The 57,671-nt window shown below is 59.2% G+C and carries 50 protein-coding genes, 1 tRNA gene and 1 pseudogene (1 of these 52 running past the window's edge); 23 read left to right on the top strand and 29 right to left on the bottom strand.

The annotated features are described in order from the left end of the window. The 3 genes from C6Y62_RS11740 to guaB all read right to left on the bottom strand — a co-directional run. Nucleotides 1-9, bottom strand: the 5' end (the start) of a protein-coding gene (locus C6Y62_RS11740; protein ID WP_173954073.1) for an RsmB/NOP family class I SAM-dependent RNA methyltransferase. 1,290 nt of this gene lie to the left of the window's left edge; the window shows 9 of its 1,299 coding nt (coding positions 1-9); it begins with the start codon at nucleotides 7-9; the stop codon falls past the left edge of the window. Between the two features lie 4 nt (nucleotides 10-13). Further along, nucleotides 14-439 (bottom strand): MAPEG family protein, encoded by a 426-nt coding sequence (locus tag C6Y62_RS11735; RefSeq protein ID WP_068460910.1) that lies wholly within the window; start codon nucleotides 437-439, stop codon nucleotides 14-16. Between the two features lie 289 nt (nucleotides 440-728). Next, nucleotides 729-2,231 (bottom strand): IMP dehydrogenase, encoded by a 1,503-nt coding sequence (gene guaB, locus C6Y62_RS11730; protein ID WP_068459176.1) that lies wholly within the window; start codon nucleotides 2,229-2,231, stop codon nucleotides 729-731. A 481-nt stretch (nucleotides 2,232-2,712) separates the two neighbouring features. On the opposite strand from guaB, the gene C6Y62_RS11725 reads away from it, so the two are divergent. Continuing rightward, nucleotides 2,713-3,678 (top strand): DUF808 domain-containing protein, encoded by a 966-nt coding sequence (locus C6Y62_RS11725; protein ID WP_068459177.1) that lies wholly within the window; start codon nucleotides 2,713-2,715, stop codon nucleotides 3,676-3,678. A 126-nt stretch (nucleotides 3,679-3,804) separates the two neighbouring features. Here C6Y62_RS11725 and C6Y62_RS11720 read toward each other — a convergent pair whose 3' ends face one another. From C6Y62_RS11720 to C6Y62_RS11710, 3 genes are all read right to left on the bottom strand, one after another. Next, nucleotides 3,805-4,326, bottom strand: coding sequence for a hypothetical protein (locus C6Y62_RS11720; RefSeq protein ID WP_173954072.1), 522 nt, complete (start codon nucleotides 4,324-4,326; stop codon nucleotides 3,805-3,807). A 328-nt stretch (nucleotides 4,327-4,654) separates the two neighbouring features. Continuing rightward, nucleotides 4,655-5,401: an RlmE family RNA methyltransferase gene (locus tag C6Y62_RS11715; protein WP_173954071.1), complete on the bottom strand. Its 747-nt coding sequence runs from the start codon at nucleotides 5,399-5,401 to the stop codon at nucleotides 4,655-4,657. Nucleotides 5,402-5,431: 30 nt separating this feature from the next. After that, entirely contained in the window at nucleotides 5,432-6,814 is a 1,383-nt protein-coding gene (locus C6Y62_RS11710) for a Ppx/GppA phosphatase family protein (protein WP_173954070.1), read from the bottom strand. A gap of 563 nt (nucleotides 6,815-7,377) precedes the next feature. Here C6Y62_RS11710 and C6Y62_RS11705 point away from each other — a divergent pair. From C6Y62_RS11705 to C6Y62_RS11685, 5 genes are all read left to right on the top strand, one after another. Then, a tRNA-Gln gene (locus C6Y62_RS11705) sits at nucleotides 7,378-7,451 on the top strand. Nucleotides 7,452-7,606: 155 nt separating this feature from the next. Beyond that, nucleotides 7,607-8,245, top strand: coding sequence for a ParA family protein (locus C6Y62_RS11700; RefSeq protein WP_173954069.1), 639 nt, complete (start codon nucleotides 7,607-7,609; stop codon nucleotides 8,243-8,245). Between the two features lie 2 nt (nucleotides 8,246-8,247). Then, entirely contained in the window at nucleotides 8,248-8,553 is a 306-nt protein-coding gene (locus C6Y62_RS11695) for a hypothetical protein (RefSeq protein ID WP_173954068.1), read from the top strand. Next, nucleotides 8,546-9,622 (top strand): hypothetical protein, encoded by a 1,077-nt coding sequence (locus C6Y62_RS11690; RefSeq protein ID WP_173954067.1) that lies wholly within the window; start codon nucleotides 8,546-8,548, stop codon nucleotides 9,620-9,622. The genes C6Y62_RS11695 and C6Y62_RS11690 overlap by 8 nt, the downstream gene beginning before the upstream one ends. 94 nt (nucleotides 9,623-9,716) lie before the next feature. Further along, nucleotides 9,717-10,631, top strand: a complete 915-nt coding sequence (locus C6Y62_RS11685) for a type IV toxin-antitoxin system AbiEi family antitoxin domain-containing protein (RefSeq protein WP_173954066.1) — start codon at nucleotides 9,717-9,719, stop codon at nucleotides 10,629-10,631. 583 nt (nucleotides 10,632-11,214) lie between these two features. Here C6Y62_RS11685 and C6Y62_RS11680 read toward each other — a convergent pair. Next, the gene (locus C6Y62_RS11680) at nucleotides 11,215-12,957 is read right to left on the bottom strand and encodes an ATP-binding protein (RefSeq protein WP_173954065.1); all 1,743 of its coding nucleotides are present in this window, start codon (nucleotides 12,955-12,957) and stop codon (nucleotides 11,215-11,217) included. 12 nt (nucleotides 12,958-12,969) lie between these two features. Further along, entirely contained in the window at nucleotides 12,970-14,004 is a 1,035-nt protein-coding gene (locus C6Y62_RS11675; protein WP_173954064.1) for an SIR2 family protein, read from the bottom strand. Between the two features lie 806 nt (nucleotides 14,005-14,810). Between C6Y62_RS11675 and C6Y62_RS11670 the strand changes: the two genes are divergently transcribed. Then, a complete protein-coding gene (locus C6Y62_RS11670; protein ID WP_246274647.1) occupies nucleotides 14,811-15,509 on the top strand; it encodes a recombinase family protein in 699 nt (232 codons plus the stop codon). Between the two features lie 595 nt (nucleotides 15,510-16,104). On the opposite strand, the gene C6Y62_RS16760 is transcribed toward C6Y62_RS11670, so the two are convergent. The 4 genes from C6Y62_RS16760 to C6Y62_RS11650 form a co-directional block, all read right to left on the bottom strand. Next, nucleotides 16,105-18,315, bottom strand: a complete 2,211-nt coding sequence (locus C6Y62_RS16760; RefSeq protein ID WP_173954063.1) for a VapE domain-containing protein — start codon at nucleotides 18,313-18,315, stop codon at nucleotides 16,105-16,107. Between the two features lie 77 nt (nucleotides 18,316-18,392). After that, a complete protein-coding gene (locus C6Y62_RS11660) occupies nucleotides 18,393-18,617 on the bottom strand; it encodes a hypothetical protein (RefSeq protein ID WP_173954062.1) in 225 nt (74 codons plus the stop codon). Next, complete coding sequence (locus C6Y62_RS11655; protein ID WP_173954061.1) at nucleotides 18,614-18,922, bottom strand: hypothetical protein; 309 nt, start codon at nucleotides 18,920-18,922, stop codon at nucleotides 18,614-18,616. Before C6Y62_RS11655 ends, C6Y62_RS11660 begins: the two co-directional genes overlap by 4 nt. A 43-nt stretch (nucleotides 18,923-18,965) precedes the next feature. Continuing rightward, nucleotides 18,966-19,205, bottom strand: a complete 240-nt coding sequence (locus C6Y62_RS11650; RefSeq protein WP_173954060.1) for a hypothetical protein — start codon at nucleotides 19,203-19,205, stop codon at nucleotides 18,966-18,968. A gap of 138 nt (nucleotides 19,206-19,343) precedes the next feature. On the opposite strand from C6Y62_RS11650, the gene C6Y62_RS11645 reads away from it, so the two are divergent. The 3 genes from C6Y62_RS11645 to C6Y62_RS11635 all read left to right on the top strand — a co-directional run bounded on the left by C6Y62_RS11645 (nucleotide 19,344) and on the right by C6Y62_RS11635 (nucleotide 21,225). Then, on the top strand, nucleotides 19,344-19,640 hold the full coding sequence (locus tag C6Y62_RS11645) for a hypothetical protein (protein WP_173954059.1): 297 nt from the start codon (nucleotides 19,344-19,346) through the stop codon (nucleotides 19,638-19,640). A gap of 102 nt (nucleotides 19,641-19,742) precedes the next feature. Beyond that, entirely contained in the window at nucleotides 19,743-20,624 is an 882-nt protein-coding gene (locus tag C6Y62_RS11640; RefSeq protein ID WP_173954058.1) for a hypothetical protein, read from the top strand. Next, complete coding sequence (locus tag C6Y62_RS11635; RefSeq protein WP_173954057.1) at nucleotides 20,617-21,225, top strand: hypothetical protein; 609 nt, start codon at nucleotides 20,617-20,619, stop codon at nucleotides 21,223-21,225. Before C6Y62_RS11640 ends, C6Y62_RS11635 begins: the two co-directional genes overlap by 8 nt. A 113-nt stretch (nucleotides 21,226-21,338) precedes the next feature. Here the strand turns inward: C6Y62_RS11635 and C6Y62_RS11630 are convergent, their stop codons facing one another. Beyond that, nucleotides 21,339-23,012 carry a site-specific integrase gene (locus C6Y62_RS11630; protein ID WP_173954056.1) on the bottom strand — a complete coding sequence of 558 codons (1,674 nt, stop codon included), beginning with the start codon at nucleotides 23,010-23,012 and terminating at the stop codon, nucleotides 21,339-21,341. A 203-nt stretch (nucleotides 23,013-23,215) separates the two neighbouring features. Here C6Y62_RS11630 and C6Y62_RS16835 point away from each other — a divergent pair. From C6Y62_RS16835 to C6Y62_RS11615, 4 genes and pseudogenes are all read left to right on the top strand, one after another. Next, nucleotides 23,216-23,365 (top strand): annotated as a pseudogene (locus C6Y62_RS16835) (DUF6538 domain-containing protein); the annotation flags it as partial. A gap of 30 nt (nucleotides 23,366-23,395) precedes the next feature. Further along, on the top strand, nucleotides 23,396-24,946 hold the full coding sequence (locus C6Y62_RS11625; RefSeq protein ID WP_173954055.1) for a site-specific integrase: 1,551 nt from the start codon (nucleotides 23,396-23,398) through the stop codon (nucleotides 24,944-24,946). After that, complete coding sequence (locus C6Y62_RS11620; RefSeq protein ID WP_173954054.1) at nucleotides 24,943-25,563, top strand: hypothetical protein; 621 nt, start codon at nucleotides 24,943-24,945, stop codon at nucleotides 25,561-25,563. Before C6Y62_RS11625 ends, C6Y62_RS11620 begins: the two co-directional genes overlap by 4 nt. Nucleotides 25,564-25,701: 138 nt before the next feature. Continuing rightward, nucleotides 25,702-27,648, top strand: a complete 1,947-nt coding sequence (locus tag C6Y62_RS11615; protein ID WP_173954053.1) for a DEAD/DEAH box helicase family protein — start codon at nucleotides 25,702-25,704, stop codon at nucleotides 27,646-27,648. A 175-nt stretch (nucleotides 27,649-27,823) separates the two neighbouring features. Here the strand turns inward: C6Y62_RS11615 and C6Y62_RS11610 are convergent, their stop codons facing one another. The 5 genes from C6Y62_RS11610 to hsdR form a co-directional block, all read right to left on the bottom strand. Further along, nucleotides 27,824-28,417, bottom strand: coding sequence for a recombinase family protein (locus tag C6Y62_RS11610; RefSeq protein WP_173954052.1), 594 nt, complete (start codon nucleotides 28,415-28,417; stop codon nucleotides 27,824-27,826). Nucleotides 28,418-28,724: 307 nt separating this feature from the next. Next, on the bottom strand, nucleotides 28,725-30,074 hold the full coding sequence (locus tag C6Y62_RS11605; protein ID WP_173954051.1) for a restriction endonuclease subunit S: 1,350 nt from the start codon (nucleotides 30,072-30,074) through the stop codon (nucleotides 28,725-28,727). Continuing rightward, nucleotides 30,071-31,573: a class I SAM-dependent DNA methyltransferase gene (locus C6Y62_RS11600; protein ID WP_173954050.1), complete on the bottom strand. Its 1,503-nt coding sequence runs from the start codon at nucleotides 31,571-31,573 to the stop codon at nucleotides 30,071-30,073. The genes C6Y62_RS11605 and C6Y62_RS11600 overlap by 4 nt, the downstream gene beginning before the upstream one ends. Beyond that, the gene (locus tag C6Y62_RS11595) at nucleotides 31,573-32,358 is read right to left on the bottom strand and encodes a hypothetical protein (RefSeq protein ID WP_173954049.1); all 786 of its coding nucleotides are present in this window, start codon (nucleotides 32,356-32,358) and stop codon (nucleotides 31,573-31,575) included. Before C6Y62_RS11595 ends, C6Y62_RS11600 begins: the two co-directional genes overlap by 1 nt. A gap of 89 nt (nucleotides 32,359-32,447) precedes the next feature. Continuing rightward, nucleotides 32,448-35,831 carry a type I restriction-modification system endonuclease gene (gene hsdR / locus C6Y62_RS11590; RefSeq protein ID WP_173954048.1) on the bottom strand — a complete coding sequence of 1,128 codons (3,384 nt, stop codon included), beginning with the start codon at nucleotides 35,829-35,831 and terminating at the stop codon, nucleotides 32,448-32,450. A gap of 95 nt (nucleotides 35,832-35,926) precedes the next feature. On the opposite strand from hsdR, the gene C6Y62_RS11585 reads away from it, so the two are divergent. Beyond that, on the top strand, nucleotides 35,927-36,148 hold the full coding sequence (locus C6Y62_RS11585) for a hypothetical protein (protein WP_173954047.1): 222 nt from the start codon (nucleotides 35,927-35,929) through the stop codon (nucleotides 36,146-36,148). Continuing rightward, complete coding sequence (locus C6Y62_RS11580; protein WP_173954046.1) at nucleotides 36,148-36,750, top strand: hypothetical protein; 603 nt, start codon at nucleotides 36,148-36,150, stop codon at nucleotides 36,748-36,750. Before C6Y62_RS11585 ends, C6Y62_RS11580 begins: the two co-directional genes overlap by 1 nt. A gap of 247 nt (nucleotides 36,751-36,997) precedes the next feature. Here the strand turns inward: C6Y62_RS11580 and C6Y62_RS11575 are convergent, their stop codons facing one another. Further along, nucleotides 36,998-38,107, bottom strand: coding sequence for a hypothetical protein (locus tag C6Y62_RS11575; protein WP_173954045.1), 1,110 nt, complete (start codon nucleotides 38,105-38,107; stop codon nucleotides 36,998-37,000). A gap of 190 nt (nucleotides 38,108-38,297) precedes the next feature. Here C6Y62_RS11575 and C6Y62_RS11570 point away from each other — a divergent pair, with 190 nt between their 5' ends. Next, a complete protein-coding gene (locus tag C6Y62_RS11570) occupies nucleotides 38,298-38,861 on the top strand; it encodes a recombinase family protein (protein ID WP_173954044.1) in 564 nt (187 codons plus the stop codon). Nucleotides 38,862-39,287: 426 nt separating this feature from the next. Here the strand turns inward: C6Y62_RS11570 and C6Y62_RS11565 are convergent, their stop codons facing one another. Continuing rightward, nucleotides 39,288-41,030, bottom strand: coding sequence for an autotransporter family protein (locus tag C6Y62_RS11565; RefSeq protein WP_173954043.1), 1,743 nt, complete (start codon nucleotides 41,028-41,030; stop codon nucleotides 39,288-39,290). A gap of 4 nt (nucleotides 41,031-41,034) precedes the next feature. On the opposite strand from C6Y62_RS11565, the gene C6Y62_RS16645 reads away from it, so the two are divergent. Then, complete coding sequence (locus C6Y62_RS16645; protein ID WP_276510018.1) at nucleotides 41,035-41,169, top strand: hypothetical protein; 135 nt, start codon at nucleotides 41,035-41,037, stop codon at nucleotides 41,167-41,169. Between the two features lie 677 nt (nucleotides 41,170-41,846). On the opposite strand, the gene C6Y62_RS11560 is transcribed toward C6Y62_RS16645, so the two are convergent. Next, nucleotides 41,847-45,014, bottom strand: coding sequence for an autotransporter outer membrane beta-barrel domain-containing protein (locus tag C6Y62_RS11560; protein ID WP_173954042.1), 3,168 nt, complete (start codon nucleotides 45,012-45,014; stop codon nucleotides 41,847-41,849). A 290-nt stretch (nucleotides 45,015-45,304) separates the two neighbouring features. Beyond that, on the bottom strand, nucleotides 45,305-46,198 hold the full coding sequence (locus C6Y62_RS16460; RefSeq protein WP_246274645.1) for an AraC family transcriptional regulator: 894 nt from the start codon (nucleotides 46,196-46,198) through the stop codon (nucleotides 45,305-45,307). Between the two features lie 274 nt (nucleotides 46,199-46,472). Between C6Y62_RS16460 and C6Y62_RS11550 the strand changes: the two genes are divergently transcribed. Next, entirely contained in the window at nucleotides 46,473-46,616 is a 144-nt protein-coding gene (locus C6Y62_RS11550; protein WP_173954032.1) for a hypothetical protein, read from the top strand. A 202-nt stretch (nucleotides 46,617-46,818) separates the two neighbouring features. On the opposite strand, the gene arsH is transcribed toward C6Y62_RS11550, so the two are convergent. The 5 genes from arsH to C6Y62_RS11525 form a co-directional block, all read right to left on the bottom strand. Then, complete coding sequence (gene arsH, locus C6Y62_RS11545) at nucleotides 46,819-47,541, bottom strand: arsenical resistance protein ArsH (RefSeq protein WP_420844159.1); 723 nt, start codon at nucleotides 47,539-47,541, stop codon at nucleotides 46,819-46,821. Then, nucleotides 47,531-48,247, bottom strand: coding sequence for an aquaporin (locus C6Y62_RS11540; RefSeq protein ID WP_173954040.1), 717 nt, complete (start codon nucleotides 48,245-48,247; stop codon nucleotides 47,531-47,533). Before C6Y62_RS11540 ends, arsH begins: the two co-directional genes overlap by 11 nt. 3 nt (nucleotides 48,248-48,250) lie before the next feature. After that, nucleotides 48,251-48,766, bottom strand: coding sequence for an arsenate reductase ArsC (locus C6Y62_RS11535; protein ID WP_173954039.1), 516 nt, complete (start codon nucleotides 48,764-48,766; stop codon nucleotides 48,251-48,253). After that, complete coding sequence (locus tag C6Y62_RS11530) at nucleotides 48,763-49,110, bottom strand: ArsR/SmtB family transcription factor (RefSeq protein ID WP_173954038.1); 348 nt, start codon at nucleotides 49,108-49,110, stop codon at nucleotides 48,763-48,765. The genes C6Y62_RS11535 and C6Y62_RS11530 overlap by 4 nt, the downstream gene beginning before the upstream one ends. Nucleotides 49,111-50,017: 907 nt before the next feature. Further along, on the bottom strand, nucleotides 50,018-51,850 hold the full coding sequence (locus tag C6Y62_RS11525; RefSeq protein WP_173954037.1) for a pyrroloquinoline quinone-dependent dehydrogenase: 1,833 nt from the start codon (nucleotides 51,848-51,850) through the stop codon (nucleotides 50,018-50,020). Nucleotides 51,851-52,138: 288 nt separating this feature from the next. On the opposite strand from C6Y62_RS11525, the gene C6Y62_RS11520 reads away from it, so the two are divergent. The 3 genes from C6Y62_RS11520 (at nucleotide 52,139) to C6Y62_RS11515 (ending at nucleotide 53,613) form a co-directional block, all read left to right on the top strand. Further along, complete coding sequence (locus C6Y62_RS11520; protein WP_173954036.1) at nucleotides 52,139-52,624, top strand: cupin domain-containing protein; 486 nt, start codon at nucleotides 52,139-52,141, stop codon at nucleotides 52,622-52,624. A gap of 227 nt (nucleotides 52,625-52,851) precedes the next feature. Continuing rightward, nucleotides 52,852-52,974, top strand: coding sequence for a toxin-activating lysine-acyltransferase (locus tag C6Y62_RS16640; protein ID WP_338074379.1), 123 nt, complete (start codon nucleotides 52,852-52,854; stop codon nucleotides 52,972-52,974). Between the two features lie 33 nt (nucleotides 52,975-53,007). After that, the gene (locus C6Y62_RS11515) at nucleotides 53,008-53,613 is read left to right on the top strand and encodes an imm11 family protein (protein ID WP_173954035.1); all 606 of its coding nucleotides are present in this window, start codon (nucleotides 53,008-53,010) and stop codon (nucleotides 53,611-53,613) included. Nucleotides 53,614-53,863: 250 nt separating this feature from the next. Here C6Y62_RS11515 and C6Y62_RS11510 read toward each other — a convergent pair whose 3' ends face one another. Further along, complete coding sequence (locus tag C6Y62_RS11510) at nucleotides 53,864-55,522, bottom strand: GMC family oxidoreductase (protein WP_173954034.1); 1,659 nt, start codon at nucleotides 55,520-55,522, stop codon at nucleotides 53,864-53,866. 74 nt (nucleotides 55,523-55,596) lie between these two features. Further along, nucleotides 55,597-56,391 (bottom strand): alpha/beta fold hydrolase, encoded by a 795-nt coding sequence (locus tag C6Y62_RS11505; RefSeq protein WP_173954033.1) that lies wholly within the window; start codon nucleotides 56,389-56,391, stop codon nucleotides 55,597-55,599. Between the two features lie 150 nt (nucleotides 56,392-56,541). Here C6Y62_RS11505 and C6Y62_RS11500 point away from each other — a divergent pair, with 150 nt between their 5' ends. Then, nucleotides 56,542-57,021, top strand: coding sequence for a MarR family winged helix-turn-helix transcriptional regulator (locus C6Y62_RS11500; RefSeq protein ID WP_246274643.1), 480 nt, complete (start codon nucleotides 56,542-56,544; stop codon nucleotides 57,019-57,021). Nucleotides 57,022-57,671 lie beyond the last annotated feature (650 nt).

Here is a 57,671-nt window from a genome sequence, read left to right as displayed (position 1 = left end):
AGCGCGCATGGTTTCAGGCTCCTGTCGCCAGAATGCGAACGGCGAAGATCACCCACATCGCAATCAGTGCAATTGCACCGGCCGCCATGGCCACCGATCGCGGCAGCACAGCATTAGAGCCGGTGTGAATATAAGCATGGACCAACCGCGCGCCGACGAACAGCCACGCCAGCATCACAAACACAATGCTGTTGGTCGAAGTGATCAGAATGAACGCTACCAGCGCATAGAACAGCATCGGCAGCTCAAGCTGATTGTGGAAGCAGTTCGCGATCTGCATTGCCCGTGGCGGCCAGTTCGGCTGGCGCAGCGCGATTTCGTGCGGCTTCACGGCGCCGGAATTGAGCGCACGGCGGCGTTGCGCGCCCATCCACAGCATGAGGGCGAACGTCAGCGCGACCTGAACGAACACTGGCAGCAGCAGGCTGGAAACTGGCATCGGACAGGTCTCCGTTCAGATCGCGCGCATAGTCGGCACATCCGCTTTGACACCCACGCCACCACGGGCGCATCGCAGGTGACTGGCGTGGATCCCGGCCTTCGCCGGGATGACGTCGTTAGCTCACACCGGCGACATTCTTTTTGCACCGGCGACTCCCCGCCGAGGAGCCGGCCGCCGGTGATTGTTCTTTCGCACCGGCGACTCCCCTTCAGGGAGCCGGCCGCCGGTAATTGTTCTTCCGCACCGGCGACTCCCCTCCGGGGAGCCGGCCGCCGGTGCATAGCTTTTAGACCGAACCTGGATAGTTCGGGCTCTCGCGCGTGATGCGCACACCGTGGGCGTGGCTCTCACTCATCGAGGCAGGCGAAATGCGGATGAACTGCGCCTTTTCGCGAAGCTCTTCCAGCGTGCGCGCACCGACATAGCCCATACCGGCGCGCAGACCACCGACGAGCTGATGCAGGACGCTGTCGACCGGACCCTTGTAGGGCACCTGACCCTCAATGCCTTCCGGCACCAGCTTCAGCGTGTCCTTTACTTCCTGCTGGAAGTAGCGATCCGCCGAGCCGCGCGCCATGGCACCGATGGAGCCCATGCCGCGATACGCCTTGTAGGTGCGCCCCTGATAGAAATAGGTCTCGCCGGGGGATTCATCCGTGCCAGCCAGCATCGAGCCGATCATCACGCAGGATGCACCGGCAGCGAGCGCCTTCACGGCATCGCCCGAGAACTTGATGCCACCGTCGGCGATGATCGGAACGCCGTGCTTGCTGGCTTCATTGGCGCAGTTCATCACTGCCGTGAGCTGCGGCACGCCAACACCGGCAACGATGCGGGTAGTGCAGATTGAGCCCGGACCGATGCCGACCTTCACCGCGTCGGCGCCGCAATCGATCAGCGCCCGGGTGGCTTCCGCCGTGGCGACGTTGCCCGCCACCACCTGCACCGAGTTGGACAGCTTCTTGATGCGCTCGACGGCGGCCAGCACGCGGCTGGAATGGCCGTGCGCGGTATCGACGACGATGAGGTCGCAACCGGCATCCATCAGGCGTTCGGTGCGCTCGAAACCGTCAGCGCCCACCGTGGTGGCCGCAGCGACGCGCAGCCGACCCTCAGCGTCCTTGGCCGAGTGCGGATGCTTGGCCGCCTTCTCGATGTCCTTGACGGTGATGAGGCCGATGCAGCGGTCCTGATCGTCGACGACAATCAGCTTTTCGATACGGTTTTCGTGCAGCAGGCGCTTGGCGTCTTCCTGCGAAACCGAGCGGCGCACCGTAACCAGGCGCTCCTTCGTCATCAGCTCCGAGACCGGCTGGTCCAGATTGGTGGCGAAGCGTACGTCGCGGTTGGTGAGGATGCCGACCAGACGACCTTTGCTGCCGTCGCGCGCCTGCTCAACCACGGGCACGCCGGAAATGGCGTTGTCCGCCATGATCGCCAGCGCGGAGCGCAGCGTGGCGTCCGGATGGATCGTGATCGGATTGAGGACGATGCCGGATTCATACTTCTTAACCAGCGCGACCTGCCGGGCCTGTTCTTCCGGCGTCAGGTTGCGATGGATGACACCTATGCCGCCTTCCTGCGCCATGGCAATGGCAAGGCGGGCCTCGGTGACCGTATCCATAGCTGAGGACACGACCGGGATATTGAGGCGAATGTCTTTGGTTATCTGGGTGCCGATATCCGCCTGACTGGGCATAATCTCAGAGGCGGCTGGCACAAGAAGGACATCGTCGAACGTGAGAGCGACGGCGGAATCAATGATGAGCGGGCCATTCCGAGCGGCCATCGGCGACTATCTCCTGTGGGCTGGGGGGACAAGGGTTCCGGCCCAGCGGAAGCGATGTCGGCAGGGCTATAGCACCGGAGTCGTGGTTATGGAAGCAAGGCCCGGCGCGGCAGACTAGCGCCAGCGCTTCGCACGGTGGCGAGGCAGCCTGCCACAGGCGCATAAGTGTCGGGCCACGATGGGCCTTCCTTGAAATACGGGCCTCACAAGGAGGCCGGGTCGACCTGAGGAAAAGTCCCGCGCCCTCGCCACAGCACCGCCTCAGCCGGGCATTCGGCTGAGACGCCTGCCTCGCATTTGCGCCGTTGGGGCCTGCAATCCGGCCATCACCAGCCTGTTGCGATCCGCCATCAAGCTTTTCTTGCCATGGCCCGAGGCGCCGTTTTAGCTGACGGATATCAGGCGTTGGTTAGCTGGCCGATTGCTGCCAACGACCGCCGCAGGGGTACGGGGTGGGGCTTATACAGGTGGGTGCTTCAGCATGAGCGGCGGTCTTCTGGCGTTACTCGACGATATCGTGGCGCTCACCAAAGTTGCGGCCGTAACACTGGACGATGCGGCGGGACAGGCGGCCAAGGTCAGCGCCAAGGCCGCCGGCGTCGTTATCGACGATGCCGCCGTCACTCCGCGCTACGTCACCGGATTATCAGCCGAGCGCGAGTTGCCGATCGTCTGGCGCATCGCCAAGGGCTCGATCACCAACAAGCTGCTGTTCCTGCTGCCGGCGGCGCTTCTGCTGAGCTATTTTCTGCCACAGGCGATCACGCCGATCCTGATGCTGGGCGGCATCTATCTGGCCTTCGAGGGCTTCGAGAAGGTGCACCACATGCTGACCGGCCCGCCCAAAGCGGTGCAGGGCCTCAAGTTGGTGGCCAACCTGCAAAAGGGTCAGGCGGCGCTTGAGGAAGAGCGCGTACGCGGCGCTATCCGCACCGACTTCATCCTCTCGGCTGAGATCATGGCCATTGCGCTGGCGGCGATAACTGCGCCGGATCTGCTGACCAAGGCGCTGGTGCTGGCCACTGTCGCCATCCTGATTACCGTGGGCGTCTATGGCGTCGTCGCCGTGATCGTGAAGGCTGATGACATCGGCGCGCGGCTGGTTGAGCGCAACGGGGTTATCTCGGGGCCGATCGGGCGAGCGCTGGTGCGCGGCATGCCGCCGTTTCTGGAGTTGCTGAGCATCGTCGGCATGCTGGCCATGCTGTGGGTGGGCGGCGGCATCATCGTGCACGGGCTGGCCGAATTCGGTTACCCGCAGGTCGAGCACGTCATTCATCACGCCGCCGATGCGGTGAGCGCCGCGCTGCCGTTCGGCAATGGCGTCATTCACTGGCTGGTGACGGCGATTGGCTCTGGAATTGTCGGTCTTGCCGTGGGTGGCGTCGTGATGCTGCTTGTCAGTCTCGGACGGGCAATCACCGGCAAGGGTGCGCCTGCGCACTGAATACTGGCGGCGAATGAGCGGTGAGAGCCGCAGCCCAGCACTGAGCCTGCAGGAATGGCGCTGCGCAGACAGAGACGCCCCCTTCCCCGGCATCTCGCGCGGGGTAGCGAATGGGGCCGCCTGTCGTCAGCGCTGCGGGTAGTCGACCGACGCAGTATCATCCCCGGCCGGACATTTGCGATCATGCGAAACCTTGGCTTCGCTGCATTCGGCGCCGAATTCCGCAGCGCCATCCGTCTTGATCGGATGCAGCGTTGCCTTGCACATCATCGACTGGCCGGATGGCGCACCTGAGCGCAACTGCACGGCACGCCCAACGCCGATCTGGAAGCGGAACACGCATTCCTCACCCATCGGGCGCAACAGCACGGTGATGACGTTGTCGTCAGGCGAAATGCTTTCGATGGCAAAGCTGTCGCCTTCTCCGTCGCCGAACGAAACCGCCTGCTGCGGCCCGACAGCAAAGGTATCGCCTTGGTCGGCTTCGGCAGCGGCATCACCTTCCGCGATGAAGGCATGGATAGCCTCATCGGCTGGCGAAGCTGACGCGATGCCAAAATCTGCTATGGGCGAATACGCTATACATAAAGGTGCGATGGCGAACGCGATCGCAGCCAGACCGAACCGAACGAGACACGGATGATGCATACCGTGGACCTCAATATGAGCGCATGGAGCACTCTATCCGATTGCTGCGGACCTGTCCTGAGCCACACATCGGAAACACGCAAGAATTCTGAGTGCAGCTCTAAGCTCGCGCGCTCAGCTTGCGTGGAGGTTAAGAAATTGGGCCGAACTTTCCTTGCCCTGAACTATTTTGAAGGGGCCAAGGCGGCGTCACTTGCACACGCGCGGGAAAATCAAATTCCTGTTGGAAAACCCGCCGCGAGACATCTGCCCTATCATCCGCATGGTGCTTGAAGCTGCGGTCGGCGTTGCCCCACGCGCACGCCGAGCCGCAACGCATCTGCTGGCATCAATCGTCAGCCGCGTCGAGCGCCGGGCGGAAGCCCGTGGCCAGCACGTACAGCTCAGCTGAATCGGCGCGGCTGGCCGGCGGCTTGACGTGATGCACCTTGGCAAAGCGCTTCTTCAGCAGGTCGAGCAGATCGCGCTCGGTGCCGCCCTGAAACACCTTGGCCAGAAACGCGCCGCCCGGCTTCAGCACATCGCAAGCGAAGTAGGCCGCCGACTCCGCCAGCGCCATGATGCGCAAGTGATCGGTGCGCGTGTGCCCAGTGGTCGGCGCCGCCATGTCGGACAGCACAATGTCGGCACGCCCGCCGCGCAGCATGGATCGAAGCGTGTCCTCGGCCCCCTCATCGGTGAAGTCCAGCTTGATAGCCTCAACACCCGGCAGCGGATCCATGTCGAGGTAGTCGATAGCGACCACCTGCCCCGGACCATCGCCAATCGACTGCACCCGCTCCGCCGCGATCTGGCTCCAGCCGCCGGGCGCTGCGCCAAGATCCACCACGGTCGCGCCGGGCTTTAGCAGCCGATACTTTTCATCGATCTCAATGATCTTGTATGCCGCGCGCGAGCGCATGCCATCACGCTTGGCAGCCGCCACATACGGGTCGTTGAGTTGCCGTTCCAGCCAGCGCTGCGACGAGGAGCTATGCTTGCGCGCCGTCTTCAGCTTCACGTGCATCTGCCGCTGGCCGCCGCCGGGGCCTCTCTGGCCCCCGCTCTTCTGGCCACCGCTACGCTTCGTTGTCATTGCATTTTGCCTTCCGCGCCTCAGCGGCGCTCAGATCGGTCGACGGCGACGGCGCAACGGCGCCAGCACACCATCTTCCACCATCAACGTTGTAAGAATTCCTTCGCGCAGGCCGCGATCGGCGACCCGCAAACGCTCGCACGGCCACATACGCAGGATTGCTTCCAGAATGGCGCAGCCAGCCAGCACCAGATCGGCGCGATCGCGCCCGATGCAGGGCTCGGCCACGCGCTGTTCATAGCTGCGCCCGAGCAGATCGGCCGTGACCTCGCGGACATCGCTGACATCAAGCCAGCACCCGTCCACCCGGTTGCGGTCATAACGGGGCAGGCCGAGCTGGATGCCGGCAACCGTAGTCACCGTGCCGGAAGTGCCGAGCATGTGGACGCGCCGCCCCGCAAGCCGCGCTGCCACGTTATGCTTCTGTTCGAAGTTGACCAGAAACCGCCCCGCCTCCGCCACCATGGCCTCGAAGGCATCTGGCGTCACGTTCCGGCCCCCGAACCGCTCGGCCAGCGTGACGACGCCAACCGGCAGCGACGTCCATGCCACCATGCAGTTCTGTGCATCGAGCCGGCCAGCAAAGCGGCGGTCGCGCTGGCGGCCGCGGCGGGTCAGATCCAGCAGAATGAGTTCGGACGAGCCGCCGCCGATATCGAACACCAGCACATAATCGCAGCTGGCATCGATCAGCGCCGCACAGCCCGAAACCGCAAGGCGCGCTTCCAGCTCGGGCGTCAGAATTTCTATTTCGAGCCCGACCTTGTCGCGCACCCGCTGCAGAAACTCGTCGCCGTTTTTCGCGATCCGGCAGGCTTCCGTTGCCACCAGTCGCGAGCGACGCACATTGGCGCGGCCAAGCTTGGCGGCACATACCTTGAGCGCCTCCAGCGTGCGCGTCATGGCGGGTTCGGAGAGCTGGCCCGTCTGCGCCATGCCTTCACCCAACCGGATGATGCGGGAAAAAGCGTCGATGACGCGGAACCCCCGGCGCGAGGGCCGCGCCAACAGCAGGCGACAGTTGTTGGTGCCCAGATCAAGGGCGCCGTAAACGCCATCGGGCCGGCTGCTCTGGAATTCGCGTGCGGCGCCAGAGTCGCGCTCGGCAGCCCCGGCGCCACCGCTGTTTGCTTCAACGCCGTTGCCGTTGCCATTGCCGGCGCCCGGACGGGCCTGCGCACCACGCTTACCATTGTGTTTGGCCTGCGGGTGGGAGGAAGCTGCGGGATTGGAATAGAGCGCGCCATCACGCACGTATGGGTCAACCGCCCCATTTATGCGACGCGAATGGTCGGGGTCCGACGCGACAGCCGAAAGCGCACGTAGCGGCTTGGCCGCCGAAGCACGCCTGTCTTCGCCGTCTACAGATAAAGGCGCATCATCGGCGCCTCCCTCGTCGGGATAGCCCTGCACGTTTCATAGCTCCAGCGCCTGGCATACGGCCGGAGCATGAACCCCTGCCCGCGTCATCAGGCGTCTTCTGGACGACACTTGCCGCCAGTCTAGCAGCTATCGGTAAACGGTAAAGCGTGCAGGCGGCGGGGGTTCTGCCGTCGGGGTCTGCCCGAAGCAACGCGGCGGCCATTGTGCGCCGATTTCAAAAGCATAGACGAGAGACAGGGCTGGCCGGGACGCCATCGGTGGGGCGAGCCGGCGCGCCATCGATCGGGCCGGGACCGGTTGTCGGCCGGCCGCAGGAGCGGGCAGCCATTTGGAACATTGCAGGTCTTTGCCTTTGGTTGCGGCCGGCACCTGGGCCGCACGAGAGCTGGGTTGTAGGGGACGAGAATGGAGATGGCGTGCCACCCTCCCATTTTGCGCAGGCACACGCGCAAACCTTGGAAAAGGGCACAACGCAAGGCCGCCCGCTGCACAACACGTCGCGCTGTGGAGGAAAATGCCGTTCATCGCTTGCGGGCGTGCGAAGCAACTGTTATATGCGCCGCTCCGACGGCAAATGCCGTTGATCCCGGCTTTGGGGGATCGTCTAATGGTAGGACTGCAGACTCTGACTCTGCCTGTCTAGGTTCGAATCCTAGTCCCCCAGCCAACTTACATATATCCAATAAAATCAAGCGCTTACGCTGTCATAATCTCGGCCGAGGGTACAGGCTGAGGGTACAGCTTTGGGGCACGGTTAATTGCCGATTTAGCCCCAGCGCGCATCGTCGTTCCTAGCTTAGGCCTAACCTAGGGACAGAGACGATGACGAAAACCATTGTGGTCGCCGCCTGCAAAGGCGGTTCCGGCAAGACGACTTTATGCGCCGCCCTGGCGGCACATGCCTCAAGCACGGGGCAACGCGTCAACATCGTGGACGCAGATCCGCAGCAATCGCTCGGGCTTTGGTACGAGCGCCGTGGCTGGCCAGAAAATCCCCGTTGCTATTCCGCCGCCGACGAGCACGATCTGCGCGGCGCCATTACCAAGGCCTGCGCCGGGGCCGATTGGGTGGTGGTGGACCTGCCCGGCTCGCTGATGCGCACGGACATTGCCATCCGGCACGCCGACCTCATCCTCATTCCCGTGCGCGCCTCCATGCTCGATCTCGAAGCGGTGAACCCAATCTGCGAGGTGGCCGATGAAGCCGGCGTGCCGCGCGTGTTCGTGGTCAACGCCGCCGATAAGGATTGGAAGCTGCTCGGCAGCGCGATGGATGCTCTCGCAGAGCTTGGCACGGTTCTCCCCGAAACTATCCGCTATCACGAGGGTCATCCCGCCGCGATGGCGATCGGTCAAACCGCGGCCGAGCTGAAAAGCCCATCCAGCCGTATTGCCAGAGCCGAGATTACCGCGTTGTGGGCTGCCGTGTCGAAGCGCGTCACGCGCAAGGCAAGGGTGTAATCATGGGCGACATCGGACCCGTCGATTTGAAAGCAGCCCTGCGTGCGCAGCTCGGCTCACAACGGCGCAAGATCAGCGGCTCGGCATCGGGGCGCCGCGCGCTCGAACGCGAAGCCAACAATCCGCACGACGCCCGGCTCACCCGCGGCACGCCGCGCAGCACCACCGTGCAGCTCAACGTCGAGATCCCGGAGGAACTGAAACAGCGCCTCGTGAACGAAGTGCGCGCGAGCGGCGATCGCATGGTGCTCATCGTTTCCCGCGCACTGATTGCCGAGCTGGATAGACGGGAGGCGGCCCGTGCATAGCATCACCCGCACCCTCGCCTTCCTCGTCGGCACCGGCATCCTCGCCGCGGTCGCACACGTGACGATCCTGTCAACGGGTGACTATGCCCAGCCTATGGCGGCCATGGTGATCGCACTCGCGTGCGGGGTTGCGATCGGCGCCGTCGCCATCGGCCAGGCGCTCAGCCATGGCCGACGCACGCTGGCCGGGCTGCTCGTGCTCGCGCTGCTGGCCGGTGAAGGCTTTGGCCTGCTCCGCACTGCTGACATGCTGGTGACAGCCAGCGAGGCCCGGCAGGCACCCGTGCGCGATGCCATCGCCCGGCGCACAGCGGCGGAAGCCCGCCTTGCAGCAGCCGAAGCATCCGACGCCGTGAGGCGCGCCGAGTTGGCCAAGGCCGAGATTGATGCCAAGGCGATGGCAACCAGCGCCGAGAAGACTTGTGGCTCCAACTGCCGGCGCGTGCTCGACGCGCAGGTATCGGCCGCAGCTCTAGCTGTGGGAGCGGCTAGAACGGGCGCAGAGGCCGAAATCGCGGCAGCGCGTGCCGAACTAGGCCGGAACCCAATGCCGGCGTCCGCGAACCCGCTGGCAGATCGCCTGGGCCTGCCGGCGTGGGCGCTCGATCTCATTCTCGCTGGCCTAGGTTCAATCGGCTGCAATGGGTTAGCTGCGTGCCTGCTCGCCTTCGCCGCACACGGACCTAGGCTAGGTCCGGCGATCAAGGCCCCTAACCTTGGCCCGGCCACCGCGCCGATGGAACCGCACAACATGGCTGCGCAGCAACCTAGGCTAGGTCGATCGGTGCTGGATCTGCCCGCCGTCGAAGTAATCGAACCCGGCGACATTGACGCCTTCATGCTCGAACGTGTGCAGGTGACACGCGGCGGCCGGATCTCCTGGGCGCGGCTGTTCACGGAATACGTTGCGTGGTGCCGGGCCAGCGATGTGGAGCCGGCGAGCGTTAGCGTCTTCGGCCAGCGGATGGATGCGCTTCGCCACGAACTCGGCCGCGACGTGCGCGAGGACCGTGGCCAAGTGTATTTCATAGGCCTCGGGTTGAAGCGGCTTCAGCTCGCCGCAACGTAGAGACGCGCGATCTCGTGTGCTTTTTCCAACGAACAGGTTGCACACAGATAATTCACATCTTCAGTGAAGCGACGAATCATGCTGCAAATGCAGCATGCTGACATTTGAACAGGTAGTAACGAAATATTCGGCCACAGCTTTGCGACCACCGATCGTTCTCGAAATCGATCGACAGTGGGCAATGTTGCAACGTCCGCCGTGGCTGCCGCGCAGCCTCGTTAACGGAAGGTGCGGTTTCGCAGCCGGCAACATGCAACTGACTTGGTCCGAAGTCATCGCTGATCTCGCTGCCAAGTTTGAGTCGCACTACAATGGTCAAGCGAAGACCTACGATGAGTGGTCTCACCTGTGGCGAATGAAGTGGGTGCCCGAACTTAACGCCCGCAAGTTGTTTCCGGAATTTGCGCCGAAACAACCAATGCACCCATTCTTCCGATTTGGATCTTCAGGATTCGAGCGAGCGCTAGCTGTCGCCTCCCAAGACGAGGAAAGGATGTGGAGACGATTCGGAGTGGCACAGTTCACGCCGGACGATCCACGTCTCGCCTATGTCGAAGGTGATGATCTGGTAAGCACCAAAGAGCGCATTCTGCGTTTCGCAGCCCATCGGTTTCCAGACGGCATCGTGTGCCTGACAACGGCGCTCTTTGTTCATGACCTTACCGAGCGCTGTGGCCCCGATATTTGGATGTGGGGCCATCAACCGCCCGAGGATACAACTGGCCTCCGTCTTTTCACCGCCAGTGCAAAGGTGTTCGCTACCGGACACGCACCTTATTTGCTTCGGGGGAGTGATATCCGCGTGCGCGTCACTAGCCCCGCACGCTCAATAGTTGACTGCTTCAGCTGGCACCAGTTGGCAGGCCTCAAGATTGCCGAAGCCGCGTTGCTAAAAGCGATAAGGCAAAGGCTGGTGACGGCAGACGAGATCTCTCGAATTGCAAACCGCCGTGACGTTGCCGCGCCCTTGGTGGCTTCCGCTCTGAAACGGCTCAAGCAATCACACTGATGCGTCGGCCTCACGCCCGGAAAACCTGAGTCACCCCGACCTCTTTGACCCAGGCAACAGATGGCGGGCGTCTGCCGCAAGGCTCACGATGCCCCAGCGGCATGGCCGCCCAAAATGCCTCTTGCTCGCCGCGCACGCAATCTTCTGGCACATTGGTATTCCACTGATGCGATGAGTTCGTCGCTACCTCGGCATTCCAGCATGCGCGTCGGGCCTACAAGCCACCAGCAACCTGACTCCGCTAGCCCTGCCCATGAAGCAGCGGCCGGCAGAAGTCCTGCTACAGTTTCGATATCGCCCCCCTTTTTTTAAAAAAAAAAAACTCGAAACACGCGGCACCAATTTTGCCTATTACGCGGACAAATTTATGTTGAAGCTTAAGACTCCGACACGCTGCAATATCTGCATCCACAAACCGGGTCCCGCACGGGCATTCCGACGATAATGGTTGGAACAGCCCGCAAAAAAAAAAAAAACACCAAGCCCGACACCCGACAGCGAGAGTCCCATTCACTGAATAGTCCAGCATGCCCGTGGTGGTATCTCCCGATCACGACCTATTGAACGGGTCGATGATGTTCGATCAATGCTGTGTCTGTTTACGCCATCCACTGACCGCAGCTTTAATAGCGTCAATAGGATTATTCTTCGACCACTCGTCCCAGAAATCGACAGTGCCACTGTTGGGATAGGCAGTCGGCTCGGCGATACGTATTCGGCTTGGCAGCAAACTCGCATCACCAACGACCAGTGCTTCACCCGTATCTAGAATCGGGAGCAGATCGCTGAAGCCGCCTAGGTTATCAGGAAGGAGACGCCGGACCACTCCTTGATCTTCTGCATTTGTGAGACGCATCGCTATCAGGTTGTTGCATTGGCTCAAAACTGTTCTGTTGACCTCTGATGGGCGCTGGCTGATGACCACAAGGCCGACCCCATACTTACGCCCTTCCTTGGCAATGCGCTCGAAGATAGAAATCGAAATCTCATTACCAACATCGCCTTGCGATCGTTCAGGAATGTAGAGGTGCGCCTCGTCGCAGAATAGCGCTACAGGATGTCGCTTTCCCAACACGGTCCATTGCTGCAGCGAGAAGGCCAGCCGGGCGACTAGACTGACAATGAGAGGCAGAACGTCGGAGGGCACCTCCGAGAAATCGATGATCTTCACCCCGCCTTTCTTGTCCGGCTGATCTTGAGTGCCACCTACTAGGGTCGAGCACAGGGTTTCGAGCCATTCAAACTTGTTGGTGTCGTCCCCGCCACGGAAGAGGAAACCAAGCCGTCTGTCCGTCCGCTTGTTCTCGAACCGCGCAATCATTCGGCTGAGCTTATCAAAATACGGACCTTGCTTTTCCCCTCTCGATCCCTGCACCATTTCCGTATTGAGCCTGTTCAACTCGGCGACCACACCGTCAATGTCAAAGGGAACAGGGCTGTCGATTGTGAAGTTGTCGAGGACATCTTGGTGGTTGCCCTTAGTCAGGAAGGTTTGCTTGGCGTCTGTCACAGTTCTTGACATCAGCATCGCTTGATTGGGGGCGTTCTGGTCGCTCCGATCAACGAACATGGAAATCATTGCTTCGTAGCCGAGCAGCCAGAACGGAAGGTAGATAACCCCGTCCTTGAGGTTTGTCCCCTTCTCCAAATCGCCGGGACCAGCAATACGGAGGTGCCGAATGCCATCGCCGACAAGTGGGGTATATTCACCATGCAGGTCGAAGACGAGGGCGTTGGCGTTTGCTAGGCTGGCCACCTGCTCTAGAATGCGGGCAGTTGTCCATGATTTCCCCGATCCCGTGCTTCCAACGACGATGGCGTGGCGTTGGAAGAATTTGTTGCCGTTGAGGTACGCCGTCGCGTTCTCATCGAGGGTGTAGGAGCCCAGCGTCAGCTTCTGACCATCACTGGCGACACGAGCGATAACGCCCATAAAGGCGGTCAAGCTCTCGCCTTCGATGGCGAAGCAGTTTGCGTCAATCTCCGGCACTGTTTCCAATGTGCGCCGAAAAAGGTTTTCTTCCGTTCCCTTCCGATCGATATGCGTGCCGATCAGAGCAACACGCACGACGTTCTCCTGGGGTAACACGTCTGCGTCGGCCTCTCCGGTTTCGGCAATCGCCTTCGCCTCTTTCATTGACCGCACGATCTTCTGGATGACGCCGATCAGGTGCTCGCCCGGACGACTGCTTTGAAGAACGACCAGTCGGTTGACCTGCATACGCCGCAGCTTCTCGACATCCGCCACGCGAACGACCACGGTAGCCGTGTCAACGGCGATGACAGTCCCGAGCGCGTCCGTGTCCTGGTAGTTAAAGATTCCCATCGGGCTCCCCATTTATGTCGTGTGGTCTAGAAAATCCGGCAATCGCCAAAGATGGACACCATCTAGCGGTACTCCCGCCGGATGTTTGTGTGACCACATACGGGTCCCGTTGGCAGCTTCCTCCAGAGCTAGGAACTTCTGGCCATTAGCTTCCCCCAGCATCTTTCTGGCCGAGTCGCTTAGTATCTTGGTGAGCACGACGAGGAGAGCATCGCCACGTTTCCATCGCTCCAACAACTTGGGCTGAATGTGCCCGTCATTGAATCCGAAGCCGACACAGAGATAGGCGCCAGCGCGCGACAAGGCCACATCGGCGCCCGCAATGATCGAGCGAAACGGCTCACCATGTGTCCGTTTGTACTTCTCGATGCCGGGTGTCACAATTGCGGGACGACGGCCGGTTGGAATGGATCGTGCTGATGTGAGAGCAATGACTTGGCCATCTTGATCTACGAACCAATCCAGACAGCCATGTACCTTCCAGACATCAACGGTGCGGGCTTGCTGCTTGTCCTGCCACAGTAAAAGACGCGAGCCGGATTGCCTCTGGCGTAAATATCCGTAGCTAAAACCCGTATGGTGACAATATCCCGCAGCGTCGGCGGCGTATTCTGCAAGCCGGTCATAGTTCGGCGTCACCACCGATATCGTCCGATGCGTGCTGTTGAACAGGTGCCGATATAGACGGGCAAGCGGGAGATAGTTCGCGTCAGCAAGAACGGCCTCAAACACGCGCGCGTCCGCGACCTCTATAAGTTTCCATGTCTGTTCGACGATATGGTCCGACAGCCTTTCGCTCAACGTGACTGCTTGCAGTGCACTTTCGAGGTCTTTGACAGCGAGTTCAGCGATGAACTGATCCCAAAGCCTCTCGTCGGAACCGCCAAGTATGCCGTTCTCGATTGAGGTTTTTAGGTGATCTGCCAACGCCCCCATTCCCGGTAGGCCAGTTGGGATGGACGCGCCGCTCCCGAGCACAATGACGGGAGAGGTCTTGAGGCACCTTTGACCTTCCTCTATCGCTATTTCAAGCGGCGTCTTCGGCACTGCGCGTCCTTCACTGATGAATCCAAAAATTCCGTTGGCTCTGGCTTTACTGTGCCACGATGAAGATCGGAGCCATAGACGGTGTGCGAATATTGGATGCTGCAAGAGAAATTCAGGAGTGGCGCAGCAACCATCGAGACCTGCCGAGCCATCAACCCCTTTTTCTCAACTAGCCAACAACAAATTTTCCGCCGACTGCATTGTGGGGATTATTCTCCGCTCCCCGCACTAGAGTTTTTGTTCGCAATTTTCCGGTGCCCAAATTTCCATAGTGTAGAAATTTTTCGATGCGATTTTTTTTCGACGCCGCCGCGCGTGAGATCATTCCCAAACATTTATATAAACAAGTCGGATCTTGGCCCCGCCAGCCTACCCCACCGGTCTTTTTGAGCGGTGTTTTCCTAGCCTAGACGCCTTCGGCCGTCTAGCTCGGAAAAAGCCCTATGCATCGAAATCACGGTGCAAGCGCAGCACGCGAACAATGCACCAGCCGGGCGAGACATAGGCCGTCGAGCGCATCGCGATCGAACAGCGCCGCGCAATGCGCATCGTGTTGAGGCATGGGCCAGCGCGTGCCGTCGAACAGCGCGATGTGAGGAACAGTGATCGACGCGAAGGGCGCAAACAGCGATATGTCCTTGGCTACATAGGCGCCACAAACACCGAATGCTTCACGTCGCCCACCGATGGCAAAAGCGTTCCATCGTGTTGCGATGTGGTGGCATGGACCCAATCGAGATAGGCCAGCGCCTTGCGCTCCATCCCACCTATTCCAAAACCCCCACTGAATAGCCAGCAAGCGGCCCATGTTTCACGGGATCAAAAGCGTACCGACTTCATCCATTCCAAACCTCTACTTTTGGAATAGCATTCGGCAATGCAAATCCATGGAGGGTTCGATGGCAAAGCAATTGCGTGTAGCGCTATACGCTCGCGTCTCGACGGCAGAGCAGACCACGGCCAATCAGCTCGCAGAGCTTCAAGCATGGGCGAAGCGCGCGGGCCATGAAGTGGTGCAGGTGTTCGAGGATGCCGGCATCAGCGGTGCCAAGGGCCGCGACAAGCGGCCAGGCTTCGATGCGATGCTGAAGGCGGCAACGCGGCGCGAGTTTGACATGCTGGCCGTATGGAGCAGTGATCGACTCGGACGGTCGATGCCAGACTTGATTGAGGTGCTTCAGATGATCCGTGGCACCGGGCTCGCGCTCTACATCCACACGCAGGCGCTCGACACATCCACGCCGAGTGGCCGGGCGCTATTCCAGATGCTCGGCGTCTTCGCGGAGCTGGAGCGGGAATTGATCGTGGCCCGCGTCCACGCCGGCATTTCCAGGGCCAGAAGCGCAGGGGTGAAGTTTGGCCGTCCACGCAAAGGCAAAACCACCGAGGCAGAGATCCGCGCTCAGCTCGCCACGGGCACGGGCGTGATCAAGACGGCCCGGATCGTGGGGTGCAGCACGCGGGAAGCGCACCGCATATCCTTGGCCATGCGTGGCCAAGGGTGATCTTCGGCCGGGGTGGCCAGTGGCACGCTGGAACGGTCAGGGTGCTGATTGCTCGCCTCGCGAAATAGGAAATGCGCAACCAAGCATGATGCAGGAATTATTTCCCCCAAATAGCCCGTTTAGCTGGCCCCACACGCAACAAAAAATCACTTAGGCAATTTTCGGCGCAATATTATTGCGCGAATGACGTTCGGGATTGCGTGGTTGTATGTCCTAGAAATCCAAGGGTACCAAATGCCCAAAAACGGCCTGGAAAGCCAACAATTGCAGGCCTCCCAGCCTGGAAGGCTTGTTTCAGTCAGAACGGCCTAGGGGAGAGACTCCGCAATATCCGTTGCGGAGATAATCTTAATCCAATTTATGAGCCCGAACGCCTAAACAAAGGCCAGCGCGGAGCTTTTGTCCCAAGTGTGTCCGGGTTGTCCAGGTGTTCTCTATTACCCCTGGAGCATTATATGGAGCGTATACGGGTTTATATTCTCACATATATTGATCATTACACTAGGGACACCCGGAACAGGCCTGTATTTATTGGTTTTTATGCCGGGACAATACCCGGAACAATACCCAGGACGTTCACAATCGCACTCGGGACTTAGGCTTCGCTGAGGATTTTGAACTCGTGACCGTTGAGGTACAGCCAGGGTGCATACGTTGGGTTTTTGATATAGCAGTGCACCCGTGTCTTGCGCACCGGGTGCCGATGACGGCTCGCTTCCCAGCCGAGCGCCTTCATCGTCGCGGTGATTGTGTTCGCCTGCACTTGCGTCCGCGCCGCCTCCCGGCCACCCACTGCGCCCCAGATGTCATCCTTCAGGATGCGGCCAGCCTCGATGCCCTCCAGCAGATCCTCGATCTGTTCGCGCCACGGATCGACCACCAGCCTCGCCGCCTGGGCAGCCGACGCGGCCGGCAAGACATCCGGGCGTAGCAGCGCAGCCTCGCCATCCACTGTGGCCCGATGGTAGGCTTCGGCCCATAGCTGGTCCCTGTCGCGCTCCAGGGCGGCCAGATCCACATTGCCAATGGTGACCGGAAGGAAGCGCCTGTTGCCGGTCAAGTCCCGCAGGTACTGCGCGTCGTTTGTGGTTCCCACCATGACGAACTGCCGTGGCACCGTCACGGGCTGCCGGGCGTAGGCCAGGCGGGCGGTATCGGCTTGGGTGGTGATCTGCGCTTTGACGCGCTCCACTTCCTTCCGAGCCATCCCGCTCAGCTCGGGCACCTCCACAATCCAGAAGCCCGCCGATGCTTCAATCGTATGCTTGGCGTCGGCGCCGAGGTTGAGCTGGTCGGTAAACCATTGGCCGCCCAAGACGCGGAACAGGGTGCTTTTGCCGGCGTTCTGTGGCCCCTCCAACACCAGCATGTAGTCGAACTTCCAGCCAGGGTTGAGCACGCGGTGTACGGCACCCAGAAGCGTTACACGGCCGAACTCGCTATGTAGAGGCGTATCCGTGGCGCCTGCGTATGTTGAAAGCCAGCCGTCGAGTCGTGACGCACCATCCCAGGACAGATCGCGCAAGTAGTCCCGCACCGGGTGATATGTGTCGCGATCTGCAAGTACGCCGAGGTAGCGGCTCAGTAGGTCAGGGCTGATGTCGAAACGCGCCTTGCCCGCGCTGCTCAACAGCGCATTTACGGCCCGGTCGGTGAACTCGGGGTAGCGCGGCAGCCCGAGCAGATCAATTTGGCCGGTGAACTCATTGCGCCGCAGCCGGGCGCCCGCTCTTTCCATCAGGTAGCGTACGTTCTCGATGTTACGCGGGTCGGGCTTATCCACCTTGCCCACCCGGATCATCGCTGGCCAAGCCCAGTTATCGCTCGGTATCACAACGGGCAGCGTCTCCGGCACCACTTCCTTCGGCACATGTGCAAAGGCTTCCGCCGCTGGCGCTGACGCATCACAGCCGGTGGCATTCTGTTTATAGTCGCAAGCATGCTTCATCAGCACGGCCAGTTCCTCGGCACTCCAGGGCGGTGTGCAGTGCGGGTTCCAAACTTCCTCGATCAGATCCAGCGCACCCGTGGGTGACAGCCCCAGATCGCGCATCTCACACATGAGAGAATAGGTGCGTGCATTGCCGCCGCTACCACTGACAGCCACATCACGCTGCTCGACGTAGTGCTTCAGCCGGGTGCGTGCGCGCTCGACGTTGCCGGGATCGTCAAGCTTCACGTCTTCGGATGTGTCACGCGCTTCGGGCGTCTTCGTCACGATCACCGGCAAGCCGGTGAGAACACTCGCAGCGTCGGTGGAGCCCACCACGTCTTGCAATCCCTCCCAGAGTTCCACAACCACGGGCGGACTGCCATCCTTGCTGTGGATCGTGCCAGCAAGGCGCATCACACGACTTGGGTTGCAGACGGAAGTGTCGCTTTTATAGTATGCGGCGAGGCGAAGCTGGGCTTCCTTGAACGCCGTCACAGGCAGGTCATCCACGCGCCAATAAGCGTGCCATCGCACGTCGCTCCGTTGCACAAAGAATGCGGGCGCCATGTGCCACTTGTCAGGCATCGGCACATCATCCCCATCCACGAACACCGCGCGGACACGGGTAATTTCATTATCCTGATGGCCACCCGCATTCACCACGACAAAAACACCGTAGCCATCCGCCTGGGTGGTTATCATGCGTGGCCACAGATCAGCGAGCTTTCCAGTGAGATTTTCCGCCCCGGCTTTTGGGTGGATGAGCCGAAAACAGCATTCCGTTTCCGGGTCTCCGGTCAGATATTCAATGTGCTGACGCGCAAACGCGAGGTTTGGCTTGATTTTCGTGGGGGTTTTGCTATTTTTACTCACGGCTCAATCTCCATCATTGAGTTCGATTTCATTTCAAAGGGCTTCGGCGGCGAACCGGGGCCCTTTTCTTTTCAATTTCAGTGCAAGTTGACTAATCGGTTCAAGGCATCTTCAGCCGGTTCGAAGCCTGCCGCATACAATCGTTGCAAAACATCGAAGGCTCGCTGCCGTTGTGGCCAAGAACAGCAAGCGAAAGCGCCCTTCGCGCGAATGATGCACGCCAACCCGTCAACCACGGCCTGCGTGCGCGGGATCGCATGAAAGCGTTCATCCAACAGTTCGATGGCTGCGGCTGGTGTCATGACAGCACCCCGACCTGTTGTGCCGGCTGGCGCGTTTTGCTGCGGCGATAAACGTTCATGCTGTTGGCCAGAATGGTTTCGTTGGCACCGCCGTTGAAAATGCTCAGCGCGACTTCGAATGCTTCAACGAACAGCCAGAGACAGATCCATTCCTTGGTGGTGGCGAGCAAGACGCTTTCGTAGCAGGGCGCACCATCTACGATCCGCAACTGCCGCAGCTCGATGCGTGAAAACTTCCAATAGCTGTTAGGTATTTTCGCCCGCAAACCGCGTGACGTGACAACCCACTGGGCGTTTTGAAACAAGATCTTTTTTCGGTTACGCTTACACATGGCACTGTCCGATTATTCACTCAGAGAAAACACCTGCGACGCGGCTGTTTCTTTCGATGGAAAGTTTCACTTCAGCCGGATCGAAACGTAATTTCAGATCGCGCTCAACTGCGGATAGCCGATAGAGTTTCTGCTTTGCATTTCCCGACCGGATCCACGGCCAATTGAAGCGCCGAACGGCCCTGGACACACCGAGTTTTGAAAGTCCACAGAGGTCGCCAATCACTTTCGGACTGGCCCAGAAATTTTCTGACATTTCGCCCTCGTTGTTAATGCGACTGGTAAATACTTCCCTAACCTATTGCATAAGACTGGCTGGTGCGCTATACATCGGGTACAAATTTTTATCGAAAGTTCAAATAGATACATCGTTTAGTGGATGTGGAGTGAGAAGATGAGCGGCGTTAAATTTGTGGCCGAGATGTCAGAACACGAACAGGAAACCGCGACCTTTGGCGTGGGCTTCAAACGGGATCGAGACGGCAACCCAATCCCGATAGGGCGGGGATCAGATGAGTTTTGGAAGACCGGCCACACCGATGGCTTGCAAACCCATCTGAGCGGCATCCGTCGCAGCGCCGAGGGCGGCCAGGGCGATGCGGCTGTTGAGACCGAACTTGCGAGGATCAATGCGCTGCGCAAGCAAAACGGCTTCAGTGTCCTGAGCGCCGCCGCAGCTTCCAAAATCTGACGCGCAGCAATCTGGCGCCGCCGTCCTCAACTCCGGCGCCCGTGTGGGGCGGTTGCGATGACCACGCGCAACTGCCCCCGTTTCTCATGGGAGTAACCGGTTATGCCGAAATTCCTTTCGAAGGCTGGCTATGCAGCGGCGCAGGTGGCTGAGCCCATTGCAGACGTGTTTGCCCGCGAAGCCAACGCAGCAGCGCAGATTCGTGTTGATGCTGAAACCGCGATCAAAGCCGCCGAGACTGAAATTCCGAAGCATGTATTGGCGGCGCACGCTGGCGATGCCGAAGCGCGTGCACGCATTGCAGAACTCAAGGTTTTGATTACTGAGCATCGCAGCATCGCAGAGCTGGCTGGATTGGCCGAGGAACAGCTCCGAGCGAAATCCGTCGCTGCACTCAATGCTGAAGCGGCGCGACGCGACCGGCATGTTCGGCGCAAGTTTGTAAAGATCGCTGGTGAGCGCTCCGACGCGGCCAAGCGCTTCGCGCAGGCGTGTGATGATCTGCTCAAGGCGCGCAAGGATCTGCTCGACCGCTCAGTGCAGATACGTGCTGCATGGCGATCCAACTGGCCGTCGAGCATCGAAGGCATGATCCATCCGCAACGGCTCGATGCGCTAATTGCACACGAGATCCATGCAGCCGCCAAGCGCCACGGCGTGACCTGGCCGGCTGCGCAGTACCAGCGCGGGCTTGGTGCCGACTGGGGTGGTCTTGGCAAGGCCATCACTGCGGCAAACACCTACATTCGCCGCGCCCTTTTAGAAGACAATATCGGCGCGCACTCAAGCGACGGACTTGCTGACATTCTCGATGTCGAGGATGCGCCAGCAGGCGAGGGCCAGGCCGAACCGGTTTCGGCCACGGAGGACACCGCGCCGGAATGGGATGGCACTGTCCCGCAGATCTATCCGCCCGCCACACAGACTACTGTGGTTGCCGAAGGTGCCGACATCGATCCATTCACGGGAGCTGAAAATGTCTGAGGAACTCAACGCATCTGAAGCCGATGTGACAAATGCCATTGCCGCCGAGCAGTGGCGCGTGAGTGAGCTTCGCAAAGCTGGCGACATCATGCGCGCCGATCTCGGCCAGGCGGCTCTCAACAGCGGTGAGTTCACCCGCTCCATTCGCAGTCAATTAAACGTTGCTGAACCAGTGGTGCTGCCACCGGCTGCACCTGGCCATGTCTCAAGCGCGCGACCTGAAGACTACCACGCGCCAGAACGCCCATATGGCGAGGGGTTGAAGGTTGACACGGTGATGCAGCTTGGCGAATTGGCAGCGGCCAACGGCTGGGATCAGATGTTTGGCGGCATCGTCACGCAGCACCTGGCCGACATCGGCCGTGAGTTCAAAGGCATGAATGCCGAAACGCGGGAAGCCTGGACCACCAGTCAGAAGGCGCTCGCGGTGCAGATGGCTGGCAGCGACGAACAAGCTGCGAAGTGGCTGGCCGCAACAAAGGCAGCACTCGGAAAAACAGCACTTGGCCGGGAGATCTCAGAAACCGGGGCCGTGCATTCCGTTTTCCTGCAACGGACAATCTGGAACCTGGCTCAAGCTGCCAAAGGGTTCAAAGAGTAACCTGCGTTTCCACACAACCAAGCGCCTATCCCGCTCATAACTCGCATTTGAAAACATGATCGGCGCACTGATTGAGGACCGAGGTGTGTGGTGCGCACGCCGACAAAAATAGATCACTGGTCCTCAAGCGGATAGCGAATTGCTTCCACGATCTGTTGCAGGCGTGCGAGCCTATGTCGATCGGGATAGACGCCGAAGGTCACGCGCGGATGGTCATGACCAACAACCTCGGCAGCGTCATGTTCTGCAATGCCGGCATTCTTCAGCGCAGTGATGGCGGATCTCCGCAGTGAGTGAAAATCGAGCCGATCACGGCCTGTCACCTTGTCGATTTCTACAAGGTCGAAGCCGCGGCGGTAGGTCGTGAACGCCTTGCTCGCATACCAGGACCGTTTGTTATCCGGCCCGCCCGCCTTCAGACCCGGCCACAGCGCACCTTTGTGCACAAACTTGATGTAGTCGCGAAAGCCGGCGGCCAGGATTGCCGAATGCACCGGCACGACGCGCAAGCCGGCTTCCGTCTTTGCCTTCGTCAGATCAAAGAAAAGTATGCCGCCAATCTCTTTCACATCCGCAACGTCCAGTTCGCAGATCTCATTCAAGCGCATGCCTGAATAGGCACCGATGAGCGCTAGCCACGGCAGCATCGCTTGCGCATCGTCCACCACGCGAGACGCATCCGGCCCACACATCAGCAGCGTTGCAATCTCGGCTGATGTGAACGCGCGCTTGTCCGTCTCGCTGTTCCCGCGGCGCTTCGTCGTGGGGCGCATCTGGCCCGTCCAAGGGTTCCTCCCCTCGTAGGCGTCGCGATCTTCCGCGTATTTCCAAACCATGCCGAGAGCCATCGCATAGCGATTGATGGTCTTGTTGGAGAGCCCAGGCGTGTGGTTGCCAAACCGCGCGATGATTTCGGTAAAGCTCAGCTTCCGAATGCCTGGCCCACGCCCCCAGCGCGGATTGAGCGTTGCAATCTTGTCGAGGAACTCCGAGGCTTTGCTCCGGTCTACCTGATCGAGCGCGGGCTGCCGCGCGAAACTGTCGAATATACGGTACGCCGCTTCGTACTGGCCGCGTGTCTGCTCGGTGAGCGCAAAGGCAGGATCGCGCTGCTTCTCGGCAATGAAACGCTTCGCCACGTCAGCAAAGGCCAGCTTGCCGCTCTGCCGCGGCGTCTGGCGGCGCTGAAGGGTGACAGGATCGACTGGCGCCGGAAGCCCAAACGGCTCGCTCGGTTCTCCGCGCAACGCACGGCTGCGGCCAACATAGGCGGCATGCCTTGCCTTCAGAATGGCCTCGCCAAGTACAGACCAGCGGCGAAGCCCTAGCTCATACTCAACGCCATTGCGTCGCTCGTAGGCAGTGATTTCCTGTTCAACGGAGTCAAAGTCACCGTCTTCGAGCGCCTGCTCGATCTGCGTTACAGCGAGATCGAGGCCGGCGACCTCCGGCGACCGCTCATCATGCTCGCCCTCGGGCGCAGCCTGCGGGTGCTTCCCTTGCTGCGCATGCGCTTCGAGTTGCTCCAGCGTCGCCTGATGGATCTCGACGGCAAAGGCGGCAACACGTGCCGGCGAAAGCGGATCTTCGGAAGCCCGAGCGCGGCGAAACCGCTCGTTGATTTCGGCCAGCCTGGCCCAGCGCAAATCCTGCGCCTCGCGCAGATCACCGGTCTTGAGCGAGATGACGATCCGGTCTTTACCGAACGTACCGCGAAGGTCGCGCGGAACGGCGATAGCGAAAAACCAAGTGTGTCCGCGCCTGCGTAAATACCGCTCGTCTGCCATGTCACAGCCTTGTCAAGGGTACAGGCTGAGGGTACAGGTCGAGGGCACAGATAGGCCCGTAAATACTGAATTTCTTGCGATCACAGTAAGTTGACTGGGGACAAAATTCTGCTCCTAGTCCCCCAGCCACGCTTTCTGTAATCCATTGAACAATCTTGAGATTTCGGTCCGGTTCGATTACTCGAACCCGGAGGTGAGCCTCTTTGCTCCCACAATGTTCCCACATCACCCGCAAACGAGGGATCTACGCGTATCGAAGAAGGCTGCCGGTAGCGCTCGGCGGTGAGATCACGTTGTCTCTTGGTACGCGATGCTATCGGGCTGCCGAAGCCGCCGCCGCATCCCTCAACACCGCTTTTCAAACGTTCCTCAAAACCCGACCAATGTCAGATCCGAATATCAAAACCGCTCTTCGAAATTATCTCCAGGAAGCGCTTCAAAAGCTTCGAACCAAGCACCTAACGACATCCGTAGGAAAAGGCGTCCATACTGACCCGTGGGACGGCTACACGGCCGTGGAGGCTGATCTGGCCGCTATCGATCAGCAAACACGCCAGATGCGGCGTGACATTGTCCGCAGGGATATACGCGCAGTTGAAAGCATAGCCGATAGGCTACTACCCGGCCTAGAGACACCCCAGCGTGTTGAGCTCGCGCTTGGCCTCCTTCAGGCGCACGTTCAGCTGCTAGGAAAATCGAAGGAGTGGCTGACGAACGGCCTCATCGAAGAGATCGATCTCTCAGAACATACCGAGCAACTGGGCAACGCGATCCCGCTTCTGACAAAAAGTAGCGACCAAGAGGCTAAACCAGCAACGGACAGCGGTCCCACGTTCTCGGAGGCGCTCCCGCCGTTCATCGAATTGATGACGCAGGAACAAGGCTGGCGCGGTCAGACCCTTGCGCAGAACCGCGCCACGTATCGCATGTTCGCTGAATGCTGCGGCGACCGCCCGGTTTCGCAGTACGCGCGAAAGGACCTGACGCAGTTCTACGATCTTCTACGAGGACTCCCAGCGCTGTACTCCAAGAGCAAGGAATGGTCATCACTGCCCCTTTCCGAGATCGTAAAGCGCACAAAGGGCACCGGTCATCCAAGAATGACCATGAAGACGGTGAAGCGCCACTTCTCAGCGCTTGGACGCCTCTTTGCATACTTGAAACGACGTGGAGAATACGTCGGAGAAAACCCAGCGCATGGCTTCGAGTTCCCGACCAAAGGCCGCGCCCGAAACAAACGGCAGATGTGGGAAGGAGAAAAACTTCAAAAACTCTTTGCTTCTCCGGTCTGGACGGGCTGCTTGTCTGAAACGCGGCGATCAACAGCCGGATCTCTGATCATTAAAGACGAAAAATATTGGTTGCCGATCCTAGGCCTGTTCCACGGCAACAGGCTGGAAGAATTTGCGCAGCTCGTCCGCAGTGACGTGCGATGTGAAGGAGAAATTTGGTTCCTCGACATCAATGACGATGACGGCAAGCAGGTAAAAAACGAACAGTCAAAAAGAAGGGTGCCAATTCATCCACGCGTCCGAGAACTTGGCTTTCTTCGGTACGTTGAAGCGACTGCCCCCGATCCTACCGATCGGATCTTCCCAAAATTGCAGCCGGGTGGACCGGACCAGAAGCTCGGCTACACCTTCACAAAGTGGTGGTCGCGCTATCGCAAGGACATAGGTCTCTACGAGAGGGGCCTCGACTATCATGCGTTCCGCGGCGGCGTGACGACGAAACTTACCGCCGCGCACGTCATCGAAGATATTCGGAATGAGCTGCTCGGCCACGAAGGCACGTCGGTCGATCAGCGCGTGTACCAGAAGGGCCTTCCCCTAGCCGTGCTAGCAGAAGCTATAGCTCGCGTTGAATGGTCAGAGTTTGCCGTATCAAACAGTCAGCCGCTTTCCGCTGCTTTCACTTCTGCGGAGGCAAAATGAGCAGCAAAGCTGGCAAGGATAGCGCCGGACGGAACCAGCCCTCGAAATACCTACGCAAAAAACGGGCGAGCAACGCCGCGAAACATCGATGGAAGGCGAAGCAGACGCTTGTGCCCGGTGTTCCTAAAACTTGGAGCGAGCGGAGCTTTGCAAACAAGCTGAGACACCTCGCCGCCGCTCGCAAAGGCGGCGCAACAACTGGCGTCAGGATCAGGGAACAGCAGCACCTATTCTGGAATTTCTATCATGGAAACTGCAAAGTAAAACTGCACGGCCCATTCTCAGTAGTTGTCGAGACTTTCGAGCGGATCGAGGCAGAGTACAATCAGCGTTACGGACCGAAATATTCTAACTGGATGGCTTGGGATGGCTTCTTCGCCCAGTTCCTATACTCCTTTGTATTCAGCTCGTGTTGGTCGAAGGCGCCCGAGCAGCTAGAGCAGGAGATGTGGGAACTGTTCGAAAAATACATGGCAGCCGACGAACAGGCATTGTGGAACAATGGGCTAATGGATCGCCTGGTTGCCTACGACGACGCACAGGCGGAGAAGAAAGTTCGGCTGGCTCTGTGGCGAGACAAAGTCGCCAAGGCGAGCAAAACAACAAAAACAATTTAAATACATAGCCTTACTAATTAGGTGGCTCCTTCTACCCACCAAACGCTTGCGAGATGTACCAACATCACTCCCAGGCCGCAACTTCATGCGTCCGCGTTTGAGACAGCAAGCCCTCACCCAAATTGAAGGAGCCCCATATTGGGAACGTCAGACTTTTGTCTGGTGTCGCCTGAGGAGTTCACTGCGGCCATGACGGACCGCTGGCACTCGCTCGGCAACATCTCTTCTCCTAAGCTTGAACTTCTTTGGCAAGAAATGGCCGCAACTTTTGCTCGTGCAGTCCACGCGAGCAACTCCGGCAACACACAGTGGCAAGTCCTTCAACCACCGACTGGCTCCGGCAAGACGCAAGGTCTTTGCGTCTACGCTGCACTCACAATCAGCAAAAACCGCCTGTGTTCGGAACCGCTCGGCATACTCGTAGTCACTCGCACCATTGCCCAAGCGAACGAAATCGGAGAGGCAATCAAGGAACTGGCTGATGATCCGAGTGACACTGATAGAGTGCGTGCCTCGCACTCGGAAGCGCCTCAGCACACTTTGGCCATGCAGGCCGCCGACGTGCTCGTCATTACCCACGAGGCGTACACGCGAGCGTTGGAATGCCTCAGCAAAGAACAGTCCGGACGCTGGGAAGAGTTCACGACATGGGATCACGGTCCACGTCGCCTTACCATCATTGATGAAGCACTGTCGGGCATCGTCGAAGAAAACAAGATCAAGGCTGAGGACATACGCCTCACTCTTGGCTTCATAGGGCCATCGCTAAGACGGAACTTCTCCGCCCAAGTGGAGGCACTCGAAAAAATCCGCGAAATGATGGAGAAGATTGCAATTTTCCATGCCGAACCTGCCAACTCCATCACAGCTCAGATCGTCTGGCGTGAGGGATATGATGACTACCGGAAAAATCCAGCCGCCTACGATATGGGAGCGCTACGCGATGCGATGGCGAGCATCCGCTACGACCTGATCACGTTGCAAAAAGATAGTCTTTACGATCGTCAGAGGATCGCTGCCAAAGTGGATCGAACGCTCAAAGATTGTGAAGCGATCATGAGGCGTTGGGCGTACTATTACCGCAAAGGCAAAGACGACACCTTCAACTCCAGCCAGCTACTAATTCCACCAGGGCTACCTGGCCCTGTCGTCCTAGACGCAACAGCCTCCCAAAACTTCTCTTGGCGACTACTGGGGACCCGCGCAAACATCGCGGCCATCCCCACCGGCACTCGCAACTACGCCAATGTGAAGATCCACGTTGCCCGTGGCAATGGCGTCGGCAAAGGCAAGATGACGGAGAAAGGAAAAGTTCGCATTCCACGACTGATTGCCAACCTCGAACAACAGCTTACCCCAGACAGGAAACTTCTATTGTGCGTCCATAAGAACATCGAACACATCGCACTCAACTGCTCTCCAAAGTTCGACACCTATTCGCTGACGCACTGGGGTGCAGTTGACGGTAAGAATGACTGGAATGACCACGACGCAGTCGTGATATTTGGCCTTCAATATCGCGACACAGCTTGGGCTACGAACACGTTCTTCGCCCTTCAAGGATTGCAAGACAACAGTTGGCTCGAGCAACCCTCTTGGGGGGCGTATCGCGATGTGCGTCAGGAAATGCTGCGTCGGCAGATTGCAGTGTCGGTAATCCAAGCCGTCAATCGCGTACGCTGTCGTCGGGTTATCGACGCTGAAGGCAATTGTCCGCCGACCGACGTTTTCATCGTATTACCGCGCGGATCTGATGGAGACGCAATCCTAGAGCATCTGGAGGAAGAGATGCCCGGCGCTGTCACCGTATCCTGGAACTTTGAGATGGATGGACCATGCGAACGTGTGCGTCGAGGCTCATCGCATGAAGCGTTACTGGCATTCATGGGAAACAGACAGCCGGGGGAAACACCGATGTCACTCATCAGGTCGGAACTGGAGCTGTCACAAAGCGCCGAAAAAGACCTGCGATGTGTGCTGAGAGACGACGACCATGACCTGACGAAGGCATTAGCCCATCGTGGCGTACGCTATGTGACAACTGGCAGAGGGCGAGGTTCTCGATCATACCTGCTGAAACGATGAGAACTGCCTAGCAACTGAAATGGGGGGTTGGATATTCTTATCCTGTATAGAGGTTCAGCCCCCCATTAATGCATGAACGCCAACCAAATGTTTTGATACGAACGTTCGAAGTGGCATTTGAATATCAGCAGCAGCGGAAATCCCCCCCCCCACAGGGTGCTCTTCCGCAACAGTCTCAATCGGCACGAAGCAGTTCATCGTGTTCACGAGCCGCTTTCAGGCCTCGAAACATCGTTCGGCGGCTCACACCCAGCACCTTCGCCGCATCGTCTGCGTTAAGACCGTCCCTCGTCATGAGACGACGAGCCTTCATCGCCATATCCGGCGACCACTTGATCGGCGGACCGAGCCGAGTGCCGCGCTTCCTCGCCGCCGCCAACCCCGCTTTCGTGCGCTCTAGGATGAGGTCGCGCTCGAACTGAGCGACAGCTCCGAGGACATGCAGGATTAGCTTGCCAGTCGGCCCTTGGGTGTTGAGCCCGTCCTCAACCGTACGGAAGTGAACGCCACGCTCCTCCAAATCCGCGAGCAGCTTGGCGACGTGCACGACGCTGCGTCCAATGCGGTCCAACTTATAGCAAGCGAGCGTGTCGCCGGGCTTTAGCTCATCTAGCGCCTTCGCTAGCATCGGTCTGTCGTGGCGAGCGCCCGACGCCTTTTCGACGTAGATGTCGGCAGTCTTGACCCCAAGCTTTCCCGCTGCATCGAGCTGAAGATCCAGCTTCTGGTCTCGCGTTGATACCCGCGCGTAGAACAACGTCTTCGCCATTCCCCACCCCATCCGTTGGCACCGACTTATGGCACCGTAAGAACGAGTTGAGGCACTGTCAATGACACTGGGTCACAAAGGATGGTTAGTGGCACTCATCCTAGGAGGAGACGATGGCGACGACGAAGAGAGCAAGCCGAACAGCAGCCAAAAGCAGCTACGAGGAAATACGAAGCCATCCGAAGCAAATGTGAGCGTCTCCGTTCGCGGCTCAGTGTTTTTATTCGCTCGACATTTCACCGACACTGATGACCTTGAGCCGATGAGTGCCGCCACGTGTTGAAGATGACGCTCCCGCCAGTGGGATTTACGCTCGCTCCGTCTTGCGCTTCCCGGACTTTCCGGCCGCTCGCTCCGCCCTTATGCGCTTTAAAAGGGCGCTAGCGGGCTCGTCACTCGGATCTTGCGGCACCAGCTCGCCGCGGAATGCCTTGGTGAGGACGGCCTGATCGAGATGGTCAATGAGCTTGCGGGCGCTGGTAGCCTCGTCGGAGAGGCGATCAATCCCCGCGAAGGCGGTCTCAATTCGCCGGACGATTTCCACACGCTCGCGTTCATTTGGCCAAGGGATGTCGATTTCACGAAGAGCGACTTGGCTGAGGTTTCGCATTGAAAGCTGGTTGCCGGTCGCAGCCTCTTCTATTGCAGCTCGGCCACTCGGCGACCGCAGGAACCAAAGCATCCACCGCTTGGCACCCTCCTCCATCTCAAGCCTGAGAATTTTGTCGCTCAGGAAAAGATTGGGCGGCGTATCCTGCACGATGACCACAGCACCGACTAGCTCCAACGTATTGGCACGGGAGATGAGAAAATCTCCAGACTGAATGCGTGTGTGATCTAGTGGACAGAAGTCCGCGGGAAGGGTCTTGGTCGCTTGTGGATCGAACGAGCCCCAAGTCACAGCGCTAACTTTCACAACGCCTCGCTCATGGGGGGCGGGCGGTCGCTCTTCGCAGCGCAGGTTTTTTCCGGCGACGACATCTTGAATTACACCACCAGCAGGTATCGTCTCCCAGGGGTGTTGCGTTCCATGAACTTGACGCCATTCACGCGTCAGCTCTCCTCGAAACGCGGCGGCTAAGATCGCCTGTTTGTACTTGTCCACCAGCCGAGGAATGTGGTCGAGGTGATCGCGGGCGCGTCGGGACTTGGCGGACAGGCTGTCGATCTTCGCCACGATCCGCCGCTGTTCGGGGAGTGGCGGCAGCGGGACCTCGGTTCTTTCGATGTCCTTCGAACTTACATTTTGAACGCCGATTCCTTTGCCACGAGCGACATATTCCCGTTCGAAGAACGCCAATGCGTGTTTCACGAAACATCGGTGGGCGTCATCATCCACAAAGAAGCGAATGAGGCCGGTTCGCTGATTTTGTAATGCGTCGAATTCGTACAGGTAGGTGCTAGGCTCCCCTATTGAGCCCGACATCCCCAGCAAAAGGTCACCGCGTTGGACCCGAAAGTTTGAACATGCCTTGGCTATGGTCTCCGAGACGTACACACAATCCGACAGATCCACGGTGGTGCCCGTCAAATTCGATTGTCTTACAACAGGCACACCAGCGCTGCAGAAATCTGCGCTTTTGAATGCAAAGCCATTTCGGACCGAAATGATCTCCTCCAAGGTTGCGAGGTGCCACCCTTGCGGCAACGCTCTCATTCCGCAGCCTCCGCAGTCGGCGGCACTGTCTCCGCGTCGCCATTCGGATCCAACTCCTCCGACAGCGCCTCAACTTCCTCCAACGCGGCCTTGAGGTGGCCAATGATGGCGGCCGCAATGTCCTCAGGCTCCGTCAGCGCCTCTTCGGCCTCAGCTTCCGTGTCGCGCAGCCAGGAGATGTCGAGATTATCGTTACGGCCTGCGATCTCTTCGCGCGTGAAGCAACGCCAGCGGCCGTCTTCGCCATGATCCTTCCGCTTGTCCCCACCATTGGGTGCGCTGCCATAGGCTTTTTCAAACTCGGCAAAGTCCGCAATCGTGAGCGGTCTGGTCTTGCCGAAGGCGGGCATGTTGGCCCGCAGGTCATAGACCCACACCGCCTTAGTATTCGCCTTATCCGTCTTGCCGCGCTGGAAGAACAGCACGTTGGTCTTCACTCCTTGTGCGTAGAAGATGCCGGTGGGCAGCCGCAGGATTGTATGCAGGCTGCACAGCTCCATGAGCCATGTGCGCAGTCGCCGCCCGGTGTTGTCCTCAAACAACACGTTGTCCGGCACCACCACCGCCGCGCGACCGCCAGGCTCGAGAGCGCGGACAATGTGTTCGACGAAGGCCAGCTGCTTGTTCGACGTATCGGCTGTCACTGAGAAGTCAGACCTCGTGGGCCGCCCCCCACCTTTCTTGGTTCCAAAGGGCGGGTTGGTGAGAATGAGGTCCGCCTTCGGAAGCTGCTCGCCATCCGGCGACAGGGTGTCCGCTAGAGCCACGCCGCCTTCGATCCCATGCAACAGGAGGTTCATCATGCAGAGGCGATGCGTGTCGGGCACCAGTTCCGCCCCATTAAGAGCATGGTGGCGTTGAAAGTGCGCCTTCTCAGCGGGCAGCTTATAGAGGTCGTCCGTCTTATCCTTAACGTAGCGGTCCGCTGCCACCAGAAACCCCGCCGTCCCCGCAGCAGGATCTTGCACCACCTCGCCCGGCTGAGGCTTCATCAGACGCACGATGCAGTCGATGAGTGGACGCGGCGTGAAGTACTGCCCAGCGCCTGACTTCTTGTCCGCGGCGTTCTTCTCCAGCAGGCCCTCATAGAGCGTTCCCAAGCCTTCTTCGCGGGCCGAGAACCAATCTAGTTGATTGATGTGAGATGTAAGCGCCTTGAGATTGGTTGGCTTGCGGAGACGCGTCTGTGCATCCGTAAAGATGGCGCGAACAAGCTCGTCCGTTGTCTCGGGCTTGCCGAGGTCGAGCAGCAGACGCTTGTAATAGTCGAGTTGATCTAACCCCTCGCGCTTTGCCAGTTCGGCCCAGCGGTACTGCTTTGAGAGCCGATCCTCTTTTTTCGTTTCTTCGAGCATCTTCAGGAACAGAAGAAACGTCAGTTCGGTCACATACTCGTTGTAAGTGACGCCGTCATCGCGCAACACGTTACATAGCGACCAAAGCTTGGCGACGATGTCGGTGGTGGTGGTGGTAGTCGTGGTAGTCGTGGCGGTGATCATTACGCGAGTGCCCTTCGAGAAATCGACAAAAGCAGAGTATCGGCCTCGAAAAAAGCTTCAATCGCTGCACGTTTTACCACGCTCTCAATGTTACGGGTGCGGGCGCGGCGTTCATGCTGTTCGGCCTTGCTCTCTTCAACCGTCCGAATTTGCGGTGGAGTATCACTCCCGGTCGGAGTATGGCTAAAAGGATACTCTCGCTTTAATCGCTGACGTTCGGCCATTTTTTCAGCCCCAATTCTATCGAAGTCTTCGACTAGCTCCCTGATTTGATCAATTTGGCTTTTGATAGGGACGTCCTTGCGCTCCCTTAACCTCTCCAGAATGTCTCCGAAAGTGATAGTTTTTCGAGCAAATGGCGTGCCCTCTTTTGAGTACACCCATGCGTTTTTCGATCCATGACAGAACGAAACATGATGATCGTCATCTAGTGATGGAAGATTAATCTCGCAGGGGGCGAATACGGTTGCAGCATCAAAGACCCGCCCCTTCAAATAGAGTGCGTCAAGAGCTCTCTTATCCGCGACTGCACTGGTGCAATACACTGCGACGTTGCCACTGCTTTCAAGTTCCTGCATTAAAAAGTGCTGCTTATATTTATTAGCCTTATGCAGGTGCATCCGGAAAATAGGTGGCTGAAGCGCCGCATTTTTGTCCTTGCACTCGCAGCATGACTTGCGGCGCATAACTTCAGACCGCTTAAACTGAATAAATAAAGGAACTCCGTGCTGCAGGAAGCTTACGTCATATCCCCCAGTAGCCTCTTGATGCTGAGTTGGAAACATGGCACTACAGTCTGCCCGCCCAAGACGTCCTCGATCTGGCGCACAATGGAATATCCAAAAGTAAACTCTGAGAAATCTGGATAGGGCATTTAGCTAACTAGCTTCCACAGTTCTTCGTTGATTTCGGCAAGGACGGCGTCGAGTTGACCGCCGAATACCTTGTTCAGTCGCTCGAACCCACCATCAGCAACAAACGGTTCTCGATCAATTGCGCATCGATCTACCACAACTTCCTTCTCGATCTGCTCGCCGATCCGCTTTAGCCACCGCTTTTGTGGATCGGTCCAGACACGGCTGGCGATGATGTTTTGCATCGCCGCCCTGACCCGGTCACCATAGGGTGTGAGAGGATCTCCTAACGCTGCCTGGCGCACAAATCCAATGATCGACGCAGCGATGTCGGCATTCTTTGCGTCCGCCCAGGCGCGGCGTAGATTGGCTTCCGAGTACCCCTTCAAGTCCAGCGCCAAGCGCAATGCTTTCAAGTCAGCGCGAGTAAGGTCCCGAGGCCGCTGAACGACGATCTTCAATGCGGCGATCGTGTTGATATTGTCCTGGATGAAGGCAGTGAAGCCATCGATAAAGTCTTCCGGCTTGGTGGCTTCTCCGTAACCTCGTGTCACCGCAACAACCTCGTCCGGATGATGCGAGATCGGGACTTGGCGCGGCTTGCTCGAACCGTTTTGCCAATCGAGAATAGGACCGGCGGCGACACGCGTCGAAAACCACTCAGCAAGCTCCACAGGATCTGCGCTGAGGACGCGCTGGAGAGTTTGCTCGGGCGTCTCACCAACGGCGGCCTCGAACTTGGAACGCGCTTCAGGTGGCAGCTTGTCTATCCGTCTCCGCAGCTTTACCGCCAGCTGCTCGCGAACAACCTCGCGCTGCGCACCCTGGTCAACAGCAACCAGCTCTTTGACCAGCTGTTCAAAGCTGATCGATGGATTTACGACGACCGGCTTCATATCGGTGAGATTTTGCAAGTGCGGATAGAGATCTACCGCATCGAATATGCGGAACACCTCTTTGCCAACCTCAGGGCACTTACGCGTCGCGCGGCCGACCATTTGCTCATACAGAATGCGGCTGTTCACCCGGCGTAAAAAGACTAGGTTGGTGATTGATGGCACATCCACGCCGGTGGTGAGAAGATCCACGGTGACTACGATCTTCGGATTGGCGTCGTTTCGGAATGAGCGGATCAACGTCTGAACTTTGTCGACGCTCCCCGTAATTTTCTTAACTGCGGCGTCGTCAATGTCACCGTAGGCATCAGCAAAAGCTCGCTTGACCGCCTTTACAACGATATCCGCATGGGCGTCTGTGGCAGCGAAGATAAGTGTCTTGCCTGGAAGTGCAGGATCAATGTGTCGCGCGAGCTCTTCGGCGACGACGCGATTGAAATCTTCCGTGATCACCTGCTTGTTGAAGTGCTCAACCTCGAAGCGCAATTCATCTGGAAGATGCGCAAGGTCGACCTCTCCGGTTTGCGTGTTCAGCAGGTCGACCGCGTCATCCTTGTTGAACACAATTCCCGCTCTCGCCAGCGCGGTTTCGATCCTCACGGGAGGCTCGTGGTCGATCAGGTGGCCCTCAATGACGGCCTCTCTGTAGGAGTATTTGAAAATCGGCTCGCCAAAGATGTCCGTCGTGTGGAGCGCAGGAGTAGCCGTGAGCCCAATTTTCACCGCGTCGAAGTATTCAAGAACACGACGATATTTTGAGATGTAGTCGTCCTCTCCTCTGAAGCTCAGCTCAGTGTCAGACATTTCACGGTCGAGCAGATAGCCCCGATGGCACTCATCAATGACCAAAAGATCGTACTGATCTATGGGAGGTGCGTCTGAACTTTTTGATGGATAGAGAACGCGCTTCACCAATCCTTGGATGGTGCAAATGTGAACTTTGGTCTCCGCCGCCGGTACCGCATCGTTCAACCCCTTCAGACCAAAAACTTCCGCAAACGCCTTGCCCGATACAATCTTGGTGGTCGAGAACTCACCCTCGGCCTGATGGCCTAGCGCTGAGCGATCCACGACGAAGCAAATTCGTCGGAAGCGCTTAGTCGCAAGCAAGCGATAGAGCATTGCGATCGCCAGCTTCGTTTTTCCAGTGCCCGTGGCCATAGCGAGTAGCATCGTGCGCTGTTCCGCGTCGAGAGCGGCTTCAACTGCACAGATTGCATTTTGTTGATAGTCGCGCAGCGGAAAGCCAAAGTCGAATGCAAGTGATTTAAGGGCCGCCGCTGCGGCGTCCTGATCAACCTCAAGCTGGCTTTCTAAGCCCTGAGGGGTGTACCAATCGACAAGTGCGCGGCGGTGATTTGCAGGGCGGCGGGTATCGCGAAACCAGACCCCACTCTCCGTATCGATCTGCTTTAGGTAAGAACGCCCGTTGGCGGCAAAGACGAACGGAGCCTTATGCTCGCCCCATGGGCCGCCCGCGAGAACAAAATCAGGGTGCTCCGAGATGCTGGTCGAATAACGCTCGGCTTGATCTATGGCGGCGGAAATGTTCTTGCGTTTGCGCTTGGCTTCCACAACGGCAACGAGCTTCAAACCCACGAATAACGCATAGTCAGCTCGACCGTTTGAAGTAGGCCATTCGGCAATTGCGAGATTGCGTCCTTTGGCTGGTCGGGTGCCGGTTCCATAATGCAGATTTGTAGTGTCGGCTTCCCATTCAGCATCACGCAGCTGCTGATCGATCAAAGCCCGAGTAGCGGCCTCGTCCAGATCGATCTTCTTCGACGCTTCCTCAGCGCGTTGGACAAGTTCAACCACTTCAGACTTTGGCGTCTTCTCCGCTGCGGCCTGAAGTTCAACAAGACGCGCAGTAATCTCGACCTTCTCTGCTTCTGTCTCCTGAGCAAGCTTTTCCCAAATCGCCCGCTCTTCCGCTTCTCTTGCAAGACGTTGCTCGATGCTTTCCAAGGCACGGGCATGGCCCTCGGCCTCCCGTTTCGCCCTAGCAGCCTCATCCTCACTTTGCGAAACCTTGAGAAGGAGAGCTGCGATTTCTTCTTTTAGTGAAGCAGCAGCATCGACCGGCGCTGAAGGAGGAACGAACGGTCCGGCCTTGAAGTTCGGTTGTTTCGCATAAGTACGATGGAACCAAATCGCAAGTTGGCGGGCGAATTTAAGAGCCGTTAGCGCCTCAGCGTGACCGCCCCTGTCTTCATGGACGGCATTGTTTCCAAGCTTGCGAAGACCGTGGAATACGTCCGCCGCTTCCCTAGGAATTATTCGGTCGTACGACAAACGACGTAGCGTTTCATCAAACGTCTCACGTTCGCCCAAATAGACCGCATGACGAGCTGCGATCTCCTTTGACATGTGCTCTGCGAACTGGCGCAGCTTCACTATCGCTGTTCCAGGATCTTCCGGAAAATAGCGCTCCGCTAGCGCCGCCAGCCGGAACAGCTTGCCGTCGCCTTCGCTCAGGAAATTGAAATTGCTTGATAAAATCATCATGCCCCAATCCACATCGAACGCATATTACAATGCATCTCGCGATTGTGTAGACGTTGAGGATATTGCCAGTTGGCACCAACGAATATGGAGAGACAATGTCTGTCTGCACTGTTTGGGTTGCCTACAATACTGAAGATCAGTGCTTCGCCAGTCACGAGAGCGCCCAGGAGGCAGTCGAAGGGCTGACAGATAACTTCGGGTGCGGTGAGGGTGTTCGTGTAGTTGAACTGAAACTGACGCTGCCAACCGCCAAACCTCTCACTGTGAAGGCCATCATCCCGAGCGACGACGGTCCTGTATCGGTCACGATCGAATGATGGGGAACAAAGCTGCCGGCCACGATACTGGCGCACGGCTGTTAGTATCAGCAGGCAATGCAGCCGCTCTTCGTACCGTCGATGAAGGCGAACAACTGCTTCGCCAAGCGTGGGCGCACGTCGGAGCATCCCGCTCGGCTAGATCGACCAGTGACACTGAGAAATTGCGCGTATTCCGCGATGACGGCTTCCGCTGTCGCTATACGGGTGATCTCCTGCTTCTTCCCGCATACTTGAGGGCCTTGTCGGCTCTTTGGCCAGAAACCGTGCCGTACCACCCGAATTGGAAATCGGAGGAAACCCACGAAGCTTACTGGTCACACACCGCGAGCTTGGAGCACATCAATCCAATCTCCATTGGAGGAGCGGAGGCTGGCGGCAACTGGATCACAACAAGCATGGCGCGAAATCAGCTTCGCAGTCGCTTCAGCCTAGAAGCATTAGGATGGCAAGTGCAGCCACGCAGCCCCCTGTCGGATTGGGATGGCGGCGTCGGAGCGCTGCTCAGTTTGCTGAAGGCGCATCCAAACTTGTTAGAAGGTCCACATGGCACCTACCTAAAAAAGTGGCGCACCCTAATAGATCGCGATGTCAAAGATTGACGTGGCCCGGTCGTTGCCATCTCCAGAACTAAGAGCATCTGATGACTTGACGTGTTCCCACAATGCTCCCACATCTGTTGAACCGGACGGGATTTTCTCTTGGTTCAATGGGTTACAGGCGACTGCGACAGTGTCCTAGTCCCCCAGCCAACAAATTCATGCTAAGCTTTGATATCGCACTATAATTTTAGGATTTTGGAGCCTGCGTGTAATACTTTTTGTAATGCCGCGGGCTTTCGCGGCCCGTCTAATCTTTGGCATGCGCGGATGCAGCCACCTCTTCAAAGAGGTTCGCAATCCCCTTCGACAGTGGATCGGAAAGCACCAGCTGGCGGCGTGCCCATGCCAGCCAATCGGTGATCGTCTGGCCATCGACGACATGAGACGTATCCTCTGCTTCACGCTCCATCCGCACGATGAGCTCCTGCAACGCCTGCGCTGAGCGGTGGCGCTCAGCCATGACGAGCAGCGCTTGACGGCGGAGGTGCTCGCGACGGAGATGTTGCGCCTCGCGCTCAGCCTTGAGCGCTTGATCTCTTCGGCGCTCAGCCTCCGCTTCACTCCGAACGCGATCTTCAGCAATCACCGGCACGCATTCTAGGAGCGCGTCGACTATCGCGCCGATATGTTTCTCGAGTTGACCATCCTTCTGTTCCGCCCATTTGAGCAGACCACCAAGCCGCGGCGGCAAACTGTGGTTGACCTGGAAGATGAGTTCGCTGGTTCGCTTAAATTGTCGAAGAGCGCCATTTTGGACATAAGCTTTGCGCTGGCTCAGGACGCAGTTGATACGCTCGCCCTGAGACTGAAATTGAATGCGATCAAAATCACTCATAACGGGCCACAAACCCTTTTTCTCAGCGGCGTGAAACAGCCTATCGAGGAAGCACAATTCTTTTCTGTATTTCGTGACCGTCTCCTCTTTCCCGAGGGAACGTGCGTAGGGGCGGCGTGCGAGGAATTCGCTACTCGCCAGCCAATCCGTTATTGCCGGGTGGACGAACTCCACCGGCGCATTTGTCCCGTCATAGCTCTTGGTTCGCCCACCGGGCGTAAGCTTGGCATGGGTGGAAGTTATTGTGATCGTTTCAGCGATCGAACGCCCAGGTGCCTTGAGCGCGGGTTTGTTGGTCGCATCAGGTAGTTTCCCCCACTCGCCACGGGGTGGAACCGGAATCTCAAGTTGCTCGCAAATCTTGGCTAGACGTTGCGGCGAGATGGCGAACTTTGCTGCCAGCCGCCTCATGGGTTCTGCCCACACGGCCTGATACAGCTCGGCTCTGCTTATTGTGATCGGCTGCCGGCCTGCAGCTGACATGCGCATACCTGTCGTGGCGAAGACAACCTGATCTTCCACGAATCCGCGTCGCGATCAAAAAGGGACGTTTATTGTGCAGCTCTCTGACGGGTTGGTTACGATGCGATAATCTCCCGATCATGGCCTTTTTCGCATCCTCCGCATCGCAATCCGTTTACCTTCAAAAACCTCCCTTTTTGTTAGACGCGCTGAAGGGCGCGATGGCGCCGTATCACCGAGGTGCCGAACGATGAGAGTTGGTTATGCGCGCGTCTCAACCGACGATCAAAATCTCGATCTTCAGCTCGATGCGTTGCGTCGAGCGGCATGCCAAAAGATCTACGAGGATCTTGGAGTGTCGGGCGCCATAAGTACCCGCCCTGGCCTAGCGAGAGCTCTCAGACAGCTGAAAGCAGGCGACACGCTGGTGACCTGGAAGCTCGACCGCCTTGGACGTAGCCTGGCCCATCTGATCACCCTCACCGCAGACCTGGACAAACGGGGCATTGGGCTCGTCTCACTTTCAGAAGCCATAGACACACGCTCGCCTAGTGGGCGGCTGCTCATGCACATGATGGGTGCGCTCGCGGAGTTCGAACGCGCCTTGATAGCCGAGCGAACGCGTGCAGGGATCGAGGCAGCACGCAACCGTGGGCGGCGTTTGGGACGGCCGCCTAAACTGACTCCTGACGACATCCTGTACGCCGCCGTTGCTTTAGCTTCGGGGGAGGTTCGACTTGGGGAACTCGCCAGAACTCTGCAGGTTTCGCCACTAACGCTGAGCCGCGCTATGAATCGTAACGCTCCTTCGTAACGCGTCGTCGCTGCACAAGATGGCATTCAGCAGCGATCGTAGCTCAGATCGACAACGTGCCCGGACTCTTATGCAGTAGCTAGGATGGACTTGGGCAGCCCCCGTATTCCTCGCTGGGCTATACGACGCCTTGCGCGCAGCGCTTTCCCCCGCGAGCGGGATGTGCTCGGCGTCTCTTTTTGCGGTTAATACGCTGATCGGTCGAAATGCCGAGATTGCGGTCATCGTGCGGTGGCAGCCCCTACGCCGATTGTGATGTCCGCTAAGGCTCCTGTCGCGTTGAAGAGACGTTGTGCGTCACAGGCTGAATTGTGGATCGAATTTCGGTCTGGCGTACAGCCGCGGTCTGCCGCTTGTTCACCCTCGCGGATGCATAAGGTACGTCCGCAGCCAATTCGATAGTCTGACACCGGGCAGGAGGACCAATCACCACTTGCTGCGCAGGCCGATCGTGCCGCCGTAGCCGAAGCTGTCGCCGAACTCATTCAGTGACGTATTGAAGGCGCCCTCGCCGTAAAGCGCGAAAGCTTCGTCGGACCACGACCATGTTCCGCCCAGGCCAAGCCCGCCCCACGTGGAATCGCGGTCGCCGTTAAACCGGACTCCGGAGACGTCGACCGACGGATCTCCGGTCAGTTCCTGGTAGATGTTGGCGATGCCGTAGACGGTGCTGCGTGACAGCAGTCCGTTCGCACCTATCCAGGTTTCGCTGTAACGCGGCTGCAGGCCGATGCGCGCGATCAGGGACTCGGTGTTGTTGGGATCTACGTAAGCACCCCAGACGTCGGCGAACGCGTTGGCGCCGACCGGCGTCCACATGAGCTGCGCTTGCGGCGTGAGATCCCAATTGCCACCCAAGCTATAGCGCTGGCCGATCTCGACGCTCAAGCCGTAACCGATAGCGCGGCGGCCGCTGGCCAGCGTGATTGCAGCCGTCGACGACTTCAAGTCCGTGTCCATCGGGAGTATCTGGGCCTGCGCATCGGCGTAGAAGCCATCAGTGCCATACCAGGTGAGCGTGCCGCCGAGTCCCCAGGCGGAAGTGTCCATGGTGCCGTTGCCGGCGCGAGAGCTGACGTTACCCCAGGCATAGGCGTACTGCGCGGTAAAGCCGGCCACGGTCTTGCCTTGCGGTGTCTCGTTGACGACCTGATCGAAACCGGCCTGGATGCGCCCGACCGCGACCCGCTGCGTCTGCGGGCCAGTCGTCGTCCCCTGGTCGAAGTGCTGGCGCTCGCCCTCCAGCCTCACCCACACTCCGCTCTGCGGCGCAACAGACTGATATGGTCCAAACGCATTGGCAGCGGCCTGCGGACCCCACAAGCGGTTGCCGACGCGCTGCTCCAATGTCGGCAGACGATTGAGTGCGAACAGTTGCTGCGCATAGCTCTGATAAAGGGGAACGCCGGGATTGTAGATCGTGACGCCTGAGATGTCCTCGCTGCGCAGATACCAATTGCCGTCGGCTGGATCGATGACACCGCCCTGGTAGAGCGCATAGGCATAGGCGCCGCCGACCACCGCCTGCTGGCCGGTCGGCGTCACGAAGTTGCCGATCAGATTGAAGGCGCCGGCCGAAACACCGTCCACTTCCACGATCATGATGCCGTTGTATGTCTGGGCTCCCGATCCGCCTACGTTGGTGACGGCTACTGCGGTCGTTCCGCTGGTGTCGCCGAGAACGTGTAGGCGGTCGGTCGGCGAGCTATCGTCCCCGAGAATGGCGCTGATGTGCAAGCGCCCGCCGGTCGAGACATAATTTAGCGCCGTCAGTGTTCCGAGCTGCAACTGGGTGCCCGGTGCAACTATGCCGCTGTTGGCGATATTGGCGACGGTGCCTAGGCCTTCCAGCGTGCCGTTCCCCGTCGTCGTCGCGTCGGCGTTGGACATGTCGCCGTTCACCTGCAGGATGCCGACGTTCTCGGCATTGAGGCCACCCGTGAAGCCGGTGTGATCCCCGTTGAGGATCGTGCGCCCGGCAACGGCGGTCATTTCCCCGTCGCCGCTGATGCCGCCGGTCATCGGAGTATCGAAGATGTAATTCGTGCCGGTGTGATTGAAGACGATGCCGCCGTCTCCGGCGCCGAATGTGAGGCTCGTCGTGTCGAGCACTCCAGGCGCAGTCAGCGGATCGCCAACCTCCGAGCCGATCACTAGGATCCTGCGCAAAGAAGTGCAATCCAAAACCGCCAACAAATCCATCAGCATGCTGAGAACGATGCTCGTCAAAATCAACAAGAGCAAGAAACTCAAGCTCACTGAACTCCTCGACGATATCTACTTTGCGCCCGAACAGCACTACGAGTAGCGCCCGGCCTTCAAGCTCGATGGCCCCATACCCCACATCTGCATCCGCCCCGAAAGCCGCGCCCTCCGCTGCTCCGGTCCCGGCCAGCGGCATCACCACGCTTGAACGGGGTCAACATTGCACGCCGGTAGGGGGGCAAAGTTCGACGCCGATTGACACCTAAACTGACTCCTGACGACATCCTGTACGCCGCCGTTGCTTTAGCTTCGGGAGAGGTTCGACTTGGGGAGCTCGCCACAACTCTGCAGGTTTCGCCACTGACGCTGAGCCGCGCTATGAATCGCAACGCTCATTCGTAACGCGCCTTCGCTGCACACGATGGCATTCAGCAGCGATCCGTAGCAGATCGACGACGTGCCCGGGCTCTTATGCAGTGGCTAAGGTGGACCTGCGCAGCCCGCCGCATTCCTCGAAGGGCTATATGACCCCTTGCGCGCAGCGCTCTCCCCCGCGAGCGGGTTGTGCTCGGCGTCTCAGTTTTACGCTTAATACGGTGATCGGTCGAAATGCCGAGTTAGCAGACATCGAATGCGTGCAATTGCGAGCGAGCTCATGATTTCCAGTCAGATCCGGTTTCGACCTGAAAGCTGCCTATTGCGTGCTGACAGCCGAGACCGGGACGAGATTAATACGGCAGGCTTTGCGCCCGCCGTCGTGTCGTCGAGCACGTCGGAAGATCAGAACTTCCAGTTAAAGCGTCCGCGCAGGCCGTTGTCGGTGAAGTCGCCCGAGTACTGGCCCATGTAGGAAATTCCGAGCGTCATGTCGGGGGCGATCATTGCATCGGCGCCGATGTCGAGAAGCGCACTGTTGCGCGCCAGCGGCACGCCGCCGATCCCCATGCCGATACCCGTCGAAACAAATGCAAGTGCCTGCTGCGGGGTGATGTCGCCGAACGCATACTGCCATGCCAAGGAGGCATGCGGGATCACCGTCGTACCGCCCCACACAACCGTCGTGCCAACACGCGCTCCGAGCGTGCCATAGCCGACATCCATGCTCTGGCCACCGCTCGTCAGGCCCGCGACACCGCCGCTCTCGGTGAAACCGTCAGTGCCGACGTGCACATACGCAAGACCTGCGAATGGTTCGATCACACCCCCATGCGTGAACACCGGGTATGCTAATTCACCGAACAGCTGACCTACATCGCCGTTGTAGCTTGCCTTCTCGTTCTCGAAGAAGCCAGGAAAGATCACGTTGCGCTTGCTGTCGATGTCGTTCCACGTCCACGTACCGCCAGAGCGGAACGCGAAGTCGCCAACGCCACCACCGGCATAGCCGCCCAACACATACGAGTTGATGTCAGCCGAGCTGTAACGGCCCGCGCCGGTCGACAGCCCGGTGTACATGTAGCCCGTGGCAAGACCCGCTCGCCAGCCGCTGCCGATGTTGCCGTCCACGCCGGTAACGAAGCCGCCGAGATTGCGATCAGTCGCCGCCGCATTGCCATTGCTGTCATACTGGCCCCACGCACCGAATGCGCGGCTCCAGAACGCGACATCCCGGCCAGCTCCGGAAGCCAAGCGCTGCGCGCCGTCATAATCCGCACCCAGCGACATGCGCGACGAGGTATCAATCGTTGCGACATTCGTTGGCGCCGCTGCCGCCATCACGATCGGCTGACCACCGCCCGCAATCGCGCCGCCGTAATACGATTGAATGAGACGCCCTGTGATCGCTTCGCGAACATAGCGGCTGTCATCGGCCATGGCCGAGCCGACACTGCCATGGATCTCACCTGACAGAGCGTTGAAGGCCTGCTGGGCGTCGGCGATGCTGCCTCCCATGATTGCTGAATAGAGCGGATTGCCGGTGGGGAACTGATCGAGCGCGTTCGCCACCGCGTACTCGTTCGGCGTGCGTGCTGCGGTGGTGAACGAGTTCACGCCATCGACAACGAGGTAGACGTTGTTGGGATCGTAGTTGGGATCGTAATCGAGGCTGTAGAGGATGAACGCTGACGTTGTCTCGACCCCCTCAAATGTGCCGGTCACGCCGAAGTCGGCAGTGAGGATCGCGTATTTCGATAGGCTGGGAACACCGCTGACGAGAACCGTGCCGCCGTTGAGCGTCATGTATCCATTGCCATACAGCAGATCTGACTGCGCGCCATTCACCTCAACGGCGAAGATCGAACCCGCCTCGAACACGCCGTCAGCCGCCACCGTCAACGTGCCGATGGAATTGCCCGGTGCAACCGTACCTCCGGAGCGGACCTCCAGCCCACCGATCCAATTGTTACCGCCGAGCGTGCCGGTGCCACTTACGATGGCCTGAGTGTTACCCATGTTGCCGTTGATGTAGGCCGTACCACCGGTCACATTCATGGTGCCGCCGAAGGAATTCGAGTTCGCGGTAAAATTCGTCTTGCCGGCGAGCACATTGATTTCGGAGTTGGAGTTGCCGCCCGATATCACCGGCGCAAAATTCAAATCGCCCGTGTGGTTGAAGACAATGCTGCCGACGCCGCTGCCGAACGTAATCGTTGGAGCATTGAGCGTGCCCGCCGCAACCGCCGCATCGCCTGCCTTTGCACCGAAGACCAGCGTGCCGGTCGAGTCCGCTACAGGCGCGAGCGATATGGCGCCGCTGGTGACAACGCCGCCGTTCGCGATCGTGAGCGTGCCGATGGACTGGTCGTTCAGGCCCAGGGTTAGACCGCTGGTCGTCCAGTTCGATCCGGAACCCGATACGGTCACGGTACCGGTCTGAGGGCCGACGAAGCTGCTGGGACGATAGCCGACGACTGCTGCGCCGGTGGTTGCCGTGGCGCCGTCGAGAATTTCGAGCGTCCCACCGCCGTAGTAACCGCCGAGGGACACGCCACCACCGGAGTTAAACTGCGAGCCTGTGCCTGTGACCGTGAGCTTGCCGTTCGCGTCGAGCGAGGTCGCTCCGGTCACATCGAACACAGCCCCGTTCGAAACGATCATCGTGCCTTTATCGTATTCGCCAACGAACGCATTGCCCCCAACGTCGATCCGCGAGCCTGGACCGGATAGCACCGCGGTGTTCAACCCGCTGTTCGTCTCATAGCCCACGTAGAAGTATTGGGCGACAGATACTGTCGCGCCCTCGGTAACATTGAGGTAGCCGGTTCCGAGATAGCCGACGTACAGGCCACGGTCGACGGTAACCTGGGTGCCAGCACCACTGATGTTCGCCGTACCGACGGCGTCGTAAGAGCCGGTGCTTCCTAATGTCAGGTCTGTGGCGGTGCTCAACGTGCTGGCGCCACTAATGTTGAGAGTGCCAGTCCCTGCATAGGCGACTTCGACCTCCTGTGCGGCAGTGAGCGTGGCGCCGTTGATGAGGTTGAGCGTGCCCGTTCCGGGGACGGGGCCAGTACCGGGTATAAAATCCCCGCCTAGTGTTAAATTGATGCCGGCGTTCCAGGTCGCGTTGTCGAGGGTAACGGTACCGACCCCTGTTGCTTGCTTTCCTATAACCGTTGGAAAGCCACCGGTCGTCGTCAGCACGGCGCCGTTGCTGATCGTGACCGCGCCAGTTCCGGCGTCGCCGACAGTGAATGCGTTGGTCACGGTCCATGTGGTCCCGGAACCGGACACATTGACCGTACCGTTTCCGGTCGCCGACTGGCCTAACGTCGTGACGCTGGTCGTGACGGTGCCGGCACTCGTGTCGATATTCAATGTACCGCTGCTGGTGGTGCCGACGGTGAGAGTTTCGTTGTTCGGGAGCACGGTCGGCGGCACGTTCACCGTCGCACCGTTATTGATGACCGTCTGAGCCTGCGCGGCCGAACCTACCCCGAGCACCACCGCGATGGCGAGCGCGCTCGATTCCAGTGAGGGGAAGCGGTGTCGAAAAGCGTCGCGCATGCCGGGTGTCCCTTGAGTATGATTTTTCTCAAAAGTTTGGCTGGAGGACGCTGCCAACGCGCAATTCAGAAAACACGATCTACTCGAAGATCGACGCTGAATGTGCCTGCAGGAGATGGCTCGGCGCTCAGCGGGCCGGGTGCGCGCGAACAATTTCGGCCGACCCGGCGCTAAACGGGATGCTTTCGCACTAAAAAACGTCGGTACGTTGTTTAGACGGTGCGTGATTCGCGATGTGTTCGATATCGCACAAACGAAATGACTGTCGCGATCACGCAATATTGCTTGGACTACGAGCGCAATCGCTTCGCTATTGCGTCCTTCAAAGTAATCGAGGGAAGCTCGCCGTAGTGCTGCCTGTACATGCGCGCGAATTCACCGAGATTGACAAAATACGCGCCCGCAATTGCCGTCAGATTGGCACCAGGGCGCGCAGCAAGGATGTGGCTGCGAACAGCTTCCAGTCGTCGCTGCGCGGCCCATTGCATTGGTGTGCAGTCGAATGCGGCGCGAAACGCATACTGCAGACTCCTGCGCGAGAGCCCGGTGATCGACTCCAGCTCTGTCAACGTGATCGTGCTCGTCAGGTTGGCGTCGATGTATTCGCAAGCCAGCCGAACGACAGCTCGAGGCGTGCTCGTTTCGGGCTCAGCCGCTGAAAGCTCCTCGAAATTCAACAGTAGCGCGACGACTCTGAGCAGCGCGTCATCAAGAGCTGCTCTCTCAATCAGATGTGCGTCGCCGCCGAGCATATCCATCGTCGCAACCATGCCCTTGAGAACGTCGCCGAAATCGAAGCGACTGCCGGGCGTGTCGACGAAGCAGGGCTGCCTGAGCGAAAATCCAGTCCGGAGCGCCCTACCACCCAGCATAGCTTCAGTGACGCGATTGAAGTTGGCGGGATCGATGTCTACGGCGACAACCGAACGGGCGGTGGATTGTGCGCTGCACCCTCCCGGCGGCAAGTATAACGCACCCTTGCCCTTTCCCCACTCGAAGGTTCGCCCTCCGTGCCGCGTATCCGTAAATCCGTGCGTGGCAACCATGAGCAGTCCACTCGGCGATCCACTTGCCTCGACGTGGAATGCCGACGAGGTTAGCGCCACCAATCTTACGTTTCGGGTTTTTATGAAGGCTGACTGAGCCAAAAAGGCGCCGTCGGGCTCAGCCGAGCGATACTTCATCACCAACGAGGTACCGCGCGCCAATGCCTCCGACATGGCCTCGGCATCGTGAAACTGCACAGACTGTCGCCGGCCAAACGCGAGGGGCGGAAGAGCTTTTAGCGATCTGGTCACCGCTCTCACCTCTATCGATATAATATTTGGAGCGCGTTCGTGCCTGAAAAGAAAATTGAATAAGCCATTGGGGATCTGCACCCCGCCGGCAATCAACGGCCGACTCTATCTTTGCAAAAGCGCGGGCCCGTCGAGCGGAATCTGTCACGGATGATGAACTATGTTCGTGGAACGTGTAAAGCAGGCGATCAATACCGCGCCCCAAGTTTTCTGGCCCATGGCCTCGATGATAGGGAGCCTCGTCCGCTGCCTCGGCATAGAGGTCGATGATGCGATTGAACTCGCGGAGCAGATCGATATCTAATGGCCGTTTCACTTCAACCAGCAGACTTGCCGGCGATCATCCGGGGCGCGCCGACTACCCGCAGCGAATGGCAGCTATTGGGACGAACCGCTCGTCGTGGCGTCGTGCGGTTCTCTGCTCGTCCATCTGGCGATGGGCGCTCCCGTCAATGTGCTCGTAGCCGAAGAGATAACAGAACGAAGGTGTGAGACACGACCGTCACCTAAATCGATCGCTGATTCACCCGCTTTGAAAGCTCCTCGGCGCTTTCCTTGCGCTCGCTGTAGCGGTCGACCAAGTAGTCGGCGCGGTCGCGGGTCAACAGGGTGAACTTTACGAGTTCCTCCATCACGTCAACGACACGATCGTAGTAGGCGGACGGCTTCATGCGGCCGTCGTCGTCGAACTCCTGGAAAGCCTTCGCCACTGACGACTGGTTGGGAATGGTGATCATCCGCATCCAGCGGCCGAGCACGCGCATCTGGTTCACGGCATTGAACGACTGTGAGCCGCCGCTGACCTGCATCACTGCCAGCGTCTTGCCCTGGGTGGGGCGCACCGCACCGCTCGGCAGCGGAATCCAGTCGATCATGGATTTCATGACCCCGCTCATCGCCCCATGGCGCTCGGGCGAGCACCACACTTGGCCCTCGGACCATGCCGTCAGCTGACGCAGCTCCTGCACTTTGGGATGCGTGTCGGGTGCGTCGTCCGGCAACGGCAGGCCATGCGGATCATAGATCCTCGTCTCAGCGCCAAAGTGCTCGAGCAGCCGGGCCGCCTCCATCGCAAGGAAGCGGCTGTAGGAACGTGCGCGCAGCGATCCGTACAGCAGCAGGATGCGCGGCTTGTGCGTAGCCGTCGCCGCCAGCTTGTCTGCCGCCGGTACGTGAAGGTGCTCGTGGGCAACGTTGAGCAGATCGTCCGCGCCGTTCTCATTCATCATCGGATCCTGAAGGTCCTTCCGCCGGTGCTGTTTGTATTGCGCCGCCGGTACGGAAAAGCCACGCGGCAACCCCGAGAGCAACGACCGCGCCGATCAGCTGGGCCACCACGAACGGCACGACGTCATCAGACCGGATGCCGGTGAACGTGTCGGAGAAGGCGCGCGCCGCGGTGACGGCTGGATTGGCGAACGATGTCGACGCCGTGAACCAATAGGCGGCGGTGATGTAGAGCCCCACGTTGACGGCCACTGCTTTTGGTCTCGCAACCAGCGGCCCCAGGATGGTCAGAATGAGCCCGAAAGTGGCGACGCCCTCGGCCAACCACTGCCCGGAACCTGTACGCATCTTGCTCGACATCTGAAGCAGCGGCAGGTCAAACATGCCGTGCGCAACCAGCACGCCGGCCAAGCCACCGCACAGCTGCGCCAGCATGTAGGCAGCGGCCATGCGTGAGTTTAGCTCTCCTCGCAGCCAAAATACGCCTGAAACGGCGGGATTGAAATGCGCACCCGAAACAGGCGCCAACATGGTGATGAGCACGATCAGGATGGCGCCCGTCGGCAGTGTGTTGCCGAGCAAGGCTAGCGCGTCGTTGCCGCCCGACAGCTTGGCGCCCATGATGCCGGAGCCGATGACGGTAGCAAGCAGCAATGCGGTGCCGAGAAACTCAGCGGCGATGCGTTGGGCGGAGGAGTAGGAAGCCAAGCGTCATGCCCTCTCCACGTCGGCGGTTGTCTTGCCGATCTCGTCCAGGCGCCGCTGTAGCGAGAGCTTATCGAGGGACGCGAGCGGCAGGCTGGTGAAGATGCTGATGCGGGAACTGAGCATCCGGTAGGTCTCGGCGAAGGCAAGAGCCTTCTCGGTATCGGTACCTTCGACGGCAGCTGGATCAGGCACACCCCAATGCGCGCTCATCGGCTGCCCCGGCCAGATGGGGCACGTCTCGTTGGCGGCGTTGTCGCAAACGGTGAACACGAAATCGAGCTGGGGAGCGCCGGGCACAGAGAATTCGTCCCACGCCTTCGAGCGCAGCGCGTTCGTATCGTAGTTGAGCTGGTTCAGCAGTTTGAGTGTCAGCGGATGGACCGCTCCCTTCGGCATGCTGCCGGCGCTGAAGCCCTTGAACTTTCCCCCGCCGACGCGGTTCGTGATCGCCTCTCCCATGATCGACCGGGCCGAATTTCCGGTGCAGAGGAACAGGACATTGAATGGCTGACTGATCATTTCGACCCTCCCTTACACAACGTACGTGCCTTCTTGATTGTCGACCCGCAAAGTTCCGGCCGGCCCTGGCAGCAATCTTCGGTGAGGAAGGTGAGCAGCCGGCGCATGCCATCGAAATGGACGGCGTAGCGGATGTACCGGCCTGCGCGGGTGGCGTGGATCAGACCGGCGCGGTCAAGCTCCTTCAAATGGAATGAAGCAGCTGTCGGCGTAGCACCGACCGCATCCGCGATCTCACCGGCTGGCGAGCCCGGTGGGCCGATCTTCACGAGCAAGCGGAAGATAGCGAGACGCTGTTCATGTGCGAGCGCAGCAAGGCAGGTGACGGCGTCTTTGCTATCCATGCAAGCATACTACAAGGATTCTTGAACTATGCAAGCTATGGGGCGTGGACAACGACAGCCGCTTCTGCCCCGCGGGTCGCTACAGTCCCCGAAGGGGACGTCCAGCAGATCACTTGAGCATCGCGGAGCTCTATAATCTCGACTTCCGCTCATGGGACAAACCGACAAGCGCGCTCGTTCGAGGAGCAAGTTGGTAGAGATCAGATCCCGGTCTTCTAAACTGACTCCTGACGACATCCTGTACGCCGCCGTTGCTTTAGCTTCGGGGGAGGTTCGGCTTGGGGAACTCGCCAAACTCTGCAGGTTTCGCCACTGACGCTGAGCCGCGCTATGAATCGCAACGCTCTTTCGTAGCGCGTCGACGCTGCACACGATGGCATTCAGCAGCGATCCGTAGCTCAGATCGATGACGTGCCCTGGCTCTTATGCAGTGGCTAAGGTGGACCTGCGCAGCCCGCCGCATTCCTCGAAGGGCTATATGACCCCTTGCGCGCAGCGCTCTCCCCCGCGAGCGGGTTGTGCTCGGCGTCTCAGTTTTACGCTTAATACGGTGATCGGTCGAAATGCCGAGTTTGCGGACCTCGTGGTTCTGCCCAACGAGAACCGGCCGCGTTGTTGCAGAACGTCCGCTGTACCCTTGTCGCCGACCGATGAGGGCCACTGCGCCTCTCTTATGGACACTCGACAGATTGAAAGATTTTTGTTTGTGCCCGTGCACAGCCGGGGTCGATACCGAGAGCGAATGCGAACAAGCTCTTCGAAAATTCTGCTCGAGCTGTCGCATTGCGGCCGCCGATCGAGGAAAGGCTCGGCAGCGCCCCTTCTGCTGCGCGATGAGTTTGCGGCCGCCGCCGTCGCGCAAGCTTAGAAGCATAGGCGTGCTGCGCACCCAAGTATCAATCTGCTATCAATCTGCGTTGCGAATCTCGGAAGCGTCCTCGTTCGGCAAGCCGAAGACAATGACTGCGCCGCCCTGGCGGAAGCCCCAGATCTGACTTCCGCCTGCGGCGACGGCAACGTACTGCTGGCCATCAACCTCGTAGGTCATCGGCGGCGCATTAACGCCCGCACCGCAGTTGAAGCTCCACAGACGGGCTCCCGATCCCGCATCGAACGCGGAAAACTCTCCGTTGCCTTCACCGGTGAAAACAAGATTGCCGGCCGTCGCGAGGACACCACCGACGAGCGGCTCGTCCGTTTGCGTCTGCCATGCGATGCGGCCATTGCGCGACAGGTCGATCGCGGTCAGCGTGCCCCAGTTTTTTTCCTCCGCAGGCTCGATGATGAAGTATGGGACGGCCGGTTCATCGCCCTGCGGGGGCAGTTCCGCCGTCCTGTAAATCATCGGAATGTGCATGCCAGCGACGTAAACAACGCCGCGCTGTGCATCCAGTGATGCGGGCGACCAGTTCGAACCACCCGCCGGCCCTGGCGTGATGCGCACGCCCTGCGGCGTCGGCGGAGCGAAGAGATTGCTCTGCGGAACAAAAGCGTCGGATTTGAACAGCAGCGCGCCGCTTCGGCGATCATGTACGTAGTACCAGCCCAGCTTGCTGGCCTGCCCTACTGCTGGAAGCTTCTTGCCGTCCACCGTAGCCTCGAAAAGCGTGGGCGGACTGGCTACGTCATAGCCCCACCTGTCGTGCGGAACTTGCTGGAAGTGCCACACGAGCTTCCCAGTTTTCGAATCCAGCGCGACGAGTGCGACCGTGTAGAGGTTGTCACCCGGGCGCGTGCTGTCCTCGGCCTGAGGCGAGGGATTGCCGACACCGAAGTAGAGCAAGCCTGTTTCCGTATCCACGGCTGGTGTGTGCCATATCGATCCGCCACCGTGCCGCCACGCGTCCTCATGCTTGCTCGCGTTCGCCTTCTCGGCGGCGATGTCGCGATTGAGCGGGATGCCATCCGGCGTATCCGCGCGGAAGCTTCCCTCCCAACCTTTCTGCGTCGTTTCGAATTTCCAAACCTGTTGGCCGCTCGCAGCGTCAAAGGCTGCGAGGAAGCCCGGCTGACCGTAACGCCCGGCAACGCCAACCACGGCTCCCAGAGGTGCGCCGGCACGCGGACTGTCGAGATGGAGGCCGTAGCCCACGCCCGTGATACCAACGATGACCTTGCCGTCGTAGACCAGCGGCGCGATGACAGCCCCGGCACCCGTCGATCCCGTGATGTTTCTGGCGTTGAGCGGATCATCTGCCGCGAGCACGTTCTTGTCCTCGGTGACGTCTTCTCGCGAATTCGCCAGCGCAATGTCCCACACCGGCTCCCCCGTCCGTTGATCGAGCGCGACGAGGCGCGCATCAACTGTGGCGACGAACACCTTGCCATAGCCGATCGCTGCCCCGCGATTTGCCGGACCGCAGCAGGTCTTTTGCGACGAGCGTTTATGCTCGTAGCGCCACAGCTCCCGCCCTGTGCGCGCGTCCAACGCCACGACATGAGAGAAGGGTGTCGTCAGATACATGACGCCGTCGGCAACGAGGGGTGACGTTTGAAACGTCGCCGCTGTCCCGGTCTGATAGATCCACTTCGGTACCAGCTTCTTCACCGTGCCGGCGTTGATCTGCGCGAGTGGCGAGAAGCGCTGCTGTCCGTAGTCGCGTCCGTAAGTCAACCAATCCGAGCGATTTCCCGCAGCCGCTTTCAACTGTGTGTCATCGACCTCCGCCCCTGACGCCGGTGTTGCGACGGCGATAAGGATGGCAGCGCTGAAGGCAACAAATCCCCGAGAAAGATGCAATTCGCCCTCCAATTCTGTCTTCTTACATGTGTCTTCCTGAGATACAGCGTAGTCGGCTTCAGATATCCGAAAAGGGCGAAAAACCTACATCGCATCGGGATATTCACCCACCAAACATTGAAACCCTCTCCAGACTACGGCGCAAGACTAAGGCGCGTTCGAGCCAGGAAATTTGCCCCCGTCGTTCCAGGCAGATCGCCATTGCCGCGACCCATCACCATGGCATCAATTAGCCGGAGCACCGCTGGTTTCGCGAGCGCTGTTCACACTAGATCGAAGGAGACTTGGATGAAGGTTCTATTAGCTGGTCTGGCGGGAGCAGCTGTAGCCGCCTTGGCGAGCTTCGCTCTCGCGCCGAGCAATCAGATCGATCGCTTGACGACGACAAAGATGGAAAACTTCGAGCTGGATAGCATCGCCTGGAAAGACGAGCCGTTGCTCCCCGGCGCAGCGCAGAGCGCGCTTGTTATTGGCGATCCGAGCAAGCCCGGTGTGTTCATGGCGTATCTTAAGTTCCCGGCGAACTACGAGATACCGGCCCATACGCATCCCTTCACCGAGGTGGTCACCGTTTTGAAAGGCGCCGTCTGGAACGGGATGGGCGACAAGCTTGATCGTCAGAAGGGTGACAAGCTCGGCGCCGGTTCCAGCTTCACCCTGCCGGACAACCACGCACACTATTTGTGGAACGAGGAGGAGAGCGTGGTTCTTCTCACCGCGACGGGGCCCTGGAACATCACGTATATCAATCCCGCCGACGACCCTCGCAAATAAAAGCTCGAAAAGTGGTGCAAAGCTCTGGCGCCTCAGTCGCGTGGCAGAGCTTTGCACCATTCGTGATGCCATGAATTCAAAGGGCGCAACAATTGGCCTTGGGTTGCCGCGCGGCTGCGAGCTCAAGCCTTTGGCGCCGTTTCATGCGCTCCCTCCAAGCGCGCGCCAGTGAGCACCGCACAGCGAAGGGAGCCCAGCGCTTCCACCATTATTGACATGGCTACGACGTGATCGCTCCATTCGGCGGTGCGGAGGAACTGGTGCGCGAGTTCAAGGAAAAGGTATTTCCGAAGCGCGAGGTTCGCTACGTACGCATGGACGGCTTAGAAAAACGCGTAATCGTGGCATGAGCGACCTTGCGGTCAGCAACGGCGGAGACTCCAATGACTTGGCTTATAGATCTCGGACTTTTTCCGGTGATCGGAACCGTGGACAAATATGTTGGTATTGGCTCACCGGAGATAATTGGCCGCAACACGCCTATTCCGCAGAGCGCAGCTGACGAGCTTGCCAAGGGCTTCAAGTTCCATGCGCGTGCTGAAGGGCTGGAGCACATCATCCTGGATCAAAGCAAATATTTGATTCTCTCCGCCGAGGCGCTGGAGGCGCTCAGGCCGCTGCAGTCCGACGGTTGGCAGGCTATTCCGGTTCGTGCCGTTGGGTCAGATGCCAAAAGCAAGAAAGCCATAGCCGGCAATCCCTACTATCTCCTTGATGTATACCTTCAGATAAATGCCTTCGACGTGGCGAAGGGTAACGTTCCTCCCAAGACAATTAACAAGGGAAGTATCGTTGAGAGGATAGTCTATCGTCTTGACGATAAACACCGGAGCATAGCCGTCCGCACTGACTTGGTGGGCGGGTTAGCCATCTGGCGTGGTGATATTGAAGCTTTTGTAACTACGATCTTCGTTTCAGATGAGCTTAAGCGCCGTTGGTGCGATCTGGGTGTAACCGAAGCGCTTTTCGAGCCCTGCATCGACGTTTGATTTTTCCTTACTCGCGATCACTGACGACGTCCGCCGATATTTTCGCACCTTGCGCCCATTTGAGCGTGACAGTCGCGCCATCGACACGTTACGCGCTGGATCTTAAGGCCGCTGCGTATTTATCCCGACCGCGTCGCGCGATTGGTGTGCGACGCGGCCAGGATGCGCGCTGCTCGTATCGGCTGCCGACGAAGCGGACATACCCTCCTCGCCGCTGCACGCGGTTAGTTTGCAGTCAGTAGGTTTAGGATTACGAAGCGCCGACTCTTTGCGCCAATGGATTGACGCTGCTGGAAAGCCCGTGCGCCTGTTTGATCGCCTGCGCAGCTTGCTCGCCAATGACTGCGCAGGGGGCCTGTGTGTTGCCTGTCGTCACGCGCGGCATGATCGAGGCATCGGCCACGCGCAGCCCGTCGACACCATAAACCCTCAGCGTTCCGTCCACGACCGACATCTCATCACGTCCCATTTTAGCCGTGCAGCTCTGATGCCAGTACGTGACAGCGGCTTCGCGGATGTAGCGATCAAGTTCGCTGCCGCTCAGGTTGCCCGGCATGACTTCGCCACGAACGAATGGACGGAATGCCTGCGCATTGCCCAACGCGCGGCAGATTTCGATGCATGCCGCTGCTGTCCTTACATCGCGGGCATCTGAAAGGAAGTTTGCATCGATCACCAGCGGAGCGGTTGGATCGGCGCTTTGAAGGCGTAGTCGCCCGCGACTTTCCGGTTGTGCAAGTCCTGCAAACATTGTCCACCCATGCGCCGGTACTCCGCGCGCTGCTGTTCGCTCGCTCGGCACCGGAAATTCCACTTGGCAGAATAGCAGGTCCGGCGCGTCCAGCTCAGGTCGGCTCTTCCAGTACATCGTCGCTTCGCTGCCGCTGTTGCGCGACGGCAGCGGGTCTGACAATTCCCAGGTGCACCCGAACGAGACGTGGTCTTGCAGGTTCTGCCCGACGCCGGGCAAGTGCTGAACAACGGGAATGCCAAACCTCTGCAGTTCCGCGCGATCGCCAATCCCTGAGTGCATCAGGATCTTGGGAGTTTGGATCGCACCCAGCGAGAGAACCACTTCCGAGTGAGCGCCGATCGTTGTCTGCTGCCCATCGTACGTCAGCTCGACACCCGTAGCTCGCCGACCTTCGAACACAACCCGCCGCACAATTGCTCCGGTGAGCACGGTCAAGTTCGGCCGATCCAACCAGGGGTGCACATAGGCGCGGTAAATCGAGTAGCGCTGCCCATTGCGGACAAGCATGTCGGTGATAGCTGCGCCTCCCGGCCCCTCCATCATTGCTCCGTTAGGATGATCGAAGACCGGGACGTTGATCTCGCGCGCAGCCTCCAGCATCGCGAGCGCGATGGGGCTGGGATCGGCTGCCGGTTGCACCCAGACCGGCCCTCCGGTTCCGCGAAACTGCGGATCTGAAACGCCTTGCCAGTTCTCGATACGGCGATAGATGTCGAGCACATTCTGGTAGCTCCATCGTGGATCGCCTGCTTGCGAAGCGAAGAAGTCCCAGTCGGTGCGGTGTCCGCGCGCCCAGACCATAACGTTGATGCTCGAACCGCCGCCAAGCCCCTTGCCCATGGCCATCGGGATTTCTCGTCCGCCCAGGTGCGGATTGGGTTGCGCCTGAAAGCCCCAGTCGCGTTCGCTTCCCAGATTGGTCGGCCACAAGGCCGGGTTCAGAACGGCCTCTGCGTCATCGCTGCCGCCGGCCTCAAGCAGCAGCACTTGCACTTCGGGATTTTCCGCCAGTCGCCTTGCGATGACGGAGCCGGAGGCGCCGGCACCGCAAACGACGAAGTCATAGGCGGGCTTCAAGGCAGACGCCGCCTGCTCCGGTGCCACACGCGGGCGCTTAAAGAAATGCGGGTCTTCGAGGGAAGAAGTCGGGTCCATAATCTCACGCTCTCTTCAGTGAAGGGACGATGATGCTTTAGGCCAGCGCCTCGGCAGGCGAGGCGCTGTATCGATCAGCGCGATGCGGCAGCTCGTGATGCACCACGCGCCGCGGCGTCGATGACATCAGCCACGGCGTGGGGCTGAGTGAGAAATGGCACGTGGCTCGCATCAACTTCCGTGATCTCGGCGTGGGCGCGCTCGGCTTGCTGCCTGAGCAGGCGCGGATCAATGGCGCGGTCTTGCGTCGCGACAACTGCCCAGCTCGGCTTGGTGCGCCAAGCCGCCTGGGTGAGCCGCGTGCCGAAGATCGCCATGTTAATCGGCACCTGCGAGTCGCGCAGGAACGCCGCGTCCGCATCGCTGGTATCGCCAGCGAAGCCCGCCTTGAAACGCTCCATGTTGACGAAGCCGAAGCCATCGGGCCCAGGCTCGATCACGAATTCCGGCGGCGCCGGGATGTCCTTGAACTGATCGCCCGTACTCTCACCTGCGTCCGGGGCCAGTGCCGAGACATAGACAAGGCCCGCCACAGGCGCGTCGGCTCCGGCCTCAGTGATGACCGATCCGCCATATGAATGACCGACAAGAACACTTGGTCCGCTCTGGCGCGCCAGAACGCGACGCGTGGCGTTCACATCATCGGCGAACGATGTCAGCGGATTCTGCACAATCGAAACGCGATAGCCGCGTGAGGTCAGGATGTCATAGACGCCGCGCCAGCCGGAGCCGTCGGCAAAGGCCCCGTGAACGAGGACGACGTTGCGGACGGTCTGTGTGTCGGGAATGCGTGCAGGTTCGGCTTGGGCGCCGCTGATGATTGAGGCTGCCGTCAGTGCCGTGGCGATGTAGCGAATGGTCGGGATCATGACCTGCTCCTGATGTAATATTGCGATAAAATTTATCGCGATATCCATCCGTCTAGAGCAGGCCACACTCACTTGTCAACGCAAAACTTATCGCGATATAGTTTCGTGCTGCACCCCCGCCGGTGGCGAGGGCGGAGACAGGAGGCAAACTTGAAGAAATCCAAGGCCAAAGGCGGTGGACCGATTCCACTGGAAGATCAGCTCTGCTATTCGATCTACTCCGCAAGCATGGCGATCCAGCGGGTCTACAAGCCGCTATTGGACGAGTTGGGCCTGACCTACCCGCAGTATCTTGTACTCAATGTGCTTTGGCGCGACGACCAGCAGACAGTCGGCGCAATCGCCGATCAGCTGGGGCTTGAGTCCAGCACACTGACGCCAGTGCTGAAGCGCCTGGAGGCCGCCGGGCTGGTGCATCGTGCGCGAAATCCTGAGAACGAGCGCCAGGTGCTCGTGAACCTGACTGAAAAAGGCGATGCGTTGCGCACGGAGGCAGGCTGCTTAGGCGAAGCGCTGCTTACGGCCTCAGGTGATACCATCCAGAACTTGGCGGCTCTCAACGCTGACGTTCGCCGCCTCCGTGATGCGATCTACGCAAAGATCGGCGGGTGGAGCCTCTCTGGCGATTGAGGCGCGATGCCGGGCGCTAAAATTTTCTTGCCGATTGGGCTTGTTCCGACATCGATGACTTGCTGTCCACCAGCGGCCAGCAAAGACGAACGCTTAACTGTTCATGCGGACTGTACGAGTTGCGACGCACGCTCTCCGCAAATCGACTGATCGGCAGCATTGCACATCGCGCCCTTGCCCAGGGTACCGCTCACTTGAGAACGCGGGGGCCGATAGTTTGTGACTGCCGTTGTGGCGATGTCGAGTTTGCAACGTGAACCTCTCGGAGCGGTGACCAACAACCACCAAGAAATGCAGCGTTGGTCATCGCGGTAAGCGGCCATACAGCTTGGTGACCCTACCACGCGACCTTCACGCCGATTTTGCCATCGTAGGCGTTCGCCGATGCCGACAAGATATGACGCGTTGGCATAGATCGCTGCGCCGTCGCCGATGTCAGTCGAGAAGCCGGTGTTGATCTCGAACGTCGTGCCACCCATGTCGGCCGCGAATGGAATAAGCCCGTCTCCCGTACCCGCACCCGTCAGAACTTCCAGTTAAAGCGTCCGCGCAGGCCGTTGTCGGTGAAGTCGCCCGAGTACTGGCCCATGTAGGAAATTCCGAGCGTCATGTCGGGGGCGATCATTGCATCGGCGCCGATGTCGAGAAGC

The organism is Hyphomicrobium sulfonivorans, assembly GCF_013306565.1.
In the GTDB taxonomy this organism is placed as follows: domain Bacteria; phylum Pseudomonadota; class Alphaproteobacteria; order Rhizobiales; family Hyphomicrobiaceae; genus Hyphomicrobium_A; species Hyphomicrobium_A sulfonivorans.
Note: the sequence above shows the minus strand (reverse complement) of the source record. Positions and strands in the feature narration are given on the sequence as shown.

What these genes read in the sequence shown, in the direction of transcription:
- C6Y62_RS11695 (WP_173954068.1), top strand. Translation starts at nt 8,248, where the DNA reads ATGGGCGACATCGGACCCGTCGATTTGAAAGCAGCCCTGCGTGCGCAG.
- C6Y62_RS11530 (WP_173954038.1), bottom strand. Translation starts at nt 49,110, where the DNA reads ATGGATAGCAAAGACGCCGTCACCTGCCTTGCTGCGCTCGCACATGAA.
- C6Y62_RS11580 (WP_173954046.1), top strand. Translation starts at nt 36,148, where the DNA reads ATGGGGAACAAAGCTGCCGGCCACGATACTGGCGCACGGCTGTTAGTA.
- C6Y62_RS11515 (WP_173954035.1), top strand. Translation starts at nt 53,008, where the DNA reads ATGACTTGGCTTATAGATCTCGGACTTTTTCCGGTGATCGGAACCGTG.
- C6Y62_RS11650 (WP_173954060.1), bottom strand. Translation starts at nt 19,205, where the DNA reads ATGTCAGAAAATTTCTGGGCCAGTCCGAAAGTGATTGGCGACCTCTGT.
- C6Y62_RS11680 (WP_173954065.1), bottom strand. Translation starts at nt 12,957, where the DNA reads ATGGGAATCTTTAACTACCAGGACACGGACGCGCTCGGGACTGTCATC.
- C6Y62_RS11560 (WP_173954042.1), bottom strand. Translation starts at nt 45,014, where the DNA reads ATGCGCGACGCTTTTCGACACCGCTTCCCCTCACTGGAATCGAGCGCG.
- C6Y62_RS11535 (WP_173954039.1), bottom strand. Translation starts at nt 48,766, where the DNA reads ATGATCAGTCAGCCATTCAATGTCCTGTTCCTCTGCACCGGAAATTCG.
- C6Y62_RS11605 (WP_173954051.1), bottom strand. Translation starts at nt 30,074, where the DNA reads ATGAGAGCGTTGCCGCAAGGGTGGCACCTCGCAACCTTGGAGGAGATC.
- C6Y62_RS11620 (WP_173954054.1), top strand. Translation starts at nt 24,943, where the DNA reads ATGAGCAGCAAAGCTGGCAAGGATAGCGCCGGACGGAACCAGCCCTCG.
- C6Y62_RS11700 (WP_173954069.1), top strand. Translation starts at nt 7,607, where the DNA reads ATGACGAAAACCATTGTGGTCGCCGCCTGCAAAGGCGGTTCCGGCAAG.
- C6Y62_RS11635 (WP_173954057.1), top strand. Translation starts at nt 20,617, where the DNA reads ATGTCTGAGGAACTCAACGCATCTGAAGCCGATGTGACAAATGCCATT.
- C6Y62_RS11625 (WP_173954055.1), top strand. Translation starts at nt 23,396, where the DNA reads ATGTCAGATCCGAATATCAAAACCGCTCTTCGAAATTATCTCCAGGAA.
- C6Y62_RS11725 (WP_068459177.1), top strand. Translation starts at nt 2,713, where the DNA reads ATGAGCGGCGGTCTTCTGGCGTTACTCGACGATATCGTGGCGCTCACC.
- C6Y62_RS11630 (WP_173954056.1), bottom strand. Translation starts at nt 23,012, where the DNA reads ATGGCAGACGAGCGGTATTTACGCAGGCGCGGACACACTTGGTTTTTC.
- C6Y62_RS11670 (WP_246274647.1), top strand. Translation starts at nt 14,811, where the DNA reads ATGTTTCACGGGATCAAAAGCGTACCGACTTCATCCATTCCAAACCTC.
- C6Y62_RS11550 (WP_173954032.1), top strand. Translation starts at nt 46,473, where the DNA reads ATGTTCGTGGAACGTGTAAAGCAGGCGATCAATACCGCGCCCCAAGTT.
- C6Y62_RS11715 (WP_173954071.1), bottom strand. Translation starts at nt 5,401, where the DNA reads ATGACAACGAAGCGTAGCGGTGGCCAGAAGAGCGGGGGCCAGAGAGGC.
- C6Y62_RS11595 (WP_173954049.1), bottom strand. Translation starts at nt 32,358, where the DNA reads ATGTTTCCAACTCAGCATCAAGAGGCTACTGGGGGATATGACGTAAGC.
- C6Y62_RS11510 (WP_173954034.1), bottom strand. Translation starts at nt 55,522, where the DNA reads ATGGACCCGACTTCTTCCCTCGAAGACCCGCATTTCTTTAAGCGCCCG.
- C6Y62_RS11585 (WP_173954047.1), top strand. Translation starts at nt 35,927, where the DNA reads ATGTCTGTCTGCACTGTTTGGGTTGCCTACAATACTGAAGATCAGTGC.
- C6Y62_RS11520 (WP_173954036.1), top strand. Translation starts at nt 52,139, where the DNA reads ATGAAGGTTCTATTAGCTGGTCTGGCGGGAGCAGCTGTAGCCGCCTTG.
- C6Y62_RS11645 (WP_173954059.1), top strand. Translation starts at nt 19,344, where the DNA reads ATGAGCGGCGTTAAATTTGTGGCCGAGATGTCAGAACACGAACAGGAA.
- C6Y62_RS11660 (WP_173954062.1), bottom strand. Translation starts at nt 18,617, where the DNA reads ATGACACCAGCCGCAGCCATCGAACTGTTGGATGAACGCTTTCATGCG.
- C6Y62_RS11610 (WP_173954052.1), bottom strand. Translation starts at nt 28,417, where the DNA reads ATGGCGAAGACGTTGTTCTACGCGCGGGTATCAACGCGAGACCAGAAG.
- C6Y62_RS11685 (WP_173954066.1), top strand. Translation starts at nt 9,717, where the DNA reads ATGCTGACATTTGAACAGGTAGTAACGAAATATTCGGCCACAGCTTTG.
- C6Y62_RS11640 (WP_173954058.1), top strand. Translation starts at nt 19,743, where the DNA reads ATGCCGAAATTCCTTTCGAAGGCTGGCTATGCAGCGGCGCAGGTGGCT.
- C6Y62_RS11735 (WP_068460910.1), bottom strand. Translation starts at nt 439, where the DNA reads ATGCCAGTTTCCAGCCTGCTGCTGCCAGTGTTCGTTCAGGTCGCGCTG.
- C6Y62_RS11570 (WP_173954044.1), top strand. Translation starts at nt 38,298, where the DNA reads ATGAGAGTTGGTTATGCGCGCGTCTCAACCGACGATCAAAATCTCGAT.
- C6Y62_RS11720 (WP_173954072.1), bottom strand. Translation starts at nt 4,326, where the DNA reads ATGCATCATCCGTGTCTCGTTCGGTTCGGTCTGGCTGCGATCGCGTTC.
- arsH (WP_420844159.1), bottom strand. Translation starts at nt 47,541, where the DNA reads ATGATGAATGAGAACGGCGCGGACGATCTGCTCAACGTTGCCCACGAG.
- C6Y62_RS11600 (WP_173954050.1), bottom strand. Translation starts at nt 31,573, where the DNA reads ATGATCACCGCCACGACTACCACGACTACCACCACCACCACCGACATC.
- guaB (WP_068459176.1), bottom strand. Translation starts at nt 2,231, where the DNA reads ATGGCCGCTCGGAATGGCCCGCTCATCATTGATTCCGCCGTCGCTCTC.
- C6Y62_RS16460 (WP_246274645.1), bottom strand. Translation starts at nt 46,198, where the DNA reads ATGAAGTATCGCTCGGCTGAGCCCGACGGCGCCTTTTTGGCTCAGTCA.
- hsdR (WP_173954048.1), bottom strand. Translation starts at nt 35,831, where the DNA reads ATGATGATTTTATCAAGCAATTTCAATTTCCTGAGCGAAGGCGACGGC.
- C6Y62_RS11505 (WP_173954033.1), bottom strand. Translation starts at nt 56,391, where the DNA reads ATGATCCCGACCATTCGCTACATCGCCACGGCACTGACGGCAGCCTCA.